The organism is Streptomyces montanus (genome assembly GCF_005786655.1).
GTDB classification, from domain to species: domain Bacteria; phylum Actinomycetota; class Actinomycetes; order Streptomycetales; family Streptomycetaceae; genus Streptomyces; species Streptomyces sporangiiformans.
The window spans coordinates 1-55,697 of record NZ_VBZC01000017.1; the positions used below are offsets into that span (position 1 = coordinate 1).

59 protein-coding genes and 3 pseudogenes (1 of these 62 running past the window's edge) are annotated in these 55,697 nt (G+C 67.5%); 15 read left to right on the top strand and 47 right to left on the bottom strand.

Translation table 11 applies throughout. The features are described from left to right. From FE633_RS17045 to FE633_RS17120, 20 genes and pseudogenes are all read right to left on the bottom strand, one after another. Window positions 1-325 (bottom strand): annotated as a pseudogene (locus tag FE633_RS17045) (hypothetical protein); the annotation flags it as partial. An 828-nt stretch (window positions 326-1,153) separates the two neighbouring features. Next, a complete protein-coding gene (locus tag FE633_RS17050) occupies window positions 1,154-1,642 on the bottom strand; it encodes a hypothetical protein (RefSeq protein ID WP_138046018.1) in 489 nt (162 codons plus the stop codon). 78 nt (window positions 1,643-1,720) lie between these two features. After that, complete coding sequence (locus FE633_RS17055; RefSeq protein ID WP_138046019.1) at window positions 1,721-1,975, bottom strand: hypothetical protein; 255 nt, start codon at window positions 1,973-1,975, stop codon at window positions 1,721-1,723. A gap of 205 nt (window positions 1,976-2,180) precedes the next feature. Continuing rightward, window positions 2,181-4,820: a hypothetical protein gene (locus FE633_RS17060; protein ID WP_138046020.1), complete on the bottom strand. Its 2,640-nt coding sequence runs from the start codon at window positions 4,818-4,820 to the stop codon at window positions 2,181-2,183. 33 nt (window positions 4,821-4,853) lie between these two features. After that, complete coding sequence (locus FE633_RS47220; protein ID WP_171059984.1) at window positions 4,854-5,003, bottom strand: hypothetical protein; 150 nt, start codon at window positions 5,001-5,003, stop codon at window positions 4,854-4,856. Continuing rightward, window positions 5,000-6,298: a replication-associated recombination protein A gene (locus tag FE633_RS17065; protein WP_212747228.1), complete on the bottom strand. Its 1,299-nt coding sequence runs from the start codon at window positions 6,296-6,298 to the stop codon at window positions 5,000-5,002. Before FE633_RS17065 ends, FE633_RS47220 begins: the two co-directional genes overlap by 4 nt. 306 nt (window positions 6,299-6,604) lie before the next feature. Beyond that, window positions 6,605-6,937 (bottom strand): hypothetical protein, encoded by a 333-nt coding sequence (locus tag FE633_RS17070; protein ID WP_138046021.1) that lies wholly within the window; start codon window positions 6,935-6,937, stop codon window positions 6,605-6,607. A 728-nt stretch (window positions 6,938-7,665) separates the two neighbouring features. Then, window positions 7,666-7,854 carry a hypothetical protein gene (locus tag FE633_RS47225; protein ID WP_171059985.1) on the bottom strand — a complete coding sequence of 63 codons (189 nt, stop codon included), beginning with the start codon at window positions 7,852-7,854 and terminating at the stop codon, window positions 7,666-7,668. Window positions 7,855-8,942: 1,088 nt separating this feature from the next. After that, window positions 8,943-9,176, bottom strand: a complete 234-nt coding sequence (locus tag FE633_RS17080) for a hypothetical protein (protein WP_138046023.1) — start codon at window positions 9,174-9,176, stop codon at window positions 8,943-8,945. A 72-nt stretch (window positions 9,177-9,248) separates the two neighbouring features. Next, window positions 9,249-9,836, bottom strand: coding sequence for a SufD family Fe-S cluster assembly protein (locus tag FE633_RS17085; protein ID WP_138046024.1), 588 nt, complete (start codon window positions 9,834-9,836; stop codon window positions 9,249-9,251). A 14-nt stretch (window positions 9,837-9,850) separates the two neighbouring features. Then, on the bottom strand, window positions 9,851-10,342 hold the full coding sequence (locus FE633_RS17090; RefSeq protein ID WP_138046025.1) for a hypothetical protein: 492 nt from the start codon (window positions 10,340-10,342) through the stop codon (window positions 9,851-9,853). Between the two features lie 36 nt (window positions 10,343-10,378). After that, the gene (locus tag FE633_RS47230; protein WP_171059986.1) at window positions 10,379-10,543 is read right to left on the bottom strand and encodes a hypothetical protein; all 165 of its coding nucleotides are present in this window, start codon (window positions 10,541-10,543) and stop codon (window positions 10,379-10,381) included. A 43-nt stretch (window positions 10,544-10,586) separates the two neighbouring features. After that, a complete protein-coding gene (locus FE633_RS47235) occupies window positions 10,587-10,724 on the bottom strand; it encodes a hypothetical protein (RefSeq protein WP_171059987.1) in 138 nt (45 codons plus the stop codon). A gap of 375 nt (window positions 10,725-11,099) precedes the next feature. Then, a complete protein-coding gene (locus FE633_RS17095; protein ID WP_138046026.1) occupies window positions 11,100-11,522 on the bottom strand; it encodes a recombinase family protein in 423 nt (140 codons plus the stop codon). Beyond that, window positions 11,519-11,662 carry a hypothetical protein gene (locus FE633_RS47240; protein ID WP_171059988.1) on the bottom strand — a complete coding sequence of 48 codons (144 nt, stop codon included), beginning with the start codon at window positions 11,660-11,662 and terminating at the stop codon, window positions 11,519-11,521. Before FE633_RS47240 ends, FE633_RS17095 begins: the two co-directional genes overlap by 4 nt. Before the next feature lie 57 nt (window positions 11,663-11,719). Beyond that, window positions 11,720-12,199, bottom strand: coding sequence for a hypothetical protein (locus FE633_RS17100; RefSeq protein WP_138046027.1), 480 nt, complete (start codon window positions 12,197-12,199; stop codon window positions 11,720-11,722). Next, on the bottom strand, window positions 12,196-12,534 hold the full coding sequence (locus FE633_RS17105) for a hypothetical protein (protein WP_138046028.1): 339 nt from the start codon (window positions 12,532-12,534) through the stop codon (window positions 12,196-12,198). Before FE633_RS17105 ends, FE633_RS17100 begins: the two co-directional genes overlap by 4 nt. 68 nt (window positions 12,535-12,602) lie before the next feature. Then, a complete protein-coding gene (locus tag FE633_RS17110) occupies window positions 12,603-12,947 on the bottom strand; it encodes a hypothetical protein (RefSeq protein ID WP_138046029.1) in 345 nt (114 codons plus the stop codon). Window positions 12,948-13,052: 105 nt separating this feature from the next. Continuing rightward, a complete protein-coding gene (locus FE633_RS17115) occupies window positions 13,053-13,394 on the bottom strand; it encodes a hypothetical protein (protein ID WP_138046030.1) in 342 nt (113 codons plus the stop codon). A 182-nt stretch (window positions 13,395-13,576) separates the two neighbouring features. Beyond that, window positions 13,577-13,861 (bottom strand): hypothetical protein, encoded by a 285-nt coding sequence (locus FE633_RS17120; protein WP_138046031.1) that lies wholly within the window; start codon window positions 13,859-13,861, stop codon window positions 13,577-13,579. Window positions 13,862-13,898: 37 nt separating this feature from the next. Here FE633_RS17120 and FE633_RS47245 point away from each other — a divergent pair, with 37 nt between their 5' ends. Beyond that, entirely contained in the window at window positions 13,899-14,066 is a 168-nt protein-coding gene (locus tag FE633_RS47245; RefSeq protein ID WP_171059989.1) for a hypothetical protein, read from the top strand. A gap of 107 nt (window positions 14,067-14,173) precedes the next feature. Here the strand turns inward: FE633_RS47245 and FE633_RS17125 are convergent, their stop codons facing one another. The 13 genes from FE633_RS17125 to FE633_RS17180 form a co-directional block, all read right to left on the bottom strand. Continuing rightward, window positions 14,174-15,919: a DEAD/DEAH box helicase gene (locus tag FE633_RS17125; RefSeq protein ID WP_246113668.1), complete on the bottom strand. Its 1,746-nt coding sequence runs from the start codon at window positions 15,917-15,919 to the stop codon at window positions 14,174-14,176. A 708-nt stretch (window positions 15,920-16,627) separates the two neighbouring features. Further along, window positions 16,628-16,837, bottom strand: coding sequence for a hypothetical protein (locus tag FE633_RS17130; protein ID WP_138046032.1), 210 nt, complete (start codon window positions 16,835-16,837; stop codon window positions 16,628-16,630). 96 nt (window positions 16,838-16,933) lie between these two features. Further along, window positions 16,934-17,416, bottom strand: coding sequence for a hypothetical protein (locus tag FE633_RS17135; protein ID WP_138046033.1), 483 nt, complete (start codon window positions 17,414-17,416; stop codon window positions 16,934-16,936). Beyond that, window positions 17,413-18,075, bottom strand: a complete 663-nt coding sequence (locus FE633_RS17140) for a hypothetical protein (protein ID WP_138046034.1) — start codon at window positions 18,073-18,075, stop codon at window positions 17,413-17,415. Before FE633_RS17140 ends, FE633_RS17135 begins: the two co-directional genes overlap by 4 nt. After that, entirely contained in the window at window positions 18,072-18,386 is a 315-nt protein-coding gene (locus FE633_RS17145) for a VRR-NUC domain-containing protein (protein ID WP_138046035.1), read from the bottom strand. The genes FE633_RS17140 and FE633_RS17145 overlap by 4 nt, the downstream gene beginning before the upstream one ends. Continuing rightward, window positions 18,386-19,171, bottom strand: a complete 786-nt coding sequence (locus tag FE633_RS17150; RefSeq protein ID WP_138046036.1) for a hypothetical protein — start codon at window positions 19,169-19,171, stop codon at window positions 18,386-18,388. Before FE633_RS17150 ends, FE633_RS17145 begins: the two co-directional genes overlap by 1 nt. Further along, window positions 19,168-19,293: a hypothetical protein gene (locus FE633_RS49245; protein WP_281291206.1), complete on the bottom strand. Its 126-nt coding sequence runs from the start codon at window positions 19,291-19,293 to the stop codon at window positions 19,168-19,170. Before FE633_RS49245 ends, FE633_RS17150 begins: the two co-directional genes overlap by 4 nt. 36 nt (window positions 19,294-19,329) lie before the next feature. Then, a complete protein-coding gene (locus tag FE633_RS17155) occupies window positions 19,330-22,503 on the bottom strand; it encodes a hypothetical protein (protein ID WP_138046037.1) in 3,174 nt (1,057 codons plus the stop codon). Window positions 22,504-22,569: 66 nt separating this feature from the next. Continuing rightward, window positions 22,570-22,803 carry a hypothetical protein gene (locus FE633_RS17160; RefSeq protein ID WP_138046038.1) on the bottom strand — a complete coding sequence of 78 codons (234 nt, stop codon included), beginning with the start codon at window positions 22,801-22,803 and terminating at the stop codon, window positions 22,570-22,572. A gap of 7 nt (window positions 22,804-22,810) precedes the next feature. Continuing rightward, the gene (locus tag FE633_RS17165) at window positions 22,811-24,652 is read right to left on the bottom strand and encodes a DNA primase family protein (RefSeq protein ID WP_138046039.1); all 1,842 of its coding nucleotides are present in this window, start codon (window positions 24,650-24,652) and stop codon (window positions 22,811-22,813) included. Between the two features lie 1,334 nt (window positions 24,653-25,986). Beyond that, window positions 25,987-26,379, bottom strand: coding sequence for a hypothetical protein (locus FE633_RS17170; RefSeq protein ID WP_138046040.1), 393 nt, complete (start codon window positions 26,377-26,379; stop codon window positions 25,987-25,989). Between the two features lie 142 nt (window positions 26,380-26,521). Further along, a complete protein-coding gene (locus FE633_RS17175) occupies window positions 26,522-27,325 on the bottom strand; it encodes a CPBP family intramembrane glutamic endopeptidase (protein WP_138046041.1) in 804 nt (267 codons plus the stop codon). 20 nt (window positions 27,326-27,345) lie between these two features. Beyond that, window positions 27,346-29,199 (bottom strand): DHH family phosphoesterase, encoded by a 1,854-nt coding sequence (locus FE633_RS17180; protein WP_138046042.1) that lies wholly within the window; start codon window positions 29,197-29,199, stop codon window positions 27,346-27,348. A 208-nt stretch (window positions 29,200-29,407) separates the two neighbouring features. Here FE633_RS17180 and FE633_RS17185 point away from each other — a divergent pair, with 208 nt between their 5' ends. Beyond that, a complete protein-coding gene (locus tag FE633_RS17185; RefSeq protein WP_138046043.1) occupies window positions 29,408-29,743 on the top strand; it encodes a histone-like nucleoid-structuring protein Lsr2 in 336 nt (111 codons plus the stop codon). An 88-nt stretch (window positions 29,744-29,831) separates the two neighbouring features. On the opposite strand, the gene FE633_RS17190 is transcribed toward FE633_RS17185, so the two are convergent. Then, complete coding sequence (locus FE633_RS17190) at window positions 29,832-30,596, bottom strand: DUF4326 domain-containing protein (RefSeq protein WP_246113669.1); 765 nt, start codon at window positions 30,594-30,596, stop codon at window positions 29,832-29,834. Window positions 30,597-32,915: 2,319 nt separating this feature from the next. On the opposite strand from FE633_RS17190, the gene FE633_RS17195 reads away from it, so the two are divergent. The 7 genes and pseudogenes from FE633_RS17195 to FE633_RS17225 form a co-directional block, all read left to right on the top strand. After that, window positions 32,916-33,335, top strand: a complete 420-nt coding sequence (locus FE633_RS17195) for a hypothetical protein (RefSeq protein WP_138046044.1) — start codon at window positions 32,916-32,918, stop codon at window positions 33,333-33,335. 58 nt (window positions 33,336-33,393) lie between these two features. Next, window positions 33,394-34,692: a ParM/StbA family protein gene (locus FE633_RS17200; protein ID WP_138046045.1), complete on the top strand. Its 1,299-nt coding sequence runs from the start codon at window positions 33,394-33,396 to the stop codon at window positions 34,690-34,692. Beyond that, a complete protein-coding gene (locus FE633_RS17205; RefSeq protein ID WP_138046046.1) occupies window positions 34,692-35,663 on the top strand; it encodes a Mom family adenine methylcarbamoylation protein in 972 nt (323 codons plus the stop codon). The genes FE633_RS17200 and FE633_RS17205 overlap by 1 nt, the downstream gene beginning before the upstream one ends. Window positions 35,664-35,720: 57 nt before the next feature. After that, window positions 35,721-36,935, top strand: coding sequence for a recombinase family protein (locus FE633_RS17210; protein WP_138046047.1), 1,215 nt, complete (start codon window positions 35,721-35,723; stop codon window positions 36,933-36,935). Beyond that, window positions 36,932-37,324, top strand: coding sequence for a hypothetical protein (locus FE633_RS17215; protein ID WP_138046048.1), 393 nt, complete (start codon window positions 36,932-36,934; stop codon window positions 37,322-37,324). The genes FE633_RS17210 and FE633_RS17215 overlap by 4 nt, the downstream gene beginning before the upstream one ends. A 133-nt stretch (window positions 37,325-37,457) precedes the next feature. Next, on the top strand, window positions 37,458-38,237 hold the full coding sequence (locus FE633_RS17220; protein WP_138046049.1) for an N-6 DNA methylase: 780 nt from the start codon (window positions 37,458-37,460) through the stop codon (window positions 38,235-38,237). A 123-nt stretch (window positions 38,238-38,360) separates the two neighbouring features. Further along, window positions 38,361-38,810: pseudogene (locus tag FE633_RS17225) on the top strand (transposase); the annotation flags it as partial. Between the two features lie 234 nt (window positions 38,811-39,044). On the opposite strand, the gene FE633_RS17235 reads toward FE633_RS17225, so the two are convergent. From FE633_RS17235 to FE633_RS17245, 3 genes are read right to left on the bottom strand one after another with little or no spacing between them, the layout of a single operon-like run. After that, window positions 39,045-42,194 (bottom strand): error-prone DNA polymerase, encoded by a 3,150-nt coding sequence (locus FE633_RS17235; protein ID WP_138046051.1) that lies wholly within the window; start codon window positions 42,192-42,194, stop codon window positions 39,045-39,047. Beyond that, window positions 42,187-43,686 (bottom strand): DNA polymerase Y family protein, encoded by a 1,500-nt coding sequence (locus tag FE633_RS17240; protein ID WP_246113670.1) that lies wholly within the window; start codon window positions 43,684-43,686, stop codon window positions 42,187-42,189. Before FE633_RS17240 ends, FE633_RS17235 begins: the two co-directional genes overlap by 8 nt. Before the next feature lie 28 nt (window positions 43,687-43,714). Further along, the gene (locus tag FE633_RS17245) at window positions 43,715-44,374 is read right to left on the bottom strand and encodes a hypothetical protein (RefSeq protein WP_138046053.1); all 660 of its coding nucleotides are present in this window, start codon (window positions 44,372-44,374) and stop codon (window positions 43,715-43,717) included. 250 nt (window positions 44,375-44,624) lie between these two features. Here FE633_RS17245 and FE633_RS17250 point away from each other — a divergent pair, with 250 nt between their 5' ends. Next, window positions 44,625-45,356, top strand: coding sequence for a hypothetical protein (locus FE633_RS17250; RefSeq protein ID WP_138046054.1), 732 nt, complete (start codon window positions 44,625-44,627; stop codon window positions 45,354-45,356). Window positions 45,357-45,373: 17 nt separating this feature from the next. Beyond that, window positions 45,374-45,580, top strand: a pseudogene (locus FE633_RS17255) (low molecular weight phosphatase family protein); the annotation flags it as partial. A gap of 18 nt (window positions 45,581-45,598) precedes the next feature. On the opposite strand, the gene FE633_RS17260 reads toward FE633_RS17255, so the two are convergent. Both FE633_RS17260 and FE633_RS17265 read right to left on the bottom strand, forming a co-directional pair. Then, a complete protein-coding gene (locus FE633_RS17260; RefSeq protein WP_138046055.1) occupies window positions 45,599-45,811 on the bottom strand; it encodes a hypothetical protein in 213 nt (70 codons plus the stop codon). A 434-nt stretch (window positions 45,812-46,245) separates the two neighbouring features. Beyond that, on the bottom strand, window positions 46,246-46,602 hold the full coding sequence (locus tag FE633_RS17265; protein ID WP_212747229.1) for a transposase: 357 nt from the start codon (window positions 46,600-46,602) through the stop codon (window positions 46,246-46,248). Window positions 46,603-46,628: 26 nt separating this feature from the next. Between FE633_RS17265 and FE633_RS17270 the strand changes: the two genes are divergently transcribed. The 3 genes from FE633_RS17270 to FE633_RS17275 all read left to right on the top strand — a co-directional run bounded on the left by FE633_RS17270 (window position 46,629) and on the right by FE633_RS17275 (window position 47,205). Beyond that, window positions 46,629-46,766 carry a helix-turn-helix domain-containing protein gene (locus FE633_RS17270; RefSeq protein ID WP_138046056.1) on the top strand — a complete coding sequence of 46 codons (138 nt, stop codon included), beginning with the start codon at window positions 46,629-46,631 and terminating at the stop codon, window positions 46,764-46,766. Window positions 46,767-46,829: 63 nt separating this feature from the next. After that, the gene (locus FE633_RS47250) at window positions 46,830-46,979 is read left to right on the top strand and encodes a hypothetical protein (protein WP_171059990.1); all 150 of its coding nucleotides are present in this window, start codon (window positions 46,830-46,832) and stop codon (window positions 46,977-46,979) included. Window positions 46,980-47,004: 25 nt separating this feature from the next. Further along, on the top strand, window positions 47,005-47,205 hold the full coding sequence (locus FE633_RS17275; RefSeq protein ID WP_138046057.1) for a hypothetical protein: 201 nt from the start codon (window positions 47,005-47,007) through the stop codon (window positions 47,203-47,205). Window positions 47,206-47,262: 57 nt separating this feature from the next. Here FE633_RS17275 and FE633_RS47255 read toward each other — a convergent pair whose 3' ends face one another. The 6 genes from FE633_RS47255 to FE633_RS17295 all read right to left on the bottom strand — a co-directional run bounded on the left by FE633_RS47255 (window position 47,263) and on the right by FE633_RS17295 (window position 54,449). Beyond that, a complete protein-coding gene (locus tag FE633_RS47255; protein WP_171059991.1) occupies window positions 47,263-47,433 on the bottom strand; it encodes a hypothetical protein in 171 nt (56 codons plus the stop codon). A gap of 182 nt (window positions 47,434-47,615) precedes the next feature. Then, window positions 47,616-49,295, bottom strand: a complete 1,680-nt coding sequence (locus FE633_RS17280) for a PcfJ domain-containing protein (RefSeq protein ID WP_138046058.1) — start codon at window positions 49,293-49,295, stop codon at window positions 47,616-47,618. Window positions 49,296-50,468: 1,173 nt separating this feature from the next. Then, window positions 50,469-51,398, bottom strand: coding sequence for a hypothetical protein (locus FE633_RS17285; RefSeq protein ID WP_138046059.1), 930 nt, complete (start codon window positions 51,396-51,398; stop codon window positions 50,469-50,471). A 73-nt stretch (window positions 51,399-51,471) separates the two neighbouring features. Continuing rightward, window positions 51,472-52,386 carry a hypothetical protein gene (locus tag FE633_RS17290; RefSeq protein WP_138046060.1) on the bottom strand — a complete coding sequence of 305 codons (915 nt, stop codon included), beginning with the start codon at window positions 52,384-52,386 and terminating at the stop codon, window positions 51,472-51,474. 221 nt (window positions 52,387-52,607) lie between these two features. Then, window positions 52,608-52,772: a hypothetical protein gene (locus tag FE633_RS47260; protein WP_171059992.1), complete on the bottom strand. Its 165-nt coding sequence runs from the start codon at window positions 52,770-52,772 to the stop codon at window positions 52,608-52,610. A gap of 300 nt (window positions 52,773-53,072) precedes the next feature. Next, entirely contained in the window at window positions 53,073-54,449 is a 1,377-nt protein-coding gene (locus FE633_RS17295; protein ID WP_138046061.1) for a hypothetical protein, read from the bottom strand. 111 nt (window positions 54,450-54,560) lie between these two features. Between FE633_RS17295 and FE633_RS17300 the strand changes: the two genes are divergently transcribed. Continuing rightward, entirely contained in the window at window positions 54,561-54,755 is a 195-nt protein-coding gene (locus tag FE633_RS17300; protein WP_138046062.1) for a hypothetical protein, read from the top strand. A gap of 83 nt (window positions 54,756-54,838) precedes the next feature. Here FE633_RS17300 and FE633_RS17305 read toward each other — a convergent pair whose 3' ends face one another. Both FE633_RS17305 and FE633_RS17310 read right to left on the bottom strand, forming a co-directional pair. Next, window positions 54,839-55,150 carry a hypothetical protein gene (locus FE633_RS17305; protein ID WP_138046063.1) on the bottom strand — a complete coding sequence of 104 codons (312 nt, stop codon included), beginning with the start codon at window positions 55,148-55,150 and terminating at the stop codon, window positions 54,839-54,841. Window positions 55,151-55,457: 307 nt separating this feature from the next. Continuing rightward, window positions 55,458-55,697 carry the final stretch of a hypothetical protein gene (locus tag FE633_RS17310; protein WP_138046064.1) on the bottom strand. 276 nt of this gene lie beyond the right edge of the window, so only the last 240 of its 516 coding nucleotides appear in the window; its start codon lies beyond the right edge, outside the window; its stop codon occupies window positions 55,458-55,460.

Sequence of the window (55,697 nt, forward strand, 5' to 3'; positions counted from 1 at the left end):
GGGGCCCTGCGGGGGTGCCGGCCGGGCGGGGCCCGGTGCGCGCCGCCGGGGGCCCGGGGCGGGCCCGGGGCGGGAACGTGGGGGTCCGGCGGGTTCGGTTCAGTACGCGGAACGTGCGCCAGTCGGCCCACTCGATCCAGGTCGGCCATTGCGGAACGGACTCATCAAGGATGCGCGTGGCGCCGTTCTGCTGCTGGTAGTCGAGGAGTCGCACGCGTCGGGTGGCGGCGATGAGCACGGTTCGGGAGTCGACCATGACCGAATCGTCGACCTCGATCAGCTTTCCGATGTGCTCTGCCGACAGGTCGGTGAGAGTTGTGCCCATATCAGGTGCTGCTCCTTGGTGGCGGGTGGAGGGGTTAGGCGGCCTTGTAGCTGTTCAGCTTCTCGGTCAGTTCGGCGCGGGCGATCTTGAGGGCCTGGATCTTGCCGTTGATCTTGTCGATGGCGTCCTGGACGGCTTCGGCGCGCTTGGTGTCGAGGAACTGGGCGTAGGCGGCCTCCCGCGCCGGGGTGGCCTTGTCGGCCTGGTAGGTGGTGACCAGCCCGGTGACAAGGTCCTGGACCTTCTCGAAGGTCTCCTTGCTCGCCCGCTCGGCGGGGCGTGGGTCGGGTAGGCCGCCGCGAGCATGGTCCGGCGGAACGTGATCAGCGGCGCGGCCCCGTTGTCCGCCTCGGCGGTCAGGTCGGCCGGGTTGACCAGGTGGTGACCGACCACGTACGGCTGGTCGCCGTCGCCCAGCATCGGGACGTCGGTGTGCTCATGGCGGTCGTTGCTGCCCTTGCCGAACTGGATGTTCAGCAGGCCCGCCACGGCCGGGGCCAGCTCGTAGTTCGGGTGGACCCGACCCAGTTGCCCGTTCCCGACGCGGCGCAAGCGCGGGGTCGTCCGAGTCGACGCCTTTGGTGATGGCCATAGCCCGATACGACTCACACAGCGGCACATTGGAGTGGACCAGCAACAAGTCCACTCCCCACATCCTGACCTTGAGGTTGTGGGCCACGGTTCGCGGCAGCACGGCGTAGGCGCCCTGCTCGTTGACATCGTCAACACCCCGGGGGTTCATCACTCGCCGGAGGGGCGGCTGAAGAAGCTCACTGAGCCGGGGCCTCATACCGTCGGAGCATGAAGAAGTAGACCGGCTCCGACAGCTCACCTGTCGAGGCCAGCCGGCTCACGGGTGACCACGCACACCTTGTCGTAGCAGAGCGGGTCTCGGCTGCCGTCCTCGAAGACGAGCGCGTAGCCGGTCACCGGCGAGTTCGGCACTACTGCGGCGAGCCGCTTGAAGGAGAAGTTGTACGTGTGCGCGGGCTGGAGGACGCCTCGGGCCTCGTCCACCCCGTGCGGGTCGTGGCGCCAGTACGCACGGCAGACCAGCTTGCCGATCAGTTCCCTGCTACGGCAGTACACCTCGTCAGAGGTGCTGATGTACTCGTACGCCCAGCCCTCGGCGGCCGCCTTCGCCTCGATCTCCGCGTGCCGCCTACGCACACGGTCGTAATGCCGGTTGTCGCTGCACCGTCGGCAGCAGCTCTCCCCGTTCTCCGGGTCGGTGAAGACACCCGGCTCCTGGAAGGAGAACAGCTCGTCCGGCTTGTGTCCGCAGCCAAGTATCTGGTGGTGGTTGATGAGTTCCATGCCGCTCCTAGAACGTGACCCGATTGCGGAGCATCTGCAGACCGTCGTTCGGGTCGACCGTCGATATCTGGTGGCTGTTCAGCAGCGGGGTTCGAGTCGTCGTGCTGGACGTCGTGCCGACCGCGAACGCCTCGGGGTCGACGTTGCGTTCGCGCCGTACTCGGCGAACCGGTCCGCACGGTCTTCCGCCTTCTCGTACCGCTCGGCCTCCGCCTCCGCGAAGCTGCGCCGCGTGGCGTTGTCGATGACCCGGCACACGTTCAGGCCGAGTTCCAAGCGCAGGGCGAGGGACAGCCGGTCATTGCTCCACGTGTCGGCCTTGTGGTCGCGCACGTGTGGTACCGGATCCACGCCCCGACCGTCTTGGACCAGCGGAAGCCCATACCGCCCCGGCGCCCGTACCGCTTCCGCTTCAAGATCTCCCGCACGCCGCCGGGTGGGTGTCACCTTCAACGCTGGTTCCCTCGGTGCGGCTGTGGCGAATGACGATGTCCGCCGCCGCCTCGTCGTCCACAGGTTCCGAACCCGTGCAGATTCGTCACGACGTACCTGGCGCCCCCGACCCCGTTACCCCGCTGCTCCCGTTGTGGGTGCAGGCGGGGCGGCTTTCGCCCCGGGGGAACTCGACGGCCGTACCGCACGAGCAGCACCCGCCCACCATGACCAGCGCGGTCGTCTCGGCCTTCGCGTCCTTGACGAGGTAAACGCGTCCGTCGGCGGACCGGTACAGCGTCCCCGCCTCGATCAGCGGCGTCACACGGGCAGCGGGCACCCTACGGCCCGCGTGCCCGAACCCGTCACCGCGCTGCCACAACAGACCAGCCCCGGCCCACTCGATCACCTCGGCATGCGTGCCCGGCTCGGCGGTCTGTACGAACTCACGCGCCGCCCACAGCTCCGGCGACTCCTGTGCCTCCGGCTCCTCATCGGCGGCGAGCACGGCCCTGCCTGCGTCCATGGCGGCCTGCAGGTCGAGCTGGTACACCCCGTACCGCTCATCCACCGACGTGCACAGCGCGTGCCAGGTGTCGGCCGTGGCGTCGGTGAGGTTGGCGGGGATCGCCAACAGCGTGTCGTCCGCCTCGGTCGTGATCGGCTTCTCAACGCCGTTCACGTTGTACGTACGCGACACGTGCCGCTCATCTTCGTTCGGACCCTCATCGAGGCGGACCGACGTAGCGCCGGTCCGGTACCGGGTAATGACGTGCCCGATGTACGCGGCCGACAGCACCGCCGCCGCGTTCTCGTCCAGGCCCTCACGCCCCAACGCGTCGATCACGGCGAGTTCACCATCAGTGGGTGTCGCGGCCTTCAGTGCCGCGCGCTCTTCCTCGGCCTTGCGCAGCGCTGCCGCCTCCGCCTTGGCCTTGGCTTTCGCATCGGCGGCGGCCTGAGCGGCCTTGGCCTCACCGGGCCAGGTGTCCCCGGCGGAAAGCCAACGATAGGGGCCGTCCTTCACGGCCGTGTGCTTGGTGTCCTTCTCCGGCTCGGTCACGGCGCCGATGCGCACGGCCTGAGACCACAGGCGGAACGCGGCCTCACCCTCATCGGTGAGACCGAACGCGCGCACGCCGGGGGCGACGGCGTACACCTTCACGAACCCGGCCAGCCACAGGCCCGGTACCCGCTGCTTGTTGATCTTCGCCGAAACGTCGGCCTTGTCGGGGGAGACGTCAAAGGCGGTGAACCCGTCGGCGGTCTCGCGCACCTTGCCCTCACGCATCCATCCGAGGGCGCGCCACTGGTCCCGGCTGAAGTTCAGCAACTGGGCCGCGTCGATGTCGTCGGGGGTCATGGTGTCGGCGTCCTGTGCGGCGTGCCGGTCCAGGTGGAGGCGGGCGGCGTCGTCGGCCTCGTCGCGGGAGGTGTACACGTACGCGGCGGAGACGTCGGCCACCGGGTCGCCGTACTTGTTGAGGGCCATGGAAACGGGGCCGTGCCGGTCGCACTCGGCTACCCACTTGGTCTCTCGGACGTCCAGCGCGACCGCCCGCGCCGGGGTCGGCGTGTTGTAGGCGTCGCCGGAGGCGGGGACGTCGGCGGCCTCGGCCGCGTCGCTGCCCTCGGCGCTCTCGCCGGCTGCCTCCTCGGGGGCAGCGGCTGTATCGGCGGCCCGTTCGGAGTCGGCGGGCAGACCGGGAACGGGCTTGCCGCCGGTGTGCCTGCGGACGATGTCCCGGACGTCTTCAGCGAAAAACTCGCCGTCGATCACGGACGGGCTACCGATCCGGTCACCGTTCGGGGCGACGATCACCCACGGCCACGCCTCGCGGTCCTCATGAACCACCGTGTACACCTCGCCGCACGTGGTCGCGTGCCACAGGCCGTCAGTGATCCACTTGACCGTGATCCGCCGCTTACCCGCCATGTCCGTGTGTCCATCCGTGTCGTTGTCGTGGTCCTGCTGTGTCCTGCTGTCGCTGTCGCCCGGAGGGAGGGCGGGGAAGTCCTCGATGCCCCGCGCTGCCAGGTCCCGGCACTCCCCGCACCGCCAGTCCAGTGGCCACACCCCCCGGCAGCACCGGCGCGGGGCGGTGCGTTCGGCCTCCCGTGCTGCCTCGCTGCGGGCCTTCCGGCGGTCCCGGATCCGCGCCCGCCGCATCAGGGCCTCGGTGCGCTTGCGGGTCTTCTCCGCCTCGACGGCCGCCCGCTCAGCGCCGTTGCGGGCGACGGCCAGGCGGCGGCGTTCCTCACCGCCCCCGGGGAGCACCGGCAAGGCGTGCGCGTCCTGCTCGGCGTGGCTGTCCCACTGGCGGGCGCGGCGGGCCTTGCGAACCGACGCCATGACGTCGGCCTCATCGCGCAGCACGCCCGGCCCGGCAGCCTCGGCGAGCCTGAGCGCCTCGTGTCCGTCCTCCGTCGCCACGACCAGACCCGAGGCGTGACGCGCGAGGTATCCGCAGCGAGCGAGAAGCCGCACCCGCTCACCCTTGACCCGCCGCCCTGTACGGCCGTCCGCGTCGACCGCGCGGAACCCGGAAGCGTCGGCTTTCAGGCCACCGGCGACAGCCAGCCGCACCGTGTCCACGAACGAGGCACACCAGCCGAGAGCGGCCATGGTGCGCGCGGCGTCGCTATCCGGGCCCTGCGAGCCGGCCGCGACCTGAGGGCCGGCGACCAGCGCCAGCCGGGGGCGGGGGGCCGCCCCGAAGAGGGCGGCCGTCGTCTTGCTACTCATCAGGCCACCTCCACCCAACGCGAGCGGAGAGCGTCAAGCGACGCCGTCAGTGCGTCGAACGGATCCGCCGACAGCAGCGGGCCTCAGCCGGGGGCGCCGGGGCAGAGACGACCGGGTCGCGTCGCACTGGACGGTGAGGTCGTCCTCGATGACGAGGGCCGGGTCAACAGTGGTGTAGGTCATGGTCTGTTCTCCTGGGTCGCGGTGAGGCTACGGATAGCCCTCAGCCGTTGGCTGATGGTTTGTTCGAAGCCGTTAGATGTCGGCACGTAGTACTGCGTGCCGAGCGCTCGGTCAGGTAGGTACTGCTGGGTGACGACGCCGTGCTTGAAGTCGTGCGGGTACAGATACCCCTGGCCGTGGCCGAGGGCCTTGGCTCCCGGGTAGTGCGCATCGCGCAGATGCACCGGGACCTCCCCGGTGCGGCTACGCCGCACATCTCCGAGCGCCTGGTCGATGCCGCGGACGATTGCCGGCGACTTGGGAGCCGTGGCGATCGCGACCGTCGCCTGGGCAAGGTTGATCCGGGCTTCGGGCATGCCGATCAGCTGGACCGCCTGCGCGGCGGCCACTGCGATGGCGAGCACCGACGGATCAGCCATGCCGACGTCCTCGCTGGCATGCACGATCAGCCGGCGAGCGATGAACCGCGGGTCCTCCCCCGCCTCGATCATCCGGGCCAGCCAGTGCAGGGACGCATCTGGATCCGAGCCGCGAAGCGACTTGATGAACGCCGAGATGACGTCGTAGTGCTGGTCGCGGTCGTAGCGCTGGAGTGCTGCGCCGGTAACGAGCTCGATGGTCCGGGCGGTGACCTCCGTCTCGCCGGCAGCCATCGCCGTGGCGGCAGCCGTCTCAAGGCGGCTGAGCGCCTGGCGCACGTCACCGGCGGACAGATCCGCGATCAGCTCGAGCACTTGAGACTCTGCGCTGACGTGGCCATCGAGGTCAGGGTCCTCATTGAGCGCGCGGGCGAGGAGCTTCACGATGTCGGCGGTGCTGATCGGCTTGAGCACCATGAGGATCGAACGCGACACCAGTGCAGCGTTCACGCTGAAGCTCGGGTTCTCGGTCGTCGCGCCGATCAGCGAGATGACGCCGTCCTCCACGGCAGGCAGGAGCACGTCCTGCTGAGCCTTGGAGAAGCGGTGGATCTCGTCAATGAACACGAGCGTCCGGGTGCCGTCGGCGACGAGCTCCTTCTGGGCCGCGGCAAGCACCTTGCGCACCTCGGCGACGCCCGCCGACGTGGCGGAGAGCTCGACGAAGCGGCGGCTCGTCTGGTGCGCGACGACGCTGGCGATGGTGGTCTTGCCGCATCCGGGCGGGCCGTGCAGGAGCACTGAGGTCGCACCGCGGCCGGACACGAGCAGTTCGAGCGGCGAGCCAGGGAAGACGAGGTGCGCCTGTCCGACGATCTGGTCGAGCGACGTCGGCCGCATGCGGGTGGCCAGGGGCTGATGGGTGGTGGTTGGCACTGCTCAGCCCTCTTTCTCGGGGTTGTCGCTTTTTTTCCGGGCGCGCCGCTCGGCGACCCATTCGGGGGATGCGCTCGGGGCAGTATTGGCTGCCGTTCTTCTGGAAGAATCAGCCGGACTTGATGTCCCATGCGCGTCCGGGAATGGTGGCGTCGCAGCCATCTTGCGAGCAGTGTTCGACGGCTGATCGCTGGTTTTCGCGTCGACGGTCGGCGGACATGGTTCCCCCCTTGGTTCATGGCCCTGTGTAGTTCAGTAGTGCCCTAACCCGGAGTCGAACGGGGCCGAGAACCATCTAGGGCTGCTCTACTTGAGCCACGACAAGCCGAACAGAACACGCAGAGTCGGCCGGTTCACGTTGGTGTACATGCCGGGCATATCGAGTTTCACCCAGTAATGCTCCTGAAAGACAACAGCGCAGGACTCCAGCCCCGTACGCTGTGCATCTTGATCACCATCCGGGTCGAACGTGTGCCAGATGATCCACGTCTCGCCTTCGCGATGCTCCGCATGCCAGACCTCGAAACCAGCGCGCTGCTCCTTCCAGGAATACTCCGGGACACCCGCACGCTTCAGGTGGGCGCGAAGGTTCTGCTGCATGTTCTTGAGGGTCTGAACCTCTACAGCAATAATCGGCATTCTCGTTTCCCCTTTTCAATTAAGTCCTGCCACCTCCAGCTGATCTGAACGCCAGGTGTGTTGAGAACCTCCTTCCAGCCGGTTGTCGCCATGGGCGGACCGCCCCTCCAGGCGGACAACTCCAAAGTGCTGCGCCCGGAAGCCTGGTCGGCGAACAACGCATCAGGAGTGGACGACCATGGCCTGACGCGGGCCAGGAGAAGGGGCATGCCTGTCGGCCAGTCGAACCCGCCGTCGTGCGTGAGACGGCGGCGCTGAACCGGGCACGCTGCGCACGCCCCGGGTCCGTCTCCAAGACAACGCTCGTAACCGCCCCAGCGCTGACGGCCGGTCAACGCCTCGAACAGCGAGGTGTGATGCGTCGGCCGCCACCCACACTGATGCCGGTGGCCGAAGTGGGCGCCGAGGGTGAGGCGGGTCCAGCCGTTGCCGTGGGTCTCCTAGTCCGTAGGCGGGCTGCTCCAGGAATGCGGGCATGCAAGGTACCTCCAGGTCCGTCATGAAGGTGAAGTGGAGTCAAGGGGCTGATCGGGCCCGTGCACTCGCGCTGGCGTCCGGCGTTCCCTGCTCATAACGAGGAGCGCAGCGTGATCGTCAGCGTTCTCGGGTGGGTGGGGCCGGTGGGTGAAGGGGCTGCACGTTCCTGGGTGTCCGGCGCCGGACTTGCAGTCGAACGGGATCGGTCGGCTACGGCCCTTGCGGCAGATACGGGGGCTCATGGCGTGCGCCTACGGCAGTACGGCGCGAAGCCCGTTGGTGAGCAAGGCCACGGCCGCAGACAACTCGCGGGGCGTGGTCAGCGAGCCCAGCTGAGCGGCCGCAGCCGAACGGCTGTGCCCAGCAGCGGCATTGAGTGCCGCCTGAACGGCATGGCGGACGGTTTCCGTGACGCGCATCTGGACTTCGGTGTCCTCCAAGTCGGCAGCTGTAACCTGCCCGCGCCCCATGAGGCGGTTGGTCTTGGAGGCGACATCAAGGGTGGTGAGCGCGTCGTCGTTCGCCGCGGGGCGAGAGCGGAGAGGTTCGCGCCGCCGAAGGCAGTACGGAAGCGTGACGGGCAGTGGGTGTGAAGGTTCATGGCGAGCTCGGCGGCGAGGCCGCGGACGGCTACCAGACCGTACGTGTTGGCCAGTTGCGTCATGAGGCCGAGCGCTGCGTGAAGATCCCCCTGCCTGAGGGCTATCAGATAGACGTCGGTGACGGTGCGTATGAGCTTCTCGGGAATCGCGGTACTGGACACGGTGTTTTCCCCGTTCGGGCGTTCGGGTGACTGCGCGCCGACGAACTCGCAGGTGATGGGGTTGTCCCAGTCGTGATCGGTCATGAGAGCGCTGCTCCTTGAGCTTGTTGGGTACGGCAGCTGGCTGGGGCCAGCAACGAAACTGCCGGTGGAGCTGAGCTGGTCGTTCCAGCACGGCCCCACCGGCAGGCAGGTGTTTCTTTGGCTCCCGAGCCGGCTGTGCCGGCCCAACGCTTGCGCTTCAGAGCGGGTCGTCAAACTACCCATCGTGGTCACTGAGGTCGATCACTGATTGGCCCGGCGCGCTGTCGGTGACGGTGAAGGCGCAGGCACCCTCGTCAATGGCACCATCGCGGCCACGGTCTGCCCAGACCTGGCGAGCGGCCCCGAGAGCTGTGCTTCCTTCAGCGTCGATCTCCCAGCTCACGCGCCACGTGGTGTCGCGCGCTGCTGTCGGATCGAGCTCTTCGGGCACAGACTCTTCGCCGTCCTCGAAGTTCTCGCGGAAGTGCGCGAGCGCTGCGCCAGCGTCGTCGGCGTAGATGGCGGAGGCTCCGCGTGGTCGGGGGTGACGGTCCAGACGTCGCCGAAGGCCCGCATGCGTACCTGGTCAATGCGGGACTCGGGCGTCCCGTGGTCGTCGAGGAATGCGGCGAATATGTCGAGCCAGTCACCCTGCGAGCAGCCGCGGATCGTCTGGCTGGCGACCGCGTACTTCTTGGCGAGCCAGCGGCGCGCCGTGCCTCATCGGCTCCCGGGGTTGCGTCAACCCTCCTTGGGGTGTTCGTCAATCGGCTGAACAGTGTCAAGATCGACGACCTGGCCCACGCGAAGGGTGTTCAGTCCGCGTAGCATCGCGATTTCATCCTCGCGCTCCGCGATACCCGCGGGGCTCAGGGGCCGGCCGTCCTGCCTGAAGTCGCCCTCTTCCAGAAGCTGTTCCAGCGCAGCCTTCCAGTGGTTGACCTGGTACTGCGTGATCTTTTGCATGCGGGCCATGCGTCAGTCCCTCCTCGAAGGGCGTGATGGGGGTTGGATGCTGCGCGTGATGGTGGAGTTAGGCGCGGGCGTTCAGTGCCCTGCGCCGACGAGGACGTCAGTGACCTCCTTGGGAAACGTCACGTAGACGAAGTCGAGGGACGTCACCTTGTCGAAGAGAAGCATCACGGCCTCGTGGCGCGGGATGCCCCGGCTCATGAGGTAGAACAGCTGCTCTTCGTCGAGCACCGGCTGCCCTCCGAGCGAGTTGAGGGTCGCGCCGGGGTCCGACGCGAGCTCCATCGGGCGGTTGGCGACGACGTACTCGTGCGGCCACAGGTGCAGGTCTCCCCGGGGCGTGGCGATGACCGCCTGCTTGGGGTACACCTTGGCGGCCTGCTTGCCGTGGCCGACGGTGATCGCGCCGGAGTTCAGCTGGTGCGGACGGGCACGCCACATAGACAGCTCGGGGACGCGGAACCTCGAGCGCAGCTCGGTCATCGGCTCCTCGACCACGATGATCCACGTGCCCTCCTCCGGGACGGCCTTGCCATCCTGCTCGGGGAAGTGCATCGACGGCTCAGCGCCGATGGAGGCGGCGATGCTCCAGCCGTCGTCGGCGTGCTCCTTCATGGCGACGAGAGAGCGAATGTGCGGGGCGGCCTCGGTCAGAGAAGTCATGGGGTGCCTGTCTGTCAGCGTTCGTTGGTGCGGATCAGCAGATCCGCGGGGAAGTCGCTGGCGTCGGGCGTGACCAGGGCGACGAGACCGTCGGTGCCGACCCTGACGATGGTGTCGGTGCGCCCGGCCATGCCATCGGTGATCGAGAGCGACCTCGCCGCGATGCGGTCCGCCGTCGCTCCTTCCGGGATCAGCACCGAGTCGCCGGCGCGCAGTGGACGGTCGAAGTAGTCGTGGACGGAGTCCGGTTCCGCGTCGGGGAGGGAGATCTCTTCGCACCCGGTGAGCTGTTCGAACATGGCCTGCGGGATGACCAGTGCTTCGCCGAAGGTCACCTGGGTCTCGTCGGTGCTGCCGACGTAGACGATCAGCGGTTCACCGTCGTCGGCGAGCCGGGTCACCCGGCCGATCGCCAGGGACGCGGAGGACTCGTAGCCCTTGTCGATGCCGGGCTCGGCGACGATGACGTAGTCACCGGGCTTGGGTCGGTCGGTGTTATGGAACATGTGCGGGCTCGATTTGGATGTGCGGGGCATCGATGCTCACGACTGGCTTCCTTCCGGATCTGCGAATTCCGTGATCCGACAGCGGCCGCACCGCATGGACGCCGGCGTGCCGCCGGTCTCGCTGTGGAGCACGGTGAGCTTCGCTGGTCGCTGCTTGCGCCGCGGCTGGCCCAGATCAGGGCGATAGATCTCGAAGGGCATGATTGCGGTCCCTTCAGAGGCCGGTCAGGAGGGTGTGCCTGGGTCAGTCGGCGAGGTGGTGGCTCAGACGCGCGATGCAGTCGGCATAGCCCTGCGCGACGGCGAAGCCGCTCGTCTCGGTCGCCAGCCGGTCTTCCCACGAGGGGTAGGTCTGGCGGGTGGTGCTGCTGTAGGCCTGCATCAGCGAGCCTCCTTGGTGTCTGATTGGCGGCCGATGCGTGTCCCGGCTGGCGCATTGACGGGTCTCATCGGTGTCTTGCTCGGGGCTTCGGCGATCAACGTCGTTGTCGCGTCCGGCCGGTGGCAACAAAACGTCTCCTCAGGGACACCACCGGAACCCGGGGACGCCCATGACGCGACGCCGACGTATCAATGGGGAACAGGCCGGGTGCACGAACGCCCGGCCTGTTTCGGTGTCGATCCCGCACCCGGGTCGGCTATGCCGACCCAGAGCCCCGAGGCCAGCGCGCTGTCAACGGCCAGGTCGTTCCCGGTAAGCGGCCAGGAGTAGGCCCCACTGCACAGTCAGCGCCCGTAGGGCGCGAAGCCGAGGGGACTACTCTTGCAACTTGCGGACCGTTTCCTCCGCGCGGGCCCGCTCCTTCTCGTAGTCATCGAAGAGACCCAGCATCGTCAACCTGAAGTCGCCGGTCGCGGAGGTCAGGTCGAGGTCATCCAGCTCGACAGTGAACACCTGAACACCGTGCTTCCTGGCGATCTCCGTCAGCGCCTTCAACTTGGCCGCCTGCCAGCTGTACCGATCGCTCTTCGTGGCCACTACCGCCTCTACCTTGCCAGCGGCGACGTCGTTCATCAGGTCAAGGAACATGTCGTTGTGCCCGACCGACTTGTAGGTCTCTGTGAGCTCCATGCCGTGCCGCTGTGCCCACTCCGCGCAGTCCTTCTCCTGAGCTTCCAACGCTGCAGGATTCTCCCTGGCGACCCGGCTGTAGACCGCCACGCGCTTCGTCTCGCTCACTCGTCCGCCTGCCCATCTTCCATGGCGATGAGAACATCAGCCAGGCCAGCCTCGGTGAGGGGCTTCTTGACCACCGGCTCACCATCCGGGTCGTCGTACGACAGCGTCACGACCGGGATCCAGGCTTCACGGCCTTCCATGCTCTTTCCTCTTTTTGAATCGAAAGCTGCCACATTGGTGTGACAGTCGTGGCGCGCTCAGGCCGGCACGAATCCGACGCTCAACCGCCACCACTCACCACCACCCGGAGTGATCCGCCGGCTGATGTCCTCCGGCAGGACTGAGGTCATTTCCGGAAGGAACCACACCGCCAGCGTCCCGCCCGTCGCAAGGGTCAGGGCCGCCCACCGACGGACACCTTCCGCGAGCGGCAGAGCAATATGGGCAACACCATCGTCGGCAAGAAATGTGACGGTCACCCGTCCATCCCGCTCGATCGTCCACCGGGCCTGTGACTCCGCCGCCCGTGCCGTCTCTCCGCTCGGGGCGAAGTGGTGGCGTTCGAGGAAGGCGTCGATCTCCTCCCGAGAATCCTCATCTGTACCGATGAGGGCCAGCGCCGGCTCCAGCGTGCCGTCCTTCTGTGGCGCTCCAGTCGGAACCGCGGCTGTGGCTGGCACACCGTTGATCGAGACCGTCGAGACCAGCCGAAGCGGCTTCTTGCGTCGGCTGGTCACTCGTCAACCTCGTCCTTCTTGCGCACCCAGTCTGCGTGGGCCTCGGCGACCCGCACCTTCCACTCCTTCCACTCCTCGTACGTGGGCAGCGTCTTCGGGATGCCCTCGCCGATCAACGTGTTCGAGAAGTCCCCCAGAACGATCTCCGGCACGCCGCTGCTGAGCCAGCCGTAGTGGCGGGCGCCCCGGACGGTCGTCCTCGTCGGCGAGTCGTCCTCCAGCACCTGGCGGATGAATCGGGGGTCGGGGGTGAAGCGCCAGGAGTGCTCCACCATGACCCGGATCGTGAACATCTCGTCCTCGGTCAGCCGGAGGCCCGGCTTCCGGTCGTGCATACCTCTCCTCTCAAGGACAGAGGAGCCTGCCAGACACCACTGACAGGCTCCTCGACTGTTTGGGCTGACTAGCCCTTGGACTCCCGCAGACCTCGCAGCTCACGGCTGAGGTTGGCGCCGAGCTTCACGAACTCGGTAACCCCCTCCTGCCGCGGTCGCCGGGCCTTCTTGCCCTTGCCGGCCGGCTTGACCGGCGGGCGGTACACCTCGGCGTCCTCCGGGTTACTGCCGGCGTAGGACACGGTGTGCAGCACCTGCATGAGGTACTTCCGCAACCACGTCGCCAGCCGGGTGATGTCCCTCTCGCCCAGGTCGTCGCTGAAGTGGAACCGGCTCACCGTGCGGGCAACCGCGTCGGCGACCGTCGTGGATTCCCCGTCGAGCGGCACCGTGCGCCGGATCATCTGGAGCACGAGCCCCTGGGGGGCGATGCTGGAGTCGATGGCGCTGCCGGCAACGGCGTCATGCGGAGGCGCGAGGGCGTCGCGTGGAGAGCGGCCGAGCCGCCCTTGCGTCGTTCAAGCGTCGAGAAGCACGCAGACGGGGCACTCGGGTGCCCCGGACGGCGCGGCACGCTGCATGGTGTAGCCGCACAGGCAACCATGGAACGTGCCGTCACTCACGTGCATGTAGGCGTCTTCCCGCCCTCGGATCTGGTTGCGGGCATCGGTGATCTCACCGGGCTCGACGAAGGTGACGTCGGTGACGCCCATCGGGGCAAGGTTTCCCGCGATGGCATTCTTGAGGGTCGCCACATCCGGGTCGTCATCATCGACACCCAGCCCGGTGAATTCGACGTTCTGATCTGCCGGGCCCAGCTTGGGGTTCTTACGGGTCCCGCCGGAGGTGAAGTCCTGCATTGTGCTGTCACTCCTCTGTCGTGGGTGGGCACAGCCAGCGCTTCGTGGTGCTTGTCGCGAACGCAGGAATGCAGAAGCCCTGGGGAACACGGAGCTCTCCAGGGCTTCTCGTCGTCTCATGTCGTCGTCCAGGGGCGGCTGTGCCGCCCGTCCCGTATCAGCGATCTCCTGACCAGGACGGATCATGGGAGTAGATGCGCGTGCCGCTTGTTGCTCAGGTCGATCTCGACGCTCCGGCCGGTGAACCGCTCGATGACGGTGAAGACGCAGACGTCGCCGTCGTCCGGCTGCTCGTTGTACCGCAGGAACTTTTCCCGCCAGACGTCGAGAGCGGCCTGGACCGGGGAGACGCCTTCGTCGCTGTCGATCTTCCACCGCACGGGGTACGAACCGTCGTTGGTGATGTCGGGGTCGAGCTCGCCGGTGCTGGCAGTGACCGGCTCGTCGCTCGTGCGGTGATCGGGCACGAGGGTGACGAGAAGCAGCTCGACGAGCCTCTCGTCGTTGGTGGGTCCGCTGTGGGATGACCGCCGAACCAAGCACGACGGCGACGAACCACTGCCCTTCTCCATCGTCTTCGGTAAGGCAGCTTCAGCCGAGGCACCGCTGCCCGAGGTCCGGGCGCTGGGCATCGACGAGACCCGGCGCGGACGGCCGCATTGGACCCGGTAATGCGTCATGGTGGGGTGCACTCATCCCTGGTCGTCGGATGGTGTCGGGGCGGTCGCCGACGGCGGCCCGGCTGCAGGATCACAACCAGGCCGTCGAAGGGGTGTGGGTTAGACCCGCTCGGAAGCCCAGAGGTCGTTGAGGTCTTCGCGGATCTCTTCTTCCAGGGCGGCGAGGAGTGCCTGCTCGGCGTTGAAGTCCCCGGATACGGCCTCGATGAGGTCGTCCTGGACCTGCTGCTTGCCAGCGAGCACCGAGGGCATCCGCTCGTCCTGCGTGCCCTTGGCGATGAGCCGGTGGATGATCACCGGCCGCTGCTGGCCGGGGCGGTGCAGCCGACCGTTCGTCTGCATGTAGTGCTCGAGCGAGAACGGCAGCGTGTACCAGATCATCGTCGAGCCGCCGTGCTGCAGGTTCAGGCCGTGCCCCGCGGCGGCGGGGTGGAGCAGCATCACCGGGATCTGCTTGTCGTTCCACCGGCGGACCATGTCGCGCGAGCCGTCGAAGGCCTGCGCGTCGATGCCGGCCTTCCGGAGCCGCGTAAGCAGCTGCTCCTTGTCCGACTTGAAGTGATAGGCGATGAGCACGGGCTCGCCGCCATTGTTGCGCACAAGGTACTCGGCCATCTCGAGCTTCTTGTCGTGGATGACCTCGTACCGGCCCTTCGTGGCCGGGTCGTCAGGATCCGCGGTGTAGAGCGTGCCCGAAGCGAACTGCATGAGCTTGCTGGTGAGCACCGCCTGATTCTCGGCGATGATCGACTCGACGCTCTGTGTCATCTTTCCGTCGTCGTCGGTGTAGGTCCGCACGATGTCCAGGACCAGGTCACGCTTGAATTCCTTGTAAGCCTGAAGCAGGTCAGGCGGGAGCGTGACGTTGACGTCCTGGATGGTGAGCGATGGCAAGATCAGTGTGGTGTTCTGCGCGCTCATCACCAGGTGCGAGATGGCCTGATGGATCTCGGCCTCGGCGTTCGCCGTGGGGATCCACTTCGCCGGCGTCGTCGTACCGGGAACCATCTTCGGGACGAACCACCGGTTGCGGAACTGGGTGATATCCCGGCCGAGCGCTTGGCCTTGGTCGAGCAGGTAAATCTGGCTCCACAGGTCGTGGAGACCGTTAGGGCTGGGCGTTCCCGTCAGCTCGATGAGTCGGTTCATGGCCGGCCGCACCCTCGCCAGGGCCAGGAAGCGCTGCGAGTCGTGCGACTTGAAACCCTGGGACTCGTCGATGATGACGGTCTGGAAGGGCCAGATGATGGTGTTCTGGCCGTTGATGTTCTGGACCGGCAGCTGGTCGACCAGACCGAAGCGGCACCGAGCGCAGCCTGCCCCGGAACAGGTTCGGCAGTCATAGGCCTCCCACGTCACCAGGGCCGACTTGAGCAATTCCTGAATCCAGGCGCGGATCTTGGCCTTGGCGGGGACCCGGTTGTTGGTGTTTCCGGCGACCAGAGCGCGGTATGCGCCGATCAGCTCATCTCGGCCCAGTGGCCCCCGCGCCTGGAGCAGGCTCAGGATCGCCGTCGCCTCCGGTGAGATGGTCGGGGCAGGCACTGCGCCCGGCACCGGCGTGATCAGCTTCGTCTCCTGGGACGGCTGAGTCAGCAGCTCCTGGTTGATGAAGTACATCGTCGGTGGATCGGTGGCGACTTCCTGGAAGCGCTTCAGGCGCTCGGCCCTGGAGAGCTTCCTGTCGTTCTCGTCGACGATGAGCGACTTCGTCCGGATGGGGAAGCCCCACTTCTCGATCTCGTCGATCCAGGTGGAGCGGGCGATCGCCACGGGCGCGATGACGAGGATGTGCCCCATCGGGCGCAGTGTCTGCAGTACCGCGAGGGTGCTGAGCGTCTTCATGCCACCTACGGGGACCCATGCACCTGCGAAAGGGTGGTCAACGAGGAAGTCGTGGATCTGCTGCTGATGCGGCATCAGCGAGATCGGGGACGGAGCAGTAGCCGTAGTCATGTCGCTGGTCATCCCTTCTCTTCGAGTGAGTGGTCAGGCATGGCATGCCTCTTGAATGAGAGCGAGTCGGGCATGGGCCTCGTCGCCTCTCTGTTTTTGCTGCGCGACCTCGGTCTCCAGCTCGGCGACCCTCGCTTCGAGCTGCGTGACGCGCTGGTCGGGTCCGAGGGCTTCTCGCACGCGTTGCAACACTGCCACCGGGTCGTCAGGCTGCTCGGCTGCGTCAACCGGTGCTGTCTGGTGCGTGGGTGCTGGCATGTCGTGCTCCGCTTTCTGCGGAGTCTCGGGAGTGATGTCGGAGGCGGTTCTGGTTGCGGGGGCCGACGCGGCACGATCGCGGTGGACTCGCCGATGCGAGCCCAGAGCAGCCGCAGTGCTGAAGGGCCGCTGGCAGACCTCGTATCTGAACTCCCGCTTCTGGGGCGTGGATTAGGCCTAGGTCTCGGCTTCAGCCGCGCGTATGACCTCGAATAGCGGCTGACCGGACTCGTCGAAGGTCACCTTCAGCGGCGTATTCGCGGGAAGGCTGCCTTCTTGTGCGTCGAACCAGGCGGTGAAGGCTGTGCTGTGCTAGATGAACGCCTGGGCCACCGTGATCTATTGGGCCGGTCCGGGTTCCTGAGCGGAGTCCGACGATGGAACTTCAGCATGGTGTTCGGCCATGAGCCGGCGCATGTCGGCCTTGGCGTCCTGCGCCGTGCGGTTCTGCGAGGTCAGGTTGGGCGGCACCGAGGCTGTGCCCCCGGTGTTGTTGTGCATGATGCAGTGGCCTTTGGAGGAGATTCGTCCAACGCGGCCGATGTCCATGGCCGCGAGGATGAGGCTCTCGGCTTCCTGGTCGAGGCTCCCCGCTCCTTCGCGCGGCGGAGTTCCCGGGTGTAGTTCCGGCTTCCCCCATGATGATCAGTCCTTCCAGTCCACCCCTTCGTTCTCGGGTCCGGCGTAGTTGACCACCGGGGCGGCCGGGCCGGAATCCAGGATGGTGGTCCGGTCCTTGCTGACCACCACCCACCGGTGGCCGGTCAGGGAGTCAGTGATCCACCGGCCATTGGCCGCGTTGCGGTGAGCCCTCACGGCCACACCGTCCAGCTGTCCCGCCATACGCTGGGCCGTGGTCTTCACCATGCCGCGCGCCGGGATGTCGAAGGCCCTCAGGTCCGGGTCGTCCTGGATCTGCTTCGCCACGTCCAGGCCGTCCCGCGTCAGCCTCGCTCCGAACTGGGGGTTCGTGGTCAGCCCCAGGGCGTGGAGGACGCGGAAGGAGTCCCGGCGGGCGCGCGTGCCGGACCAGACGTTGTGGGTGGTGTTGCCCGGCCAGGCGGCCGTCTTCAGAAGATCTGCCTGAGTGTCGGACAACTTGATCTGTACGAAGAGTGCGTCCGTCACTGGGCCGCCTCCCTGTCCTGCTCACTCGCACGCCAGTACGAGTCGATCGCGGCCAGCGCGCGGGCCACAGGCCCTTCTACCCAGGTGGACAGGTACATCTGGACCGTGCCGTCCTTGCGGAGCTGAGGGGAGACCCCACAGTTCACGTCGTCCGGATCCAGGAACTCCCTCAGCTGTTCCAGGGCGTCCCTCAGCTCCGCCGCGATCGGAGTCAGCTTCCGTACCCCCAGCGGCTGGATCTTCGGGAAGCCCTTGCGCTCCGGCGCGATGAAGTACCCGTCTTCCTCCCAGCTGGGGTCCCAGCACTTCAGCACGGAGTGCCCGGCCGACCGGCCGCACACCAGCGTGTAGCCGGGGTGGTCCTTCGTCTGGGGGCGTGATCTGAAGTGGCCACAGCGTTCGTGGGTGCTCCAGCTCAGCGGCGGAGTCGGCCTTCTCCCAGTTACGGGGCTGTATTTCTGCGCCCCTCTCTCCATGGGGGCAGCGCAGCGGGCGAGCAGCTGCTCGTCGAAGGGGACAGTCTTCGGGACGAGCACGTCGAAGCGCGGCCGGCCGATGTCGGGCTCGCGCAGCATCCCGGAGGAGAACTCGTCGCGTTGGCCGGAGTCTTTGGTCTCATACTGCGGTTGCTGGGTCGCGGCTATGTATTTGTGGGTCATGGTGCTGCTCTCTGTTGGTCGGATGAGGTCTTGAGGAGGTTCGCGATGAACGCGTCGACGCCAGGTTTGTCGTCGACGACGTGAACCTCGGCCCCGTGGCGGCGCAGCTTGGCGTGCGTGAGCTGTTGCAGCTTCCGCAGCTGGCCGCCGGGGCGTTTGACCTCGACGAACACGGTGCCGTGGGGGGCGACGACGATCCGGTCGGGCACTCCCCCGCGGGCTGGTGAGACGAATTTGAGGCACAGGAAGCCGTGCTCCCGGCACTGGCTGAGGAGGTAGTTCTCGATGGTGCTCTCGCGCGTGCGAGCCATCAGCGCTGTGCCGTCTCGTTGGAAGAGGCCGTCGGCGCACCGTACTTCAGCTCACCAGGCTCGACGAGGCGGAAGCCCGTGGAGTGCCTGTGCATGCGGGAGACGCTGAGGGTGGAGTGCTTCGTGCCGTAGTGATCCCGGACTTGGGCCTCCCCGTCCGCAACGGACTCGATGACGACGCGACGCTGGTTCTGACGGGTGTCGAGGTCCTCCCAGATTTGGCCCCGGCGGACCAGGATGCCCTCGCGGGTCGTGTTCTTCTTCTGCTGGGCCTGGGCGTCGTCGTCCTGGGCGGAGGTGTCGGTCGGCACGGCATCGGACATTCGACTCAGGCACCGAGCAGCGTCGTGTCGGCAAGTCCCATGAGGCGGTGGGGGCGCGTAGGACCGGAACCCGATGCGATTGGCTTCGGCGGCCAGCGTCTCGCGCCAGCCGTCCGGCGGCGGGCAGTCGGCTTCCTCGCCGTCGGCCCGGTAGAAGAGCCACGGCTCCGTGCGGGGCCCGACGACGCGGAACTCGATCCCGAGGCGCTCCGCGTCAGCGATGAGCGTGTCCAGGGCAATGGACAGCCCGCTGCGGATCTTCGCGTCGCGTACCGGGAATCGGGTGTACAGCGTGCCCTCGGTGGCAATCTGCCCCGTGTCTGGGTCGTTGTTGGCGCCGTCGTCTTGGTAGCCGAGCTTGGCGTGCCAACCGCTGCAGGGCTCGTCGTTGATGCGTCCGGCGAGGGGGATGTAGGTGACGGTGATTCCGGTGGACCAGTACCGGCCCGACTTGCTGATCATTCGGGTGTCTCCTCGTACGGAGTGTCGGTGGTTTGTGCGGCGCGGATCTCGTCGGCGGTGGCGGTGAGGTCGGTGCGGGCGATGGACTCGCGGAGCTGGGTGATGCAGGCGGTGCGGGTCATGGCTGGTCCGTTCTCGGGGTGGTGCGTGGGCGGGACTCAGCCGGCGTTCTTCCAGTTCTTGGTGAACGTCTCGTCGAGCATCCGGGTATAGATGTCGAGGTCGAGCGCCCCGATGAGCTGCTCGACCCGGGCGGCCGGCAGCGTACGGAGGTCGTCGTTGACGACGATCACCGACCAGCACGGGTCGATGCCGTTGATCCGGCGGATCACGACGTCCTGGTCATCGGGCAGCAGCGTGAGGCCGTCGGAGGTGCTGGCCTCGCTGCGGTTCTTCGCCCACCCGTGGTGGCGCAGGATGTCCAGCGCGATCGGGTCACGTCGCACCCCGGCGCTGCCGGACTCGCGCCGCTTGCTCTGGCTGGCCGGGTTCACCTTCCATGCGCCGGCGTTGTGCAGGCTCACGGCACCATCGGTGCCGTCGTGGACGATGAAGACCCGGTTGACCATCTGCAGGGCCCGCGGGTTCGCCAGCTGCGCATCGGCATCCTCGTTGTCGTCACGGTCGGGCTCGGCGCTGACCGGGTCGGCGGCGAACGGGTAGGTGATTGATCCACGCGAGGCGGCGAGGACGTTCTGGAACAGCAGCAGTGTCCGCACGGGATCGGCCGGGTCGATCGCCTCCTCGATCATCTTCCGGCCCAGCACGGGATCGAACGGCTCGGCGAGAGCCTCCTCTCCCCTGCTGGCGACGGTCTGCAGGTAGCGGGCCAGGGCGAAGTCGATCACGGCCGGGTGGGCCAGCGACTTCGTCGGGGTAGGACCCGCGTGGCAGGCCAGCGTCCCGCCGGAGGCGGTGATGATCGGGCTGTCGGCGACGCTCCGGTCCTCACTGGGCGACTCCAGCTCGAGCCGGTTGTTCGAGTCCTTGCTGATGAGGAACATCAGCTCCGGTTCGATGTCGATGCCGATGGCGGCCTGCTGCTCGGCGAGCACCCGGTTGTTAGTCGTCTCATCGAAGCCGTTCTCACCGCCGACGACGGAGTAGAGGCCGTCGGTGTTCGTCGAGATGATCCGCGCGCCGGCCAGCGTCTGGGCCTGCCCGATCCGCCAGCTGAACAGCTGGCCGATGATCCGCATCGAGATGGTGCGGTTGTTCATCCTGATCGGGGTCCGGTGCGCGGCGTCAGCAGCTCCAGAGGCCGAGTTGAGGATCAGCTTCGTGCCGTTGCGCAAGGTCGTGAGCCGGCCCTTCTCCTCGGCGGAGATCCCCGGCTTCTTCATCTCGAAGCCCAGGCGCTCCTTCTCGAAGAAGATCGTCGTGTAGCGGTCCTCACCCAGCTCGGGGTTGTAGAACGCCCTCATGTTGCGCAGCAGGTTCGGGTAGTAGCTCGTGAAGTCCTCGTGGACGACGAGGCCTGCCGAGGTCCGTGCGAACTTCGGGTGCAGCTTGGTGGACTTGTCGGCCTTCGCAGTGAACAGCGTGGGGGCCGTCTTCGCCGGCTCATCGCGATAGACGGCCTTGACCGCCGAGGTGACGGCCAGGACGACCTTGCCGTCGAGCACGGTCCCGTCGGCCAGGCGCACGTGCATCGCCTCGATGTCCGGGCGCTGAGTGTCCAGCAGCTGGGCCGGATCCGGCACTTGGGCCTGCGCACGCGCGAGCTGCTCGGCCTGGTCCGGGTCGTCCTTCTTCGGCTTGCGGTACTTCACCTTTTTCGGGTCCGAGCCCAGCAGCACGAGCCGCTTGTCGACGGCCGTGCCGTCGGGCAGCGCGAGCAGGTTGTGCTGGCGCTTGGCCTCGGCGACGAAGTCCTTCGCGTCCGGGTAGAAGTGCTTGGCGAGGCCGATCATGGCTGCCTGTTCTCGGTGCTCGAAGGAGTCGGCGTCGAAGACTGTCATGTCTGCCTCGGCTCCGTGGATACCGCCTGTGCTGAACGTGGCGAAGCACGACGACGGAGAGGCGTCACGGTGGAAGTAGGGCACGTTGTTCGGCGCCTTCGGCAGCTCGCGCAAGGACTTGGCCGGGAGGTCGAACAGGTCGCGGTACTCCTCGGAGTCGTTGAAGTTCTGCCCCTCAATCGAGCGGTAGTAGTTGACGACCTGCATGAACTGGCGGTGCGCCTTCGCCTGTGCCGGCGTCGCGGCTGGGTCCTTGGCAGGGTCGGGGGCCACGTTGTCCTCGAAGAAGCGCACGCACTCGTCGAGCACGTTGACCTGGGAGATGCCCCGCTCCTCGGCCACCTCCTTGGCCGGATAGAGGAACGACACGGCCTCCATGTCGTTCAGCGAGGTGTACGGCGCGAGGATGCGGCCGACGAACTTCGCCGAGGACGAGTCGATGGTCAGGCGGTCCCGGCGCACCGAGCCGTTCTTGGCGTAGACGGTCTCGGAGTACTGCGCCAGCAGACCGGCCTTGAGGTCGAAGTTGCTGGCGTAGGCCGGGTGCTGGAAGAGCTGGGCCAGGCCCAGGCAGTCGGAGACGTTGTAGGCCAGCAGCTCGTAGAGATCCTCGATCGCGGCGATCGAGGTGTCGTGGCTGAGCTTTTCGGACTCCTTGATCTGGCGGCCGAGCATCCCGAGCAGGCGCTTGAGGCTCACCTTGGTCTGCAGCTCGTTGAGACGGGCGACGTCCAGGTGCCGGCCCGAGTGCATCATGGCGCGGCGGATCTTGGCGGCCGGGCCGTCCCAGCCGAGGTAGCCGGGCATGTACGCGATGTGCTCGTTGAACAGCTTGTCGTTGTGCTCGCGCATCTCGCGCGCGGTGGTCGGCTGGACAAGACGACCGGAGTGCGGGGCAGGGAAGGTCTCCATCAGGTACAGCGCGAGCATGGTCATGTCGTAGTTCAGCGAGTTGTACCCGGCCAGGAACGGGTGCTTCAGCGGGTCGTACTCGGGATCCGTGTCGCAGACCGGGCGCAGGCTCGCCGGATAGGACGAGACCTCGCTGCGGTCGTTGACCTGGTCCGCGTTCGAGAGGCCCATCAGCTCGGCAAGGCGGAGGTTGCCCCGCTCGCCGCGCAGGTTCCACAGCTGGACGCTCACCGCGGGCAGGCCCGGGTTGGAGCGCACCACGGCTTCATAGAGCACCTGCGGGTCCACGGCGCCGGAGAGCTGCTGGTCGTCGGCGAGGAAGAAGATCTCCAGGTCGTCGACGGCTCTGCCGGGCCGCGGGGTGTAGGCGCACAGAGTGAAGACGTCCGGCAACGACTCGATGTCGTAGAAGGTGAAGCGCGCCTTCGAGGCCGTGACGGGTGTTCGCTGTGTGGTCATGATGGGGATCTCTTCTCGTCGTGCCGACCATCACGGCCGGTGTCTGGGGAGGGGGCGCGCGTGGCCTCAGACGGGGTCGTGAGGAGAGCGCCGGCGCGGGGCATCCATGCGCCGGGACGCCTCACTCAAGAGCCGGGCCTTCTCCACGGGGTCTGCCGTGATCTGCGAGCGGACGATGAGGTTGGTGATCCGCTGCTCGCGCGCGACCTCGGGCATCGCCGTGATCAGGCGGCCCTGGCCGCGGGCGAGGTCGAGTACGGCCTGGGTGAGTTCGCCGAGTGCGCCAGCAGTTTTGGCCATGGGTGCATCAGTCCTGTTCGTCAGTGGTGTCGTCGGTCGGGGCAGACGCGCCCGTCTGCCGGAGCAGTCCGCGATAGCTGACCTGCAGCGTCGGCTGGGATTTCTTCTTCGGGTCGCTGCCGGTGTAGCTCGGGTGCATCCACTTCTTCAGCTCGTACTCGGCGATGAGCACCTCGGGGTTGCTCATCATCTGGCCGGGCCGGATCTTGCGGTTCTTGTCGGGGCAGTGCCACAGGGCATCCGGCCGGACGATCGCCACGAGGTCAGTGATGAACTGCTTGTTGCTCACCGGGGAGCCAGACGGCGAGACGTCGGCGAACCAGGCCTTGTACAGGTCATAGAGGAACGTGAACGGTGCCAGGTCCCAGACCAGCCGCCCGCGGAACTCTTCCCAGAAGGCGCGCACGGGGTCATTGGCCTCCTTGTACTCGGCCAGGACTTCCTTGGTGGCCACCGGCTCTGAGAGCTGGTAGTAGTCACCTGGAGATGACGTACCGGCGCGGTTGATCGCGTACCAGAAGACGTACTCCAGGACCTCGCGGCGCTGGAGGTAGTCGTCCTTGATGTACTTCTTCTCGGCTCCGGTGAAGCTCTTGGTGAAGGGCACGAAGAGCTGCCGGCGGTAGAACGACTCGGACTTGTCCTTCACGCGCGGGAACTCGTTCAGGCACTGGACCATGAAGCCGAAGAACTGGTAGGCGATCGGCATCCGGTACTTGCGGTTGATCTGGATGACGTCGTTGGTCACGATCGCCTTCAGATTGGCCGCCTTGTCGATGAAGGTGCCGACATCGTTCTCGTCGACGATGATCGCGTTGGCACGCACCAGCGGTTCGAGCGCGAAGTCCTTGCCGAAGTCCGAGAGCGGAATCGAGGTGTGCGCGCCGCTGCCGACGAGGTTGCGCATGAGCGCGCAGAGCGTGCCCTTACCGTTGTTGCCCTGCTCGGAGTAGAACCAGGCGGTCTTGCCCCAGCGCACGTGCGGCCGGATGATCGCACCGATGATCTCCCAGATCAGGTCGGCGAGGCCCTCGTCACCGGGCTGGTCGAAGAGCTCTTCGATCCAGGCGACGACTTCCCAATCTCCGTCCTCAGGGTGCGTGATGACCTGCTGCGGGGCGTCGTCCACGTAGTCGACGTCGTTCTTGGTCAGCAGCACGATGGCGGGGTCGAAGGGGTGGACCTGCTTGGGCTCGAAGTGGAAGTCCTTGCCGAAGATCGTGACGTCCAGCGGCTCGGTACCGTAAAAGACGATGCCGTTGCGCGCGGCGATGAAGTCGCGGTTCGTGCTCTGGTGCCGGCGCGGGCTGTCCTCGCGCAAAACGGCCAGGACCTCGGCGAACTCCTTGAGAGTCAGCTGGGTGTTGTACATGCGCGCCGTGGTGCGGATGTCGTCCTCGCTGGTGGTGTACGTCCCACGCGCGCGGCCCGCGGCCTGGTACATCGCCAGCAGGTCGTACTCGCGGTCGGTGTCCTTGGCGTTGGGCGCGATCCGGATGACGTGGTGCAGACGCAGGAGGATCTGCGCGACCTGCCAGTACGTCAGATATCTCGGCAGGGGGTACTTCTCGGCGGCCACGGCCGCCTTGAAATTCTCGGCCTTGATGACGCCGCCCACGATCGCCAGCAGCTCCTTCTCCAGCACGCGAGACGTCGGAGGATCGGCCGGGTCGATCTGGTCGAGGTAGGCGGCGGTGACGTAGGTGACGATCTCGTTCTGCGGAGCCATGTCGTCGCGGTTCGAGAAGTACCCCATGACGCTGGCCAGGACGTCGGCGACGGGGTTGGTGCGCGGTCCGGCGCTGGAACCGGCGACAGGTACGGATGTGGGGGCATCAGGAGGCGGCATGTTGCTGCTTTCTCGATCGTGATCGAGTTCCTGCCGGCGATGAGTGGGAAGCCGATTGGACTCGTAATCGAATGGAACGCGATCTTGACTCTACGTCACCCGAGTGTTCTTTTGCAACAATTGAACTACCAGTTCAATAAGAGAGTCGACTGAGGCCCTGGATGGCTACCAAAGGAGGTGGGAAAAGGGCCGCCGACAGGGACTGGAGAGGGCTCGCGCGACCACCACGGCCATGCCACACGCGTCGCGAGCCTGGATGAGATGTGAGAAGCCAGCGACTCCGTCGAGCACATGCCCCACGGAGTCGCTGGCTTCTCATGCTCGACCACGCACCCGCGGGCGGCGTGAGCCGCCCGGCCTGTGGTCGAGGTTCGGAGGAGTTCTTCTGACCGGCCGAGCCAGCCGCCACCAGAGCATCGACTGGACGCTCCCCAGGGAGACCCCAAGGGCTTCATACGGCCTGGAGGTATCCGAGCGTGTACCACGTGACGTGGTACACCTGTTTTCCCAGGTCATAGCAGAAATTTCGGGAGTTCAAGAGCAGGCTGTACCACGCGGCATCTTCTACGTGGTACAGGTGTTTGCCCAGGTCAGGTAGGGTTTTATATACCCCCTGTACCGCTTGTACCAGGAAATGGAGACTAGATACACGCGCAGGGGGATAAGAGAGCAGACTGGCGAGCTGGGGCTGGAGCTGCCTGGACCGCTCCCGAACGCGTCCCCTATGTAAACGGTCAAGAAAACGTGGTACTCGTGGTACATCGACGGGAAACGCCGGTTGACCAGGCAAAACGTCGTACCACGTCGGCGCTCCCACGTGGTACACCCGATGCGGGAAAGAGCCTCGCGGTACAGGTGTTTGCCCAGTTCAGACGCGGTTTTCAGGGCTGTACCACGAGACGTGGTACGGCTGGCAGTTCGATGCGCCCCCTGGCGACCAAATCGAGGCGGGCTTCCGCGCCGAGCCGCCGTGCGGCTCCCAGGCGGCGCGGCCGAGCCTCAGCGGGACTCGAAGCCACATGGAACGTCCTCGGCGTCCCGAGGCTCGCAGAAGGCTCCTGACGCACCCTCCGAGCGCGAGTCAAACCTCTGTCCGAGTCGTTCACTCATGAGGCTCTACTGGAAGCGAGAGGGCATCGGACTGACATTCGCTGCTCATTGCGAGTGACACACGACAGCTGCTATCGTTGACGCCAGGTGATCGATGTTGCACTGGAACGTGAAAACAGAGAGGCCGGAGAGCATCCCCGTGGGAAGGGAGCTCTCCGGCCTCTTTGCATGTGCTGATGAGTGCGAGGCGTGGATGGCGCGAATCACCCAGGGGTGACCAGCCTTCAGCCTCGCTGGTATCCCGCATTGGGGGACTCGGAACTGCGGCTACGGGATCGCTCGTCTGCTTCGACGACGTAGAGGATCTCGTAGGAAATCGTGGTGTTGAGGTTGAGCCGGTTCTTGCTCTGGCTCTTCTTCATCGTGATCTTGCGGAAGCCGCGAACGGCCTCAGCGCGATCGAAGAACCGGCGCAGCCTCGAATTCACGCGCTCACAGGCCTGTTCGGCCGTGACGCCCATGTCGGACACGACGAAGACATGCGTGTGACCGCGATCGAAGGTGGGCTTCTCACCAGTGTCGAGGTCCAGACGGATCTTCGCACGACTGATGTCGAGCGCGTCGGGACGGACGAGCTTTCCGTGTGAGTCGTACGTGCAGGTGCTGACGATAGCCATGATGAGATCCTCTCCTCTCCTGATGAGTATGACTGGATAGTTACTTTCAGTCACACCCCCGGTGACCGGATCACCCCGGTCACCACGAGCACGCCCTCCGCACGAGGGACCATCGCCTTTCAGAAGAGGCTGAGTACCTCGCTCACTGCATCGCGGACTCGCCTCCCGCGCCCTGGACTGCGCCTGGCGCAGTCCCGCCGGCGACCCGCCGGTAGAGCCCCAAGGCACAACCAGCAAAGGCCAGGCACAGGAACACCGCGGAGACGGGGTTCGCCAGAACGCCGAGCGCCAGCGCCGGGACGAGAGCCGCGACGAGGTTGAAGCCCAGGTGCAGGAGCACGCAGGGCCACAGCACGCGCGTGCGTTCGTAGACCAGGGCCAGGAGCACCGCCAGCGGCAGGGTCGAGGCGAACTGCACGGCGTTGCCGTGCACCAGGCCGAACACCACGGCGGTGACCAGCGTTGAGACGAGGATGCTCACCCGCTTGCGCAGCAACGGGTAGATCAGCCCTCGGAACAGGGCCTCCTCCCCCACGGGAGCCGCGACCAGGGTGAGCAACAGGGTCGCCAGGGCTCCAGCCGCGTGCCTGGTCTGGTTCGAGGCGTCGAAGCCGGCGGACCCGACCGTGACGTAGATCCACAACGCCAACGACTGGCCGGCGAGGAAGGCCAGGACCGCGCAGCCGAGGACGGTCCACCCGAAGCGTGGGATCTCCGGCCTCGGCCGCGGCCCCTGCGCATGCGCGAGCCACCGGGGCCGCTGGATCCTCATCGAACCGACCAGGACGACAACAAGCATGCCCAGGACGGCGGTCGCAACGATCGGCTCTCCGATGAGGCGGACTGCGAAGGTGCCGAGACCGAGGTAGACCGCGACGGCGGCGAACGGCACGAGGACGCACCACCCGATGCCGAGCAGACGCGAGGTGATCGGTGAAGTCGTCAAGGTCTCCTCCCCTACGGGGCTCAAGCAGCCGTGGTGATCTGCTCGTTGATGACGGCCTGGACGCGGGTGTCACCGCGGAAGGTGTTCAGCTGCAGCGTCGCCGTGAAGCGCAGCGTCCCGAGCTCGGTGCGGCTGGCGCGCTGCACGAAGCCCCGGAGCATGTCGAACTTCTCCTCGGCGACGTTCCACCACAGGCAGGACAGGCCGGACCGGGTGACCAGGCGCAGGTGCTGCGATTCGGATCCGATCCGGTCCACGCGCAGCCCCAGGGGCTCAATCGCGATCTCGACGACCGGCGCGGTGAAACCGTGCCCGAAGGGCTTGAGCCCCTCGGTCCGGCGCACCAGCTCGAACAGCGGCTGCAGGTCCTCGAGGCCGGCGTCGCAGTCGGCGTCCGGGCCGAGCACGAGATCACCGTTCGGTCCGTCGGTGCTGACGGCGAGCAGGGCGACCTGGGTGGCCTCCTGCAGCACGGCGACGAGGTCTCCGAGCTTCTCGGCCTTCGCGACGCGGACGCCGCAGGCCTGCTGGTGCCCGACGGCGCTGAGACCGTCGTGCGGCTCCAGGCTGGTGATGATGTCGAACCACCCCGGCGCGCGACCGGAGCCACTGACGAAATCGTCGGGGCCGGCGGGTCGGTTGACGACGACGACCGAGTGGCCGTTGAGCTCCATCATCCGGTTGGCCAGCAGCCCGTACATGCCCGGGTAGGCGTCCGAGAAGTACACCCACGGGGCCAACGGCTGGTCCCCGGTGGTGAGTTCTTCCATGTGTTCGATGACCAGCTGCTTGCGCAGCTCGTTGCTCTCGATCACCTGGTGGGCGGCCTTGAGCTTGACGTCAGCACCGGCGGCCGTGAACACCGCGAAGCACGGCTCAAGCGAGGCCCCCGTGCGGCGCGGGCTGTTCATCGCCGGGGCGAGGTAGAAGCCGAAGAAGCCCTCGTCGAGGTCGTCGACGTCTCGGATCTTGCCGATCTGCGCGAAGGCCTTGAGCACGATCGCGAAGCCCTCGAAGGCCCGGAGGAAGACCGGGTGGTGCGGCTCGGTGCGCAGCAGCTGCATCAGGATCGACTGCTCGATGTCGATGGCATCGGGATCAGCGTCGAACCCACCCCAGGGATTGGGGATAGTCTTCGGCGCGGCGACGCGCAGCAGGCGGGCAATCGAGATCGCATCACGCACCAGCTGACGGTTCTCGTACAGCACGGGCATGACGTCGGAGACGGTGCCCAGGCCGGCGAACAGACGCAGCAGGTGGATCTCCCAGAGCTTCTCGGGCCGGTGCACGCGGGTGTAGGCCTCGATCACCTGGTAGAGCACGTGGGCACCGCAGATCCCGGTGTGGGCGTAGGTCTCGTCGATCCGGCACGGGTCGACGGTGATGTCCGCGGTCGAGCCCGGCGCGAGCTCCTCATGGTGATCGGTCACCAGCGTCGTCCAGCTCAGGGCACGCGCGGCGGCGATACCGCGGTGGGAGTTCACTCCCCCGTCGCAGGTGAGCAGGACCCGCGTGTCGGGCCACTTCGCGTGGATCTCGGCGATGTCCTCAGGCGTGAGCTCGTGACCGCGGCGGTAGTCGGGCAGGTGCAGCTCGACGTCGAAGCCGAGCTCGGACAGGCCGACGTAGCCGAGGACACCGGAGGAGATGCCGTCCATGTCGAAGTCGGGGGCGATGGCGATCTTCTTGCCCGTGGTCCGGGCGTCATGAAGGGCCTCAACCATCTCGGCCAGGTCCAGGAGCTCGTCGTGCTCGGTGGACTCGATCTCCTTCAGGTACTGATCCGACCAGCCCCTGCGCTGGCACAGCAGCTCGAAGAGGTCGGTGTCCTCGCCGGTGAGCGAATGGTCGTCGACGGTATGGAGCGTGGACATGGTGGGGACCTCTCGATCGGGGTCGTTGGTCGGTGGAGAACGGGGTATGTAACACCCCTCACATTGCTGTGATTTTAGCAGTGACATTCTCTCGTTCTGCTCATTTAGCAGTGCTTTTGGGTCTCATTCGGGTTCTAAATGGCACACTTATCTCGAATGACTGCGACAGACTTTCCAAGGTCCTTGCGTATCGGCTACTCTCGCCGATATGGCCATTCGAAGCATTGTCGAGTCAGATCTCAGTGGTAAGCCGGATGCAGCGACAGCTACGTTCGGCTTGGGTGACACCTGGTACGAGGTCGATCTCACCGCTGAGGAGCAGAAGAAGCTTGAGGAAGCACTTAAGCCGTACTTGAAGGTCAGTCGGAAAGCCGGGAAGGCAGCGCCCAAGAAGCGAGTCGTGCCCGAGACGACTGCCGAGGAGCGCGACAAGATCCGTGAGTGGGCCAAGAAGGAGGGCTATGAGTTCGCGGAACGGGGACGCATCCCGAAGAAGGTCATGAAGGCCTATGACGAGGAACACGGCATCGATCGGAGCAAGTAGCGCTGAGCCTGGTGTTCGCCTCCCTGCCGATTCCTCCCATCCGTCCTTGAAGGGCCCTGCAGCACACTGCAGGGCCCTTCGTGCGTCTTCAGAACGGCGGCAGCGACGGATGGAGCACGGTGGCCGTCTCGATCCCCGCGGCTCGCGCGCGATCACGGCAGTGGATCGTGCCGTGCGAGAAGTGCCCCGGCGTATGCGGCATGAGCTGCTCCTGGCCCCGCTGCGGGCATCCGGGCTTCCGGCAGAGGTCGAGGAAGGCCGTGCACAGCACCTGAGCCCCGGCCTCGCGGAAGACCTGGGCGGCGTCGACCATCCCCTGGTTGCGCTGGAAGCCGGCCCCCTTCCCATGAGCCGACCAGGCGGCGGGGAAGGTGATGATCTCGAAGCCTGCGTCCCGCCACAGCAGCTCGGCCATGGTGTCGGCACCCTTGGGGCAGTGCCCGGAGAAGAGCACCGGCCGGGTGACGTTCTCGGGATCCCAGTCGCGCCAGGCGTCGTTGAACGTCTCACGCATGCTCTTCTCGTCGTTCCAGCTCTGGGAACCGGTGACGAGGACGACGTGCGTGAATGCTTGCTGCGTCGGCTGGTCGGCCTCGGTGTGCTTCTTCAGCACATCACCATGGCAGGACTTGGGCGCGCAGAAGCATCCGAGCGTCCTTCCGCGGAGTTCGGGCAGACGGGCCATCAGCTCGGGCTGCGAGAGCAGATACTCCTCGTACAGCCGGATCACTCGCACCCGATCGGCATCTGTGTGATTGCGGGCCAGCGGGAAGGGGTTGCCCCAGATCGAGCCGCGGCCGATGTAGACGTCGAATGGCTCTCGGTGTTTGTTTACGACACGTGTCAGTTCCATCGTGAGGTCCTTCCATCCGGCTCTGTCAGTGCGGTCCCCATCAAGAACCGGAGCAGGCGTCAGCCTGCTCTGCAATGATTCGGGAAATGATTTCCGCTCGTGACTTATGCGCGAGTCGACGGGCGACTCGGCGCACCGGACGACATCACACAACCAACTCGGAGTGCATCTCCACAGTCAGCGTCCTCGACGGTGAAGAGGCCGTCGTGGGTCCCCGTGGACGGCGATGATGGCGTGGTCCTCGCGCATGACAGCGGCGACAGGCGCCGCCGAGGCTCGATGTTCGACTGCGCCGATCCGCACCGCACGGGGAGCGCTAGCGAGCCGATCCGGAGGGGCGGCCCTTCTGCCGATGAGTCCGTCACGCAGCGACGGCGATCCGCTGCCGCTCGGTCGCTCGGCTGCTGCCCACATCTGTGGACAACTGCAGCGGGGCAGTGGTGGGGCTTCCTCTCTCAAGCGCAGCGCTGGGCATAGCCGGAGGGAGCGCCAGCGACCGACGGACCGGCGAGCGAAGCGAGCGGTGGAACCCGTCGGCTATGCCGACTAACACGTCCTCGGAGCGCAGCGGAGAGGCCGAGCGAAGCGAGGGTCCGCAGGACACGTGTTATCAGGTTCCCTTATGCCCTTTGCTTCTTTGTCGTCGTCCTCGCTGTTCCACGGCTGGAGCGTTAGCGGAAGCCTGGAACATCAGGCGAAACGGTCCGTACCTTCTTGACCCGTACCCCTCCCCTTCTTCCGCGTAGCGGGGGTACGGGCCTGGCCGTTTCGCCTGGTCACCACACCTTTTGGGTGTACTGCTGTTTCGACGTCCGTGATACAGCCGTACCCCTACGCTGATCCGTCCTCGTGAGGTACGAGCGAGGTGGGGGTACGGGTCTGCTCCTGACGGGGCGCAGCCCCGGTTCATCACCTTGTTGCCGCAGGCGGCACAGCCTTCGCCGCGCAGCGGATCCGTCCTCTCGCGACATCGTCGCTCCGGCTGTGGATAACGCTCTGCTCCACCGCTCGCTGCGGCGGCGGCAGCCGGCCTCGCCCCGTCGCGTTGTGCTGGCTGCACCGACGTGGATCCGCATTGCTCCGGTCGTTGCTCCGCTGTTGCCGCGGCAGTCTGCCAGCACCTCACGCACCGCGTCCGAGGCGGGCGTTCTGCACTACCTTGTCGACGCACGATCCGGCCCCGGGCTGTGCTCCTCTTCGTGCTTGCGCGGCGAGCCCGGGGTAGTCCTTCGTGGACGCATCAGAAGAAGAGAGGCCCGCCCGCTGCGACCAGCTGCCCATCGGGCACAGCGAGCAGCTCCAGCGTCATCGGGCCGTTGTCGTCTTCCTCCAGGGGCTGCTTCCGCAGCAAATGCCTCTGCTCTTCCTCTACCCCACGGGCCCTTGCTGCGGAAGCAAGTCGTTCCTCGCACGCTCGCTGTGTGCGGGGGACTGCTCCCCCTTCGCTCCTTCTCCCTCTGCGCTCCTCTGCGCGACCATGACGGCTCGATGACGCCCCTGTACCGACCGTCGCACCAGCGTTGTGCCAGCACCGTGCCGACGGCTCACCGGCGGCTGTGCTGATCTCGCTCCGCCGACGTTCCGTGGCTGCGCTGCCGTGTCCGCCGACGGGCTTCGGGAAGGGGCACAGACAGGCTTCTCGGCCCCATGAAACAGCAATGAAACAACGTCTCCCTCGCGTCTCCGAGGTGACTCATCAGTACACGAACGAGACTCGACAGGGACACCGATAAGACGCCGACTGATGCCATTGGGTCTCTCAGAGTCCCGTACGCGTCCTCACGGTGTCTTGTGCGCGCCCCGATAGTGCCGCACTGGCGTCGCACACAGAGCCTTCGGAGGACTCACCTGCGCAGGGATGCCGGGTGGCGCCTCCCAGGAGACACGACCGGGACACCACAGGGACACCGTTCGTACTTCGCTGCGCCTCTACTGGATCAGCGTCGGTACCGCAGGTGTCCTGGGTGAGCACTTGCTGCGTCGCAGGCGGGACTCATAGGCGCATGATGCCGGCGGCTTGCGCGCGGCCACCCCAGGCGGGGGCACTGCGGTGTCTCGCAGGTGCCCCTATCAGCACTCGATAGGGACACTATTGGCACCTCACTCGCGTATCGAATGGGACTTGCACAGGACTCGATAGAGACACTAGAGTGGGCTCGCATTGATTCACATTCGAGAGGAAACGCCAAGGGCGGTGAGTCCATGTGACAGAGCGAGAGATATCCGGCGAACGACCGGATGAAGTGCAGGAACGAGTGGCAGGGCGAGGTGGGTGCAATGGCGAATCAGTCGGGTGAACCTCGCAAGGTCCGCTGGACCGTGCCCGCTGCCGACACCTCGGTAATCAAGTGGCTCGATCAGCAGGAGAACATCTCGCAGTCGCTGCGACTGCTCATTCGCGAGTCCATTCAGCGCGACGGCTACGTCGACGCCTACTACAGGCCCGTCGAGCAGCTGCCGCGTCGCGGCCGGCCGCCGCTGGAGAACACCGAGCAGCGCGATGACGACGAGGCGGTCACCGAGCGCCGTCCGGCCGCCACGATTCAGCCACAGCCCGCAGTCACCGAACAGGTCGACGCCGTCGTCGAGAAGACAGCACCAGCGCCGGTAGCCCAGCCCGAGCCGGTTCCCGCACCGGTTGAGACGGCCGAGGAGCCCGCAGCAAGCGCCCCCAGCGCACCGCCGGAGCCGCCGAAGCAGGCATCCATCGACGAAATCATGGCGAGTACTCGGCGCTGAGTGACGCGGTGAATTTCATTTTCCAGGCAGACAACACAGACACCGAGGGACCGAATTCATGAGCGCCAACAGCAACGACATCATCACTCTCACCGGCGGCATCGACGTCGGCAACGGCTACGTCAAGGGCGTCATCCAGAACACGAAGCAGGAGACTTTCGACGAGATCGATCTGCCCAGCGCGGTCGTCTCGACTTCCCGCACCTCGCCGAAGGTGCCGCTCCCCGACGCGGATGCGGCCTCCGTGCTGGCCGGCGACTTCTACAACCAGATCGACTGCTCGCTCACCACTCCCCTGGTGGCGGCGTCGGACCGCCGGATCTTCGGCCGCGCAGCGCTGTCTGTGCGTGGCTCGAAGTTCACCGAGTTCGAGGTGCTGGGCAAGCACTCCAAGGCCGATCAGGAACTGAGCAAGGTTCTGGTCCTGGGTGTCTTCGCCGCGAAGGCCCTGCGCGACTACGTCCGCGAGAACGGCGCGCTGCCCGATCACGAGCTGCGCGTGCAGGTTCGCGCCGGCCTGGCGTTGCCGATCTCTGAGTTCGTCGCGCGCCGCCACGCCTTCGCCGCCGAGTTCATCGGTCTGCTGGGCAGCGCGGATCCGACGGTGCACCTGGTGACGATCAAGAACTTCAGCACTCCCGTCTCGGTGCGTCTGCAGTTTGTCGACGTCCAGGTGATGGCCGAGGGTGCCTCCGCGCAGTTCGCTATCACCGACAAGGGTGAGCCGCTCGCACAGGCTCTGCTCGATGATCTGCGCGCCCGTGACGCGTCCATCGTCGATGGTGTCTCTGCCTCCGATCTGGTGGCGGTGCAGAACACCATCGGCGTCGACGTCGGCGAGGGCACCGTGAACTTCCCGGTCTTCACCGACGGCCGGTTCAACCCCGAGGCGGCCGACACCCTCGAAGAGGGCTACGGCACCGCGCTGATGAACGCCATGGAGCGCATGAGCGAGGAGGACGCCACGCTGCTGTTCTCCTCGCGCAAGCAGCTGGCCGACTTCCTCCACGCGGAGCCGTCGGTGTTGGTGAAGAACCGTCACCAGCGCGCCGCCGGCTTCGTCGAGGGCGAGGCCAGCTACCTGGTCGACGAGATCGCCTCTTTCTTCGGTGACGTCCTCTCCCAGGCCGGTGCGACGACCGAGGTCGTCTATGTCTACGGCGGTGGCTCGGGCCCGATCAAGCACCTGCTGCACCCGGCGCTGCTGAAGGCCGCCGGCGATGTGCCCGTGCTCTACCTCGACTCGAGCTACTCACGGCACCTGAACCGCGAAGGCCTGTACATCGCGGCGCGCCACGTCGAACAGCAGGCCCTCGCTGCGAAGCCCGCGGGCAAGCGCAGTAACGAGGTGACCTGATGTGTGAGGCACTGGAGACTCCTGGAAGACCGATCCCGGGCGATCCGTACGGGGAGTGGGGCGACTTCATCCTCGCCGAGCAACTCGAACTGCAGCAGCCAGGGGCCAATGCCTGGTGCCAGCGCTGGAACCACCGGCTGCCGACGTGGAGACGGACCCGGGACGGTGGCTTCGCCCCAGAGGCCCACCGTGTCGTCCGGATCCCGGAGGCTCCGGCGAAGCGCTTCACTGTCGCCCATCACTACAGTGCGAGCTGGCCCGTCGTGCGGCTTGCCTACGGTCTCCAGCGCGTCGACCAGCCCCCTGGGCCCGGCGACCCCGAAGGCGGCCGTCTGGTCGGAGTGCTCGCCCTCGGGGTTCCGATGAACACCGCCGTCCTCAATGTGTTCCCGGACCTGACGCCGCTGAAGGAATCGCTTGAACTCTCGCGTATGTGTCTTTTGGACTCCGTGGCTTCGAACGGCGAATCCTGGGCCTGCGCGAGGGCATTCCAGGACGCCGCCACCAAGGGAATCCGAGGGATCGTCGCACACGCCGATCCCGTCCCGCGGATCAGGATCACGGCCGACGGCCCGTCGTACGTGATGCCGGGACACATCGGCCACGTCTACGGCCACGGCCAGGGCTTTGCCTATCTCGGCCGTACCCGCGCCCGGCGTCTGGTCGTACTGCCTGACGCCACCGTGCTGAACGACCGCGCCACAGCCAAGGTCCGCCGAGACGAGACCGGCCACGCGGCAGTCGAACGGCGCCTCATCGCACTCGGAGCCACCGCCCGCCGAGCCGAGGAAGACGGCACGCGCTGGCTCGCTCGGGCGCTCGAGGAGGTCGGGGCAGCGGCGCTGCACCACGGCGGCTGCCACAAGTATGCGCGAACCATCGGCCCGCATCGCACGCGTCTCCGGCTCGCTGGGCCCGCTCTTCCAGCTCCACGGCACGGGACCCCTTCACTCTCACCACGAGGAAGGTAATGGGCCTCCGGGGCCCCAGCAGAGCACCACTGTCCGCTCCGAGTCCGTAGGAACGTCATGACCAACCCGTTCGCCCCGCCCATCGACCTCAGCCACCTGCCGAACTACCGGCAGGCCGACGCGCGTCCGCGCCGCGCGGTGTTCCTCGGCCGTGTCTCCACCAAGGACCGGCAGCTTCCCGCCTCGTCCATCCCGCGGCAGGTCGTCCTCGCCTCCGAACGCCTCGACCTGGGTGAAGAGTTCATAGCGCACTTCTGGGATGTGGAGTCCGGGATGTTGCCCGCGCATTTGAGGGGCCTGGGACCGCAGGAGATGTACGACGGGCTCGGCGTGCCAACGCCCCGGGACGGCGGCCTCCAGGACCTCGTGGACCGCGCAGAGCAGATGGGCATCACGCACGTCCTGGCCGAGCGTTCCGACCGCGTGGCGCGCGCCATGCTGACCAGCCTCACCGTGGAGCACGAGCTGGAGCGCCTCGGGGCAGAGGTGATCTACGCCAACGAGCCGACGGGCGGCACCGAGTCCGGCCGGCTGCGTACCCGCAGGTACGGGCAGGCCGAGGCGGAGATCTACCGCGCGACGATGATCGAGATGTCGATGGGGGGCCAGTTCCAGCATGCAATCGGCGGATGGAACCACGGCTACCCGCCCTACCCCTACGTCGCGGTGGTCGACGAAGATGCCCCGGTTCGGGGGCAGGGCCGGTTCGGGGAGATGCGGCCGAAGAAGAAGCTCGTTTCGCACCCCGACGAGCGCCGGTTCGACGCCGCCCGGGAGCTGTGCCGCCTCCGGCGGGAAGAGCACCTGAGGGCCGCGGGCATCATCACCATCTTGGAGTCGGAGCCCGACCGGTATCCGATCGAGGGCCGGTGGACACACACCCGGGTGGAGGGGTTGATCGCGAATCCGAAGCTCAGCGGCTATCAGGTGTACAACCGCAAGTCGAGCAGGACCGGCCGCGCCGGGTTCTCGCGGCGCAACCCCATTTCCCAGTGGGTGTGGTCGCCGAACGTCGTGCACAAGCCGGTGATCAGCCTGGAGGAGTGGATGCAGGCCCAGGAGGTCACCGCGGGACTGCGCGCGGGCGTCGAAGACGGCCCGCTGCTGCGCATCCGTACCGCGGCCTCCCGGCTCGGGCTCACCGTCACCGCGGTCAGCAGCAACGCCACGCACACGCTGTACCGGATCGGGAACCGGCAGATCGCCCTGCCCACCCCGGTGCCGGACACGCTCGTCCAGCAGGTCATCGAGGACATGGGGAGCGCGGCGTGAGCGAGATCATCATGGGCCAGGCCCACCGGCGCAGCCGGACCTGGGTGACGCACCTCGCCGAGCACGGTGTTTACGCACACGGGCGGACGCTGAGGGCGACGGAGGCGAACGCCGTGGAGGGGCTCGAACTCGTCGGCGTGAGGGCAGAGGTCACGCTCACCCCGGTGACACCGGAGCTGGAGACGCTCCGGGCCGCCGACGACGCACGCGAACGGGCCCTGCGCGCCGCGGTGCACGCCCTGGCCCTGCGCCGTACCACGCGGCACGACATCGCCCTGGCAACACGGGCACCGGCCTGGCAGGTGAAACAGATCCTCGCCGAGCAGACGAAGAAGGACGACTCACAGCCTCCTGCGGAATCAGCCACGACAGCCGAGGGCACCGTATGACTCACGGACGCCCGTACGGGTTCCTGCGGCCCGCCGCTCAGGGTTCCTGGAACCTGCGCGTCTTTCCTTTCGATCCGGAGGCCCACCGTGTCGTCCGGACCTCCGAGCCTCCGGCCATTGTGGTGCCGGGCGCATGAGCGGCTACCGCGAGATCGTGAAGTTGCTGGCGGCGAACACCGGCGCGAAGCGGATGAGCGAAGTCTTCGACAACTTCGTCGAGATGGCGGCGCTGGCTCTGCGCAACGCCGTGGACGTCCGCGGGAGCGAGGCCTGGGAAGCGCGCGAAGAACAGTACCTCCAGATCGCCGGCCGCTACAGCAGAACAGAGCTGGACCGCTTCGCGCACGCCCTGGCGCTGGTGACCACGGAGATGGAGCGCGAGCCCTGCGACGTACTCGGCCGCCTCTACATGGAGTTGGAGCTCGGCAACGAGCGGCTCGGCCAGTACTACACGCCCTACGACATCGCCCAGCTGATGGCCGAGATGCAGATCGACACGGTGGTCGAGCAGGTGCAGCGGGGTGGCTTCGCCGATGTCTATGAGCCCAGCTGTGGCGCGGGCGCGTTCATGGTCGCCCTGTCGCAGGCGATGCTCGAGCACAGCCTGAACCCTCAGACGCAGCTGCACGTGACGGCGGAGGACATAGCGCCGCAGGCCATGCACATGATCTATATCCACCTGACACTGCTGCACATCCCCGCGGTGGTACGCCGGCGCGACGTCCTCACGCTGGAGACCTTCGAGACGTGGCCCACTCCCGCTCATGTCCTCGGCGGGTGGGGCTGGAAGATCAGGTGGGCCCCGGCGATCAATGGATCACGGCGACTGATCATCACCACGCCGCAGGAGACCACCGAAGAGTCCGCTGATGCTCTGGAGGCGCAGCGGGTGGCGTCCCGCTTGGTGGTGTAGCCGATCAAGGCTAGGGCGTACGCCCGGGGGCGTGTGCTGATAGGGATTCCGCTCCCTGCCCAGCAGGCGGGCCACCTGCAACTCTCCTTGGTGAACGGCCAGTTCAACCCGGGAGGTACACGGTTGACCCTGTCCCAGTCTGACCTACTACGCCTGCTTGAGTCACTACGTTCGGCGGACGGACTCGAACTCGTCCGTTCGGTGGCCGAGCGGATGCTCCAGGAACTGATCCAGGCCGAGACGAGCGCGAGGATCGGCGCGGAGTAGAACGAGCACACCGACACCCGCACCGCGCTGCGCAACGGACACCGGGACAAGCCACTGACCACCCAGGCCGGCGATCTGGACTTGGCCATACCCAAGCTGCGCTCGGGCAGCTTCTTCCCCAGCCTGCTGGAGCGCCGCCGCCGTATCGACCAGGCCCTGTTCGCCGTCGTCATGGAGGCCTACGTCCACGGAGTGTCCACCCGCTCGGTCGACGAGCTGGTCAAGGCCCTCGGCGCGGACAGCGGGATCTCCAAGAGCCAGGTCTCCCGGATCTGCGCCGACCTGGACACCCAGCTGACCGCGTTCCGCACTCACTGGTGAAGTGTCGGTATTCGGGAGTTGCAGTATTCGCCCGCGGGGCGAGCGGCCCCGCGTCCGGCCCGGTCACGTCAGCAGTGACAAGGCGTACAGCTCTCGCCGCAACGGGTATCCCGTCTCGCTGGCGATAAGGGAGGGGAGCCGCCTTCAAGCACCAGCGTTGAGCGTCAGCTTGGGGCGTTGTCGTGGGCGCGGGTTGAACTCTTGTTTCTCCTCGGATCGTTACCGGAATCGCCCCGGTTGATGAGCGCGTGCGTGGCCCGCCAGGGCGTGTGCGCGGTGCACGATCATGTTGACCGAGCCGCGGTCGCGCTCGATGTGCCCATCCAGCAGAACCGCGGGGGCGCCAAGAACAATCTCGCGTGTGCGGTCCCAGACTGGGGGCGAGAACACCAGGTTGATCATGCCGGTCTCGTCCTCCAGGGCACCGAACGCCACCCCCTTCGCAGTCGGGGGCCGTTGGATGTACTTGGCCAGTCCGCCGACCCGCACCCGGGTCTGGTCGGCCAGGTCACGGGCCTCGTGCGCAGGCTGCGCCCCGTGTGAGGCCAGCAGAGCGCGGAGGTGCTGCGCGGGGTGAGTGTTGGCGCTGGCGCCGGAGGCGTCGAGGTCGGCGGCGGTGGCCTCGGCCGCGGTCATGACCGGCAACTCCGGCGCAGGTGCCAGGTCGTCCAACCCCGGAAGGACGTCCTGGATCTCGCCGGTATAGGCGCCGGCCGACCACAGGGCGGTGCGCCGGTCCACGCCGAGGCCATCGAATGCCCCGGCGGTGGCCAGCTGTTCCATCAGCTTCGCCGACAGCCGCGTGCGGCGGGCGACGTCGGCCACCGAGCGGAACGCCACGGTGCCGCGCGCGGTCAGGATCCGCTTGGCGATCTCCTCGCTGATGCCGGTCACGGAGGTCAGTCCTCGGCGGATCGCCGACCGCTGTTCCGGCTGGTCGGTGTGAGGCTCGAGCGTGGCGTGCGCACCGGAGCGCTGAATGTCGACACTGCGGACCTCGATGCCGTGTTGCTTGGCATCCTGGATGAGCGTCTGCGAGTCGTAGAAACCCATCGGGAGATGCGCCATAATCCCCGCCAGCATGGCATGCGGAAAGTGGTACTTCACCCAGGCGCTGGCATAAATGATGCCCGCCATCGACTGGGCGTGAGACTGCGGGAATCCATAATCCGAAAACGCTTCTATCATGCCCACAATGCGCTCGGAGGCAGCCTGGTCGATACCCTTGGCGGCCATCCCGGCAAGCAGTCGCCCGCGCAACTGTGCCACCCTTTCGGGAGAGTGCTTGGCGGCCATCGCCTTACGGAGACGGTCCGCCTCGCCCGGGGTGAAACCCGCACAGTCGATGGCCAGGGCCATAGCCTGCTCTTGCCACAAAGCGACCCCGAGAGTTTTGGAAAGCGCTGGTTCGGCGAGCGGATGCGGATAGGTTACGGGCTCCAGGCCGGCCCGCCGCCGCAAATACGGATGCTTTGATCCCGCCTGAATTGGGCCCGGCCTAATGATCGAGGCGGCAACCGCGAGGTCCTCGAAACATCGAGGCTGCAGCTGCGGCAGTGTCGAGACCTGCGCCAATGACTCGGCCTGGAACACGCCTATGGTCTGACCTGCGGCAATCATGGCGTACACGTCCGGGTCGTCCTGCGGAATCGAGGCCATGTCCAGCCTGATTCCGTGGTGTTCGGCAATGAGGTCGCACGCGGTGTGCAATGCGGCCAACATGCCCAATCCCAGGATGTCAATTTTCAGAAGATGGGCGGCGGCCACATCGTCTTTGTCGCCTTGCAGTACCGAGCGTCCTTCTCGGGTGGCCCATTCCACCGGCATGATTTCCCCGATGGGCTGGCGGGTCAGCACCATCCCTCCCACATGGATACCCAAATGCCGTGGCAATGTATGCAGTTGCCCCGCGAGGGAGCGTACGTCACCCGGGATGTCGGCCTCGGGCCCGGGCGGTTCGTGGTGAATATGGCGGGTCATCTCATTGATCCGCGCCGTGGGATAGCCGAGAGCGCGCGCGGAATCCCGCACACTCAGGCGGGGTTGGTAGGTGATGAGGTTCGCCACCTGGGCGCAGTGCGAGCGGCCGTATTTGGTGTACAGGTACTGGATCACTTCCTCCCGGCGGTCATTCTCGAAATCAATGTCGATGTCCGGGTCAGTCTTTTCGGCGTGCAGGAATCGTTCGAAGAGCAGGCCGTGCTTGAGCGCGTCGACGGAGGTGATGCCCAGCGCGTAGCAGACCACCGAGGAGGCGGCGCTGCCGCGCCCCTGGCACCAGATCCCCTGCTCGGCCGCGTACCGCGTGATGTCCCAGCAGATCAAGAAGTATCCCTGCATGCCCATGTCGGTGATCACGGACAGTTCGTAGTCGAGCTGTTTCCACGCCGCCCCGGCTGCCGGGTCGGTGCGTGGCCCGTACCGGCGGGCGCAGCCTTCTTCCGCGAGGTGGCGCAGATAGCTGTCGGGGGTGTGCCCGGCGGGCACCTCGAAGTCCGGCAGCTGCGGGCGCAGTTTGCTCAGGTCGATGACGCTGCTGCGGGCGAGGCCGACGGCGGATGCGATGGCCTGCGGGTAGCGTGCCATGAGGATGCGCATCTCCTCGGCGGTGCGCAGATGCGCCGTCGGAGCTGGCGGCAACTCCCCGATCGCGGTGTCGAGGTTCTCGCGGCGGTGCAGCGCGGTCAGCGCCGCCGCCAGCCGCGCAGAACGCGGGGCCGCGTACCGGACCGCGTTCGTGGCCACCACCGGCAGCCGCCATCGCTCCGCCGCCGCGTGCACGGCGGCGTTGCGTGGACCGTCTTCGGGCAGCCGGTGATCGACGAGTTCGGCGTGCAGATGGGTGCGGCCGAAGAGGTCCACCAGCCGGTCCATCCGGGCATGGATGGCGTCGGTGTCGTACGCCGCCTCGCCGACGACGGGGCAGCCGGTGAGGATCGCCCACTCTCCCTCGTACGCGGCAGCCGAGAGCGCGTCGAGGTCGTAGAGCGGGGCGCCCTTGGCACCGGCCAGCTGCCCGGCACTGATCGCCGCAGACAGGCGGGTGAAGCCCAGCAGGCTGCGGGCGATCACCACGATCGACCCGAGGTCCTGGTCCAGGGTGAGTTCGGCGCCGTAGATGCTGCCGATGCCGTACTCGCCCGCGGCCTCCGCCAGACGTCTCGCGCCGTACAGCCCGTTGACGTCGGTGATCGCCAGGGCCTCGATACCGAGGCGGACGGCCTCGGCGACCAACTCCTCCACGTGGTTGGCGCCGAACAGGAACGAGCCGGCGGAGTGCACGTGCAACTCGGCCCAGCCGCCGCCCACAGGCGTCGGCGCGGCGCGCGTACCGGGGAAGTGCAGCACCTTCCCGCGAGGGTCAGCCATAGAGCGCCTCCACCGCCCACCGGCCGTCTCGGATGTGCAGCAACCAGGCACGGCCGTCCGCACAGGCGACCTGAAGGCGCGCCAGGCGACGGGCCTGCGCGGGGATCCACCAGTCCTCCAGCACCGGCCACGGTCCGGTCCACCCGGTCACCGCCACCGGCGCGGCGCCGTCGATGGACAGCGCGGCCGGGGCCTGGGTGAGCAGGGCGCGTCCGCTTACCCCGACCGGGCCGCCATCTGCCCCGATCACCTGGGCAGGGCGCGCGGTGGGATAGACGACGGCCGGGTGCGGGGCCGGCAGCCGCCCCGGCCACGTCCCCTCCACCAACGGACGCGAACGCGCATCGCCATACGGGATGTCCACAATCCGCTCGCCCGGACCGCGGCCTCCGGCGAGTTCCTGACGTACCACCGCGCGGTGTCCGAGCATCGCCTGCAGTTGCCCCGCGGCGTGCTCCAGTTCCTCCGGCGCGATCCGCGGCCCGAACAACACCGACTGCCGCCCGGTCGCCGCCGACAGCCCCTCCGGGACCAGCCGCAGTGTGGTGATCCCCGCCGCGGCGCCGTCGAGCTGCCCGGTCTCGGCCCAGGCCGCGATCTGCCAGCGCACGCGCTCGGCAACCGCCAGCGCAGAAAGGCGCCCCTCGTGCCGCCACACCCTCGACAGGCGCCGCCCGGCCGCGAGTTCCGCTTCGACCTGCAGCCTGGCGCACACCGCGCCGGCCCCCGCAAGGCGGACATGGAGCTGTTCGGCGAGGGCTTTGGCGATGAACGCGACCGGCTCCAGGTTGTCTTCGGGCGGCTCAAATGCCTCGGCCACGCTGTAGTCCACATCCGCCCCGGACGTGTTGAGCGGTCGCGCCTCCAAGCCCCGGGCGGTGCGTTGTGCCGCGGCGGCATCGTGTCCGAACCGGCCCAGCACCCGATCACTCGGCAGCGCCGCGAACGCCCCCAAGGTGGTAATGCCCAAGCGGGGCAACAGCTGAGACAGCCGCGGGCGGCCCAGCACCCCCACCGGATACGGAGCCAGAAAGCCTGCCGTCTGCCCAGTAGGCACGAGTTGGCCAACCTGCCCGGCGCGTACCGCTAGGGCTGCGGCGAACACAGTGTCCGCCGCTCCGGTACGTGATTCGATCCCGGCGTCGGTGAGCACGGTGGTGATGTGCTCCACGAGGGCCAGCTCGCCGCCGAAATACCGCGCGGGTCCGCGCGAAGGCAGGGCGATCAGACCGGGGCGCAGGACTTCCATGTGCGGAGCGATCCGTTTCTCCAGCAGGCGCAGCACCGGCTCGAACGCCCGCGTCTCCGCTTCCGGGTCCCGGTCGAGCAGCCTGAGCTGGGGGCAGCGACCGGATGCCTGGCGTACCCGCATCCCCCGCTTCACCCCCTGTCGCCGGGCCTCCTTCGAACAGGCCATCACCCGCTCCCGCGCGATGATCGCCACAGGCTCGGCGTGATCCGCGCCCGCGGCCACCACGGGCCAGTCCATCATCCAGATCGCTAGTGCACGCACTGCCGGCTCACCCCGCGGTGACGGGCCGCAGCGGCACCACATCCGCGCCAGCGATGGCCGCGGGCTCGGCGATCAGCTGCACCGAGCCATCCGGCCCCGGCAGCCACACCTCCGCATGCCGCGGCTGTGCCGCCGCGCCCCGACCAGCCACCACCAGACGCGTACGGCGACCGGCGAGCAGACCAAAGCCGTCCCCGAGCCCGTCCCAGCGGGCCTCGGCCACCCGCAGCCGCAGCTGCGCCTCCGGCCAGTCCTGCCAGGTCAGCAACGTCGTACCGGAGCGCCGCACGCGGGCCGCAATGCGGCGGCTGGTCCGCAGGGACACCTGCCCGACGGGGCCGAGCAAGACCACCGGCGCCGCCTCGCACACCGTCGCCAGCACCTCGGGCCACCGCCGTCCCGGCTCGGGAACGGCCAGCCCGCACGCCAGGTCCAGCCCGGCATCCGCCGCAGCCAGCCCGCCGAGCTGCGGCAAACCAACTGCTGCCCAGGCCCCGCCGTCGGCCGCGGCCTCCGCGGCCAACGCAATCAGCAAGGGCAGGTCTCCCCCGGCGCTCACCACCGCGCCGTGGGGCAGCGTCCCGCCCGGGAGCAGGCTGGAGAGCGTGCCGGACCTAGCTCCGGTCGCCTCCGGAGTCCCTCGCTCACCAGGCGAAACGACATGCATGAACACATGTTCGATTCCTTGTGCGAGAAATGCAAGCCGCTGAGGGTCATACCACTCCGGCGAGCCTTCGCGACCGACTGCGGTTGGCGGCTCCGGCCGGGGCCGTGGCGGTTTCGAACGACCACGACGGGCGCCGGCCGGTCCGCCTCGTCCTGTCCGAAGTCGCCCCGCCCATCCCTCCGGCGGGCGGCAGTGCCCGTGGAGCGGACGAAGGGCAGGCGAACCGCGCGTGCCTCGCTACGCTGCCGCGGTGATCAAGTCCCCGTCGCTGCCCGGCGACCCCACCGAGCTGCACCTGCACATCTCCTACAACGACGAACTCTGGGACACCCCGCAGGCCGACACGCTGGAGCGTTGGGACGTCGCCGTCCTGCACCGCCGGCGTACCCATGACGGCGGGCAGACCCCGGAGGAGAGCAGTGGCTGTGCCGCCGCAGGATGTCCGTCGTGCACGACGGAGGATGTCGCCGTCGGGGAGATGACCTTCTACCGGGTGCATCTCGACCGCGGCCGGAATGCCTACTGGGCCATGGAGGAGGTCTCCGAGGAGCTGTACGAGATCGCCCAGGTCCTCCTCGACCCGCAGACAGGTTCCTTCACCAGCGAGGTCGGCGAACTGCTGGAGTACGTCGGTTCTGCACTGCTCGTCATGGATCGCGTGACCCTGGATCCGCAGTGGCGCGGGCACGGCCTCGCGGCCGTACTCGGCATCGAGGCGATCCGCCGACTCATGCCCGGCTGCCGGGCCATCGCCTGCTCACCCGGTATCACCGACCTTCGCAGTCAGCGTCTGACGGACCGATCCGAGTGGGACCGCGTGAACGCCAAGATCGCCCAGGGGTGGGAGCGCATCGGGTTCCGCCTGTACCGCGACAACGTCTATCTCCTGTCGCCGGCCTCGCAGGACCTGGAGGATCAGCGCGGCGTACTTCGTGGGCAGCTCGCGGAACTCGGCGCGTCCTGGCGGACCCCTATCTCCTGACGGACGCCGCTGCCGAGACGACGGAGGCGGCGCAGTCCTCGGATGTGGTGATCAGCATGGGGTGCGGCGACGCCTGCCCCGTGTTCTCCGGCAAGCGGTACCTGGACTGGCAGCTGGCCGACCCGGCCAGCCAGGGCGTCGAAGCCGTCCGACCGATCCGCGACGCCATCGAGCAGCGGGTGCACGGCTTGCTCGCCGAGCTCGGCATCCCAGCCTCCGCCTGACCGCCGCGTCGGGTGCGGTCATATGCCGAAGGGCGCAACCTGCTGCACGGTCAGGTCGTCGCGCAGCCGCAGGAAGCGGACGGGGCGCCGGTACAGGCCCGCATCGATCGCCGTGTCGGCCTGGAACTCCGCAACGAGGTCCGGCCGTACAGGGTGGTACTCCAGTTCGCCGCGCGTACCCCAGCCCGCACTTTCTCTGTCAAGTTCAGCATGTCGAAGTCTCCCAGCCATTGATCACGTGCGGTAACGCGGACCCCGGTGCGGCGGCTGTGCCCTCTCTTCGAGTGTTCTTGATGTGTGCGGCGCCGAGTCGCGCCGTCTGTGGCGCAGCCAGAGGCTCTGCTCCAGGACATGAACACGAAGTGGTGGCGCCAGAGGCCGTGGATCGTGGAGTACGACGGCGAGCAGATGCGCATCGCGTCCCGCCCGGTCGAGGCGGTCTCGCCTGCGCCGTAGCGCTGGCCGCCCCACATGCTTGCGGCCCCTCGAACCACTCACGGCTGCGCGCGAGCTTCGCCACGAGGACCCGTGTCGGTGATGCTCGGTGCGGCATGGTGTCGTTCGGCACACGGCCAAAGACGGGATCAATCAGAGAAGCGGCCTTGCCGCAGTGCGGAGGCCAGAACTTACGGCGATCGCGCGTCGGCCGTGGGTCCGGATGCTGTTCACGTCTTGTCCGTGCGGGCCAGGCAGCGCACTTCGCCGTCGCGCAGCCCGTAGTAGACCAGGTTGAGCAGCTTGCGGGCCGCGGCGGCCTTGGCGAGGCTGCGTGCCTGACTGCCGCGGCGCGCCTCGATGCGGTTCTTGTGGGCGCGCATCGGGGTGTTCTCGGGGGCGTGCTGGATGGCTTCGATGGCCGCCCAGCGCACCAGTTTGGAGCCCTGCTTGGTCAGATGCCCTCGGGAGACCTTCAGGTCGGACTCGCGGTGGCGCGGAGTGAGCCCGGCCCACGAGCACAGGTACTTCGGGGCGGGGAAGCGGGCCACGTCGCCGATCTCGGTGACGAACACCGCGGCCAGCACCGCCCGGCGGCAGGCTCCCGTCCGCTATGGCGATCTGCGACGAGTTCGGCATCTCGCAGGTGACCGCGAAGCGTGTGTTGACGGAGCTGCGGAAAGAGGGCCTCGCCGCCATGTATCCGGGCGTGGGCACGTTCGTCACCGAGCTGCCGCAGCCCGAGGGCTGACCGCTGTCAGACCCGAGCCGTAGGCTTGCCCGCATGCCTCCGACTCCCCCGCCTCGTGGCCCGATGCGCTCTGCAGCCGAGCTGAACGAGCGGATCCGTGGGTTCTTTACGCACCGGGATAAGCGGCTGAGCGACGCCGAGCGGGCCGAGTACGCGGCACTCCTCCCGCTGTGGGCGGAGGCCGTGCGGGACGAGGTCGTGAAGGCTGCGTGACCGCGGCAGCTTAGGATCTCCATCCGTGGCCGACATAGGTTTCCCCGTGATCGAGCTGGAACGTTCCGCCTGGGAGGCGATCCAGCGCGGCGAGCTGACCGTCGACACCACGCTCGCCGTACACGAGGGCATCGCCGCGTTCGCCGAGAAGGCAGGGCTGTCGCGGCTCGACGTCGAGATGGGACTGAAGCGGGCCGTCAGGCATGCGGAGCCCGCCGACGCCTGACAGCAGTCCGCCCCGGTGCATCAGGCCGGGGCAGGGTTCAGCTCACGAGTGAGCAGCCTACTGGGGGCGACCGACAACGCCGGGGCGGCGCGTCGACATGCGGTACTCGCCGACCGGATCCTGCGGTGTACGGGCGAACGGCAGCAGGTCGGGCGGCAGTTCGTTCCGATGCCTGCGCAGGATCTGCCGCAGAGCGCGGCCACATGTCGGGTACCAGCGGTGAGCCATGATCCCCAGCATGGCAGGCGACTACGACTCGTCCGGCCAGCTGTGGATAACCCGCTCCCCTCGGCCGTGGCAGAAAAGAGATTTTCTGCAGTCCACGTGGTGCTCCGGCATTCCGGGTAGCAAGAGAAGAACCCCGGCCTGCTGCCGGAGCACCAGGTCGGGGTCTTTGTAGAGATTTGGCGTCAGTGAGTCCTCTGGGGCAGTCGCAGCCCGTCCATGCCCAGAGCATCCGAGTGGAAGCGGACTTCCATGGCGACCAGCCCGTCGACGACCTGCTGGGCCGCTTCGCCGAGCTCGCGCACGGCGTCGCGGTTGTTCTTCCCGAGGATCTGCTCTACGCCATGCGACTGCGTGATCTGCAGGTTCAGACGCACGCGGCCGTCCGCTTCGCAGACTGCGGCGAACACATCCAGCTCCAGTTCGCCGGCGTACCCGCCGATGCAGTTGTTGAGCATCGCACCCCAGCGGGAGAGCGTCTCGGCATCACGGGCGACGACGAAGCTCAGACCGGGAGCTGCTTCCCGACCATCCATCAGTGCGGCCGTCTGCAGTGCCCATTGGTGGCGCTGGGCCTGCTTCGCGATCCGCTCGAGGCGGCGGGCCTCCTCGCGTTCGTAGCGCTCACGATCGCGGGCAGCCATCAGCTCGCGCCGACGGTCCTCGATCAGACCCAACGCCTGCACGCGGAATGCCTCGTCCTTCCAGAGGTCCCAGTCAGCGACCTGGGCCGTGCCCTCGGGAAGCAGCCGGATCTCGCGGTTGTAGTGCTCCATCTCGCGAAGGGCGTAGATCTCCTCCTGCATGACGCGCTGGGCCGTGCGGCCCCGGGGGTCGTGCCAGCGCTCGATTGCGGGCAGGTCCCGGACTAGGTGCTCGAGGTCACGGGAGCCGCGGACCCGGCGCTGCCCGCGGGCAGTGATGATCTCCGGAAGGAGGTCGAGGTCACGGGTGACGGCCAAACGGTGAGCCGTGCAGTCGGCTGCATCGGCCAGCGTGCGCCGTGCCTGGTGGACGGGCTCCTTGAGGATCCGTCGCAGCACTGGCTGCGGAGTCCGGCGCAGGATCGAGCGGATGCCTCGCCGCTGCAGGGACGTGAGCGACAGCTCGCGCATCAGGCTGCGGCCGCTGGCTGTTTTCGTGGTGCCCATTGCGTCGATGAGCCAGTCCACGGGCACCAGCCCGCGGAACATGGCGAACCAGCTCAGGGTGCTGATGTCCAGACGCTCCACCTCGCGGGCCAGCGGCCGACGGTAGGCGCGCACGCCGAAGAGGTTCTTCGCGACCTGCGCATGGTTGTGGCAATCGAGATAGGGCAGGTAGGCGGAGGCCGGACGATCCTGCCGGTCGTCCTTGAGCAGCGGGAAGCGGTCGTTCCAGTTCGGCAGCTCGCCGATGTGTTCGCGGATCGCGGCGATCGCCTGGTCCACGGCGTTGTCGACTCCCTCGGGCTCCGGTCCTTCGAGCCGGCGGGCCTGCGGGTTGCTGTGCACCCACCGCTCCAGTGTCCCGGACAGCCCGTGGATCCAGGACTCGACCACGCTCTCGGAGAAGACGTGGCGTGTGTTGGATTTGCCGGTGCGGCGGTCGATCTCGCGCAGGACGACGAGGTCCTTCTTCGTGCGGGCCATCGACGTGAGCTTCTCGGAGGTCCAGTAGTGGAATGCCTTGCCCGAGGCGCGCATGCGGTGCACGCGCCTGTAGAGCGAGACGGCGACGGACGTCCGGCCGTCAGGTAGAGCCCGCGCCAGGATCCTCAGGCTGATGCCGGAGGTCGCGCCTTCGACTGCGGCGACACCCTGCTCGGCGAGGGCGTCGTCGACATACTTGATGTGGAGCAGGGCGTGCTCGGTGCGCTCGGGCATGGCGGTCTCCCCGGGACGATGTGATGGATTCGGCAGTGAGACCCCCGGCGCTGCCTTGCAGCGCACTGCCCGCGTCTCATCCGATTCCCTCTCCCTCAACTCGTCCCCCTGTCAGGCCATTCGAGATCGCCTGTCGATTCGAGGTCATGTCATTCGAAAGGCCTTTCGACAAGGAATGCACAGCCCGACTGACTCGGAGTGAGAAGCCGGGGCTGAGCGTGCGAAAAAGGAAGACCCCCGCCGACGGTCCCTGCGGGGGTCTTGGCTGTGCTGTTCGCCAGGCGACGCGCTCGATGCGCGTGGCCCCCGAGTCGTCCTGAAACCCGGTGGCCAGGTCGCACCAGAAGCCACTACCCAGTCGGACCAAGGTCTTTTCCTCCCGACCTCCCCAGACGGGGATGGCGGGGACGTTGCGCCGGTCGAGAGCCGTGGTCGTGCAGATGGTCCCCCCCGGTGTTCTCGTCGAGGCTCTTGTCGCCGGCCTTAGGGTTCGCAAGATCGGCCAGGGGGCTGATGCTGGTCATGACGCAGAAGACTGCCGCCGGTGCGAGGACGATCACGTTCGTCGCGATCATGAGGGTGAGGAGCACCCGGCCGATCGTCTTGGCGGCGCGGTCCCGGCAGTAGTGCGAAGAGCGGGGGCACCCGTTCGTCACCTACAACCCGTGGCCCCGGCCAGGCGACCATCGGCCAGCCGGTGACGATCCGCACCCTGGACGAGCACGGCTGCGCTTGGCCAGGCGGCTGATGTACCCGTCGTGGAACCAGTGCTGGAGGTACTCCCGGGTGAAGCTGGAGATCATCGCGGCTTCGGCGTCGGTGGGCCGCTCGTTGCTGCCGAACGTCGCCGGCGTACGGTCGCACACTGCGGTGGACCGTACGCCCTGGGGTCTTGAGCTGGTGGAGCAGCACGCCCGCCACCCGCTCCAGCGCCTGCACGTACACGTTGGCGCTGCTGGCCGAGCGGGTCTGAGCACCGCTCGGGAGCACGGCCGTCGCGGCGTCCGTGCTCCCGGTGAGGCAGCTCAGCCTTCAACCGACCAGGGAACGAGGAAGCCATGACCGAGACCACTGCCGCACCCACCCCGAACGAGATGGACGCGCTCCGCGCCCGGGTCGAGTACCAGGCGGTGAAGCGCAACCCCGGAGCTAAGGCTTTCTGTTGGCGGACGGTCAGGCGATGGACTTACGGCACTGGTCACAGCGGTACGTGTAGACGGGCATCAGGTCGGCGCGCCGGGCCGACCCCAGGTTCTTGAAGTCGTCGCGATCCCGTGCGCACGGAACGCAGAGCCAGAAGCTGCCCAGGAGGTACGCGATGATCTCCTGCTGCGGGTCGCCGGGCATGGTCGGTTCCTTCCGTGAGCTGGGTCCTTCCTCGATGATGTAGATCTTCTCGGCGACGTAGGCGTCGTCCTGCTCCTCGGCTGCGCTCTCGACTTCGTGGGAGATCTGGCTGATCACGGGGATCAGCGTCAGCCGGTCGATCGGGTAGGCCGTGCGGATGGTGATCACGGCTGTGGTGAGGCCGCCAGCAGACGGGAACGCCACGCCGTCGAGCTCCGCGTGTGCGCCACGGATGCTGTGGCTCGTCGAAATGGGCACCGTGTGCCGCGGCAGCTCCGGCATCTGCTCTGCGCGTGCGTACAACGCGGCGCTCACTGCGCCACGAACATCAGCGAACTCGCTGGCGTGCAGCACCACCGGCGCAGCGTGCTCGTAGCCCGCCGCCACCTCGAAGGCGACCTTGGCGGCCTCGACGGCGCGCGTCGGACAGTGCGGTCCCGGGGAGACCTCGTCTCGCCCCGGCTGGGCGGGTACTGGGCAGCCGGTCACGAGCGCGGCCAGCTCGGCGGTCTCGGGGGTGATGTACCCGGCCGTGGCCGCCGCCTCGCGTGCCATCGCCAGGTAGGCGGTGGCCTGCTCGCGGTCGTTGAGCCACGGCGCACCGTTCCTCACGGCGGAGGCGAGGTCGGTCCACATTGCGGAGGCGGCGCGGGCGCAGGCGGCTTCCTTGGTGTAACGGCGGGCGCTGGCGATCTCGGCAGCCCTGGCGGACATGTCGGTCAGGGTACGGACGGCGGCGGTGTCATCGGCGGACATGATGTGTGTTCCTCTCCTGCTGGCCCTGCAAGCGCGGCTCGCACGGGTCGGCCTCGGACCGCTCGGGGCGGGGCTACTGGGCGGGGGTTCCGCCAGTGCTGCACTCGCACGTGTGGGCGCAGTCGCCGCAGTCCTCGCAGACCTGGTGCGGGCAGCAGCCGCACGGCAGGAAGCGGTTCGGCGGCAACGTGCAGCGGTGCGCGGCCTCGTCGGCGGCCGCGGCCTCGGCTCCCTCGCGCTCCTTCCGGGCGAGCGCCTTCACGCAGGCCTGGCACGACACGTCGGTGCCGGGGTCCTCGAGGCTGCTCTCCGTGTCCCACGGGAAGTACATGCCGCACGCGCCGATGTCGCCGATGCCGTCGTCCATCTGCCTGGTGGCGTGCACCCCGCGGCCGCGGGCCGCCTTCTTCCGCCCCGGGTAGCCGTCGGGGTCGGCCTCCTGGTCCAGGGCGGCCAGAGCCTCGCGGACGGCCTGGGCGTCGGCGTCGGTACGGATCCCGACGGCGCGCAGCGACCTGCACGGCCACGGCACTTGACCGCCGATCGTGTGCTCACTGCTCCGGCACTCGGCTCGGTGGCCCTTGCACAGCTTCGGCGGCGCGCAGCACCCGTGCCGGGCGTTCGCGGTCTTCGGGTGGAGGGCGAGCATCGCGCCCTGGAGGCGCAGCATGCCCACCGCGGCGGCGGCCCGGATCGCGTCCTCGTGGGCGTCGAGGAGCGCCTTCGCCTCCTCGTGGAACATGGGCCCGCCGGCCTCGGGGGCGACGAGTTGGTTGAAGATCGGGCGCCGGGTACCGTTCACGGTCGGATCCGGGGCCTGCCCGCCCAGCTCGTCGGCCTGGTCGTCCAGCCGCAGAGCGGAGATGAGGATGGCGTCGTGGGTCTTGGAGTCGGCCGTGTCCGGCAGGTTCAGTTCTGTGCGGCGCAGGAACTTCGCGGCCCGGCGCAAGGCGGGGATGTCCTTCGGGGTGAATTCGACGGTGACCATCGGTCATCGGTGTCCTTACTTTGTAGGTGGGTTGATTCCGGCCACTCGTAGGATCGGGAGACCCAGGAATGCCGGGTGTGGCACACGGGCGGCCTCGTCGGTCTGCTGGCGGCGAAGCCGATGCCGACGACTGGCTCGTGCGTGAGGTTCACAGCGCCCTCGTCGTACATCAGGGCGCTGTTGAGCCGAACGGAATGCGTGGGCCACGTTCGTCGGGGTGTTCAGCTCGGTATGTCCGGGAGGTCGAGCGCCCGCCACTGCTCGCCGTTCCAGAACTGCCAGGTGGCGGTGTCGGGGTACTGGTCGTCCAACTCGCTGGCGATCTGGACGAGGAACGGTGAAGCAGGGTCAGCACGCAGGCCGAGCCACAGTGGCGGGATGGTCAAGCGAACAAGGACGCCGTTGAAGCCGTCGATGTCGATGCCGCAGGTCGTCCATGACCCGGAGGTCGGCGGGAGACATCCACATCGGGGGCTCAGCGAGGGTCTCATCGATGTTGTTGCCGACCTGGTCGCCGCTCGCCATGGTCGGGGCAGTGATCGCCACCCCCGGCGCGAGGCTGCCCGCGTGCAGGCGCACGAGGGAGTCAAGGTGCAGTGCGACCATGCCCGCCGCATCACTCGCGGCCTCGAAGTTCCAGCCCCAGCCGCGCCTCGTCCAGCTCGGCCGCCGTCGGCTCCTGCGCGTCAGTGGGCGGCGTCGACCAGCTGACTGGTGATGTCCACGGCCGGACCGACAGCGATCAGTTCAGCCGTGTCGTTGACGCCCATCCCGTACGCCCAGAACTCGGGGTTCTCGCCCTTCGGCGGCACCGTGTAGACGCGCAGGTAGCGGGCCTGTCGGTCGAACGTCACCTTCCACACGTGCCGCTCCTCGCCGCGGATGCGGATCCGGTAGCCGGAGCGCAGCTTACGGGCGGGGACGGAGCCGGGCTCGACGTCGGCGGCCGCCGCGGGCTGGTGGGGCAGCGCGGTGAGGGTACGGCGGACCTCGACGGGCCGGTACTCCCAGCCGGGCTCGGACAGAGCCTTGATGTCGTCGATGGTCTCCTGCGCCTCGTCCAGGGTCTTCGCCGCATGCGGGGTGTACAGGTGCTGCCACTCGCCGCCGGGCTGGCGGGTCTGGAGGGTGTAGATGACCTCCTCGTGGAGGACTTCCCGGGGCTGGGTGGCGAAGAATGCCTTGGCGGCCGCGGCGCTCTCCTCAAGGGTGGGCAAAACCGGGGATGCAGACGTCTCGTCGACGACGCGGAGGGTGTCGGTAAACACCGGGATCAGGCCAGCGCCGTCGCTCAGCGCGGTCGTGCGGTGGTTGACCAGCCACGGCGTGCGGTCCACGCGGACGGTGATGGTCTTCGGCTCCCCGTTGACCGTCGCGGTCTTCGCCTCGACCAGGTCACCGGCGTGGATATGCACGGGCATCGGGGTCCAGCCGTCGGGGGTGGACGGCTCCTCGGCGATTTCGGAGATGGGCCGCCAGGCGAACACGCAGAACACCGACTTCGACTCGATCCGCCAACCGGCCTTGCTCAGCTTGTCGGCGGCGATCTGGAGTTCGACCTTGAAGGGGTTGCCGTTGTGGTCGCGGATGCGGCCGGCGAACACCCAGTAGACGGCGACCCGGCCGTGACCGCGGGGCTCGACCATGAAGCCGCGGACGTCGGCGCCCTCCTCCGGGTCAAAGTGGTTGGTCAGCTCGGCGAGCTTGAGGTTGTTCAGAGCTTGGATGGCGGCGCGGGCGTCGGGGTGGTCGGCGTGCTTGGGCAGGGAGCCCTTCGTGGTGCCGGCGGTGGTGACGATGCCGCCCTCGATCGGCTCCCGGGCCGGCGCGGGTGTGGTGGCGACGGTGCCCTGGGCGACCTGGAGCGCGGTGAGGACTTCCATGCCCCTGTCGGTCAGGTCGGAGTTGACGGGGTGCATGATGCCGCGGTCGACGAGGGCCTTTTCGGTGCGGGGGCCGCAGTTGAGGATCTGGCGGTTCCTGCCGCTGTAGATCGCGCGGACCATCGGCTCGGTGAGGTCGTACTGCTTCATGACGGCACGCATGGCGTCGGTGATGTCCACGAGGGTGCTCCTTCGGGGTGTTGGGGCGGGTTACTTCGCGGAGGCCGCGCGGCGGGCGAGCAGGTCGAGTCCTGCCTGGCGGGCCCTGCCGAGGTCGAGGTGGTAGAGGCCGTGCCGGATGTCGACGTGGCTGCACAGTGGGTGCCAGGCCGCGGCGTTGCTGTCGTAGAGGTTGCCGACGTAGTCGCCGAGCCCGTCAGACTCGTCGTCGGTGAGGTCGCGTTCGGCGCCCTCGGCGGCGAGCAGCCGTGCTGTCTCGTCGGCCTCCGCCTCGATCGCCTCGGTGGCGCCGTACTGGTCGCGTAGTTGCAGGTAGAGGGCGGCGGTGTCGGCGGCGAAGGCGAGCCAGCGTGCGGCACGCCGCCGCCCAGCGGGGGTGGTGGCCGCCGTCAGGCGGCGCCGGTCGGATTCGAGCTACATGCGATGCCAGAACGCGGTGACCGTCGTCGTGGCCAGGTTCGCGCGCACGAACCGTCGGCGTCCGCCGCCCGCTCGCGGCAAGAGGCGCAGAACTCGCAAGGGTTCGGCATCTCGCCGCCGGTCTCGGCCGCTGCCGATGCGGCGGCGTGCCACAGGGTGTGGCCGATCGGGTCGGCCTGCTGCCACACCGTGTTGAGCCGGGGCACGTCGTCCCATCGGCCGTCGCGCAGCGCGTCAGCCAGGTTCCGGGCGGCCGTGATGCTCGTGGGCAGGGTGGTCATAGGGTTGTCCTCGTCTCCCCGTCTCGATGGGAGATGGCGGGCCGGTTGCCCCAGGTGTACGGGTGTTCTGTGCTCCTTCCACGTTCCTCGCCTCCTTGATCGTGGTGCAGGTGCACCGGCCCCATCGGCCGGGGCCGTTGCCTCCGTCCAGCACGGTCCACGTCTTGTCCCCGCACCGCCAGCAATTCGGCAGCCCGCACGCCGTACGGCACGGACCGCAGAACGCTCGAACCTGGTTCAGAGCCGCACACCCGGCGCAGTCTGTGGGCGGTTCGGCTATTCGCGTATAAGCCAGCCGCGTCGTCATTCATCGTTCCTCTCTTCCTTGATCTCCGGCCGCCGGAACGTCGTCGTGACCGCACGGTCGGTTGCTCGGCTCGGGCTCGCGCCGCGCCTCCTCGCCTTCGGGGCCGGCCAGGTCTTCGCGGAGCCTGGCTGCGCGCTCCGGGTCCAACTCCAGCCAATACGGCTCACCGTTCGGGCCGGAGAGCAGGACTGTGGTCGTGTCGTCGTCACCCCACAGGACGTCGTTCAGGCCCCAGCGGAG

Bases quoted from the DNA above. Each gene is read 5' to 3' on its own strand.
- FE633_RS17170 (WP_138046040.1), bottom strand. From the start codon at position 26,379: ATGGCTATCGTCAGCACCTGCACGTACGACTCACACGGAAAGCTCGTC.
- FE633_RS17210 (WP_138046047.1), top strand. From the start codon at position 35,721: ATGACCAACCCGTTCGCCCCGCCCATCGACCTCAGCCACCTGCCGAAC.
- FE633_RS17305 (WP_138046063.1), bottom strand. From the start codon at position 55,150: ATGACCACCCTGCCCACGAGCATCACGGCCGCCCGGAACCTGGCTGAC.
- FE633_RS17155 (WP_138046037.1), bottom strand. From the start codon at position 22,503: ATGACCACACAGCGAACACCCGTCACGGCCTCGAAGGCGCGCTTCACC.
- FE633_RS47220 (WP_171059984.1), bottom strand. From the start codon at position 5,003: ATGACCTACACCACTGTTGACCCGGCCCTCGTCATCGAGGACGACCTC.
- FE633_RS49245 (WP_281291206.1), bottom strand. From the start codon at position 19,293: ATGACCCGCACCGCCTGCATCACCCAGCTCCGCGAGTCCATCGCCCGC.
- FE633_RS47250 (WP_171059990.1), top strand. From the start codon at position 46,830: ATGCGCTCTGCAGCCGAGCTGAACGAGCGGATCCGTGGGTTCTTTACG.
- FE633_RS17290 (WP_138046060.1), bottom strand. From the start codon at position 52,386: ATGGTCACCGTCGAATTCACCCCGAAGGACATCCCCGCCTTGCGCCGG.
- FE633_RS17180 (WP_138046042.1), bottom strand. From the start codon at position 29,199: ATGTCCACGCTCCATACCGTCGACGACCATTCGCTCACCGGCGAGGAC.
- FE633_RS17125 (WP_246113668.1), bottom strand. From the start codon at position 15,919: ATGAAGACGCTCAGCACCCTCGCGGTACTGCAGACACTGCGCCCGATG.
- FE633_RS17270 (WP_138046056.1), top strand. From the start codon at position 46,629: ATGGCGATCTGCGACGAGTTCGGCATCTCGCAGGTGACCGCGAAGCGT.
- FE633_RS17140 (WP_138046034.1), bottom strand. From the start codon at position 18,075: ATGACCCACAAATACATAGCCGCGACCCAGCAACCGCAGTATGAGACC.
- FE633_RS17280 (WP_138046058.1), bottom strand. From the start codon at position 49,295: ATGCCCGAGCGCACCGAGCACGCCCTGCTCCACATCAAGTATGTCGAC.
- FE633_RS17105 (WP_138046028.1), bottom strand. From the start codon at position 12,534: ATGCACGACCGGAAGCCGGGCCTCCGGCTGACCGAGGACGAGATGTTC.
- FE633_RS17145 (WP_138046035.1), bottom strand. From the start codon at position 18,386: ATGGCTCGCACGCGCGAGAGCACCATCGAGAACTACCTCCTCAGCCAG.
- FE633_RS17080 (WP_138046023.1), bottom strand. From the start codon at position 9,176: ATGGCCCGCATGCAAAAGATCACGCAGTACCAGGTCAACCACTGGAAG.
- FE633_RS47255 (WP_171059991.1), bottom strand. From the start codon at position 47,433: ATGGCTCACCGCTGGTACCCGACATGTGGCCGCGCTCTGCGGCAGATC.
- FE633_RS47235 (WP_171059987.1), bottom strand. From the start codon at position 10,724: ATGCAGGCCTACAGCAGCACCACCCGCCAGACCTACCCCTCGTGGGAA.
- FE633_RS17200 (WP_138046045.1), top strand. From the start codon at position 33,394: ATGAGCGCCAACAGCAACGACATCATCACTCTCACCGGCGGCATCGAC.
- FE633_RS47230 (WP_171059986.1), bottom strand. From the start codon at position 10,543: ATGCCCTTCGAGATCTATCGCCCTGATCTGGGCCAGCCGCGGCGCAAG.
- FE633_RS17235 (WP_138046051.1), bottom strand. From the start codon at position 42,194: ATGGCTGACCCTCGCGGGAAGGTGCTGCACTTCCCCGGTACGCGCGCC.
- FE633_RS17090 (WP_138046025.1), bottom strand. From the start codon at position 10,342: ATGTTCCATAACACCGACCGACCCAAGCCCGGTGACTACGTCATCGTC.
- FE633_RS17190 (WP_246113669.1), bottom strand. From the start codon at position 30,596: ATGGAACTGACACGTGTCGTAAACAAACACCGAGAGCCATTCGACGTC.
- FE633_RS17220 (WP_138046049.1), top strand. From the start codon at position 37,458: ATGAGCGGCTACCGCGAGATCGTGAAGTTGCTGGCGGCGAACACCGGC.
- FE633_RS17070 (WP_138046021.1), bottom strand. From the start codon at position 6,937: ATGCCGATTATTGCTGTAGAGGTTCAGACCCTCAAGAACATGCAGCAG.
- FE633_RS17150 (WP_138046036.1), bottom strand. From the start codon at position 19,171: ATGATCAGCAAGTCGGGCCGGTACTGGTCCACCGGAATCACCGTCACC.
- FE633_RS17050 (WP_138046018.1), bottom strand. From the start codon at position 1,642: ATGGAACTCATCAACCACCACCAGATACTTGGCTGCGGACACAAGCCG.
- FE633_RS17165 (WP_138046039.1), bottom strand. From the start codon at position 24,652: ATGCCGCCTCCTGATGCCCCCACATCCGTACCTGTCGCCGGTTCCAGC.
- FE633_RS17160 (WP_138046038.1), bottom strand. From the start codon at position 22,803: ATGGCCAAAACTGCTGGCGCACTCGGCGAACTCACCCAGGCCGTACTC.
- FE633_RS17285 (WP_138046059.1), bottom strand. From the start codon at position 51,398: ATGTCCGCCGATGACACCGCCGCCGTCCGTACCCTGACCGACATGTCC.
- FE633_RS47240 (WP_171059988.1), bottom strand. From the start codon at position 11,662: ATGGAAGGCCGTGAAGCCTGGATCCCGGTCGTGACGCTGTCGTACGAC.
- FE633_RS17085 (WP_138046024.1), bottom strand. From the start codon at position 9,836: ATGACTTCTCTGACCGAGGCCGCCCCGCACATTCGCTCTCTCGTCGCC.
- FE633_RS17240 (WP_246113670.1), bottom strand. From the start codon at position 43,686: ATGATGGACTGGCCCGTGGTGGCCGCGGGCGCGGATCACGCCGAGCCT.
- FE633_RS17260 (WP_138046055.1), bottom strand. From the start codon at position 45,811: ATGGCTGGGAGACTTCGACATGCTGAACTTGACAGAGAAAGTGCGGGC.
- FE633_RS17245 (WP_138046053.1), bottom strand. From the start codon at position 44,374: ATGCATGTCGTTTCGCCTGGTGAGCGAGGGACTCCGGAGGCGACCGGA.
- FE633_RS17060 (WP_138046020.1), bottom strand. From the start codon at position 4,820: ATGAGTAGCAAGACGACGGCCGCCCTCTTCGGGGCGGCCCCCCGCCCC.
- FE633_RS17185 (WP_138046043.1), top strand. From the start codon at position 29,408: ATGGCCATTCGAAGCATTGTCGAGTCAGATCTCAGTGGTAAGCCGGAT.
- FE633_RS17130 (WP_138046032.1), bottom strand. From the start codon at position 16,837: ATGGACATCGGCCGCGTTGGACGAATCTCCTCCAAAGGCCACTGCATC.
- FE633_RS17115 (WP_138046030.1), bottom strand. From the start codon at position 13,394: ATGCAGGACTTCACCTCCGGCGGGACCCGTAAGAACCCCAAGCTGGGC.
- FE633_RS17205 (WP_138046046.1), top strand. From the start codon at position 34,692: ATGTGTGAGGCACTGGAGACTCCTGGAAGACCGATCCCGGGCGATCCG.